Source organism: Serratia sp. TMDUHS_CL (assembly GCF_037137105.1).
Classification (GTDB): Bacteria; Pseudomonadota; Gammaproteobacteria; order Enterobacterales; family Enterobacteriaceae; genus Serratia; species Serratia nevei.
This window is the reverse complement of the sequence record NZ_JBBBDV010000015.1, coordinates 55,725-112,587: the sequence shown is the minus strand read 5'-3', so window position 1 is coordinate 112,587 and position 56,863 is coordinate 55,725. Positions and strand designations below refer to the sequence as shown.

The window sequence follows — 56,863 nt, the reverse complement described above, 5'->3', positions numbered from 1 at the left end:
CTGGCAAGATAGGGAGGTCGCCGGTGCCGAATGGCTCGAACGCCATCTGCCATCGATTTTTTCGCGTTTTATACGCAGTGAAGGAAAGGAGTAGCTATGCAATGGTTAGCTGATTACTGGTGGATTATCCTGCTGGTTCTGGTGGGAATGGTCGTCAGCGGCATTAAGGAACTGCGCCGCGTCGACGTGAAAAGCTATCTGGCCAACAAGCCGGAGATACCGCCGCACCGCGACAACAACGCCCAGTGGGATGATGAAGACGACTGGCCGAAAAAGAAATGACATCAGGGCGCTCATCGGCGCCCTGAATTTTTAGCGAAAGGCGATCAGCTCGCCGCGCTTGCCGGACAATGCCTCGTCCCAGTAGCGCTGCGGCACATAATAATGCAGCCTTTCCAGCGCGGCGTTCATCATGCCCTGATTGATCGCATGCCCGACGTTCTCTTCCACGTCCAGCGTAAAATCGGCGCCGCCGGCCCGTAGCGCTTCTGCCGCCGCGTGAGCGTGTTGCACCGCGATCACCGCGTCCTCTTCACCGTGGATCAAATGCACCACGCTGTCGCCGAAAGCCTGCTCAGGCAGCTGGGCGAAACGCCCGCTGAACGCGACCACGCGCCCGGCCAGCCGGGTTTCCGCTTTTAACGCCTCAAGCGCCATGATCGCCCCCTGCGAGAACCCCACCAGCGCCGTGCCGGCATAGCCTACGCCGCTCAGCTGCTGCCAATGGCGCACCACCGCCACAAACTGCGGCATTACGTCTGCGATGCGGGCCGCGCGGTTCTCTTCAGTCACGTCCTGCACCGAAAACCACTGGCGCCCGGCGCCGTTGCCGAACGCTTCGGGGCCACCGATGCTCACCACCTGTGCCTGAGGAAAGTCTTTGGCGAAGTAGCTGCCGATCTCCCCCATCGCCACCGGGTTGTCGCCGACACCGTGAAACAGCAAGATCAGCTGCGCCGCCGGGGTCGCCGGGCTTTGGACAACGAAATGCTCATGTTTCATCGATGACTCCTTAATAGTAACCCAACCTGGTGCGGCGACAGTCGTCGCCTCACCGCTGACAGTGACTATACGCCGTTGAGAAATCGGGAAAATCGGGTTTTATTGAGCGAGTTATTCAATTTATTGCAACGACTGCGTCCAGTCGCGCCAGTAGCGGCAGTGCTGCGCATTCAGCTGTTCCAGCGCCTGCGCCGCTTCGTGCCGCCAGTGGCGCAGCAAGGCTTTCTGGCCGCTGACGCCCGCCAGCTCCGCGCAGGCCGCCGGGGATTGCCGCCGTTGCAGATGGCCGCGCAGCGCGGGCAGCGGCAGATTGCTGGCCAACAGCAAACGCTGCAGTGCCCCCAGGCTGGCCTCCAGCGGCCGATGGGCGAAAGCGAACCCGGCCAGCTCGCGCCAATCCTCTTCGCCCAGCGGCGTGTCGCCGTCGTCGCCCGGGATCGCCAGCGCGAGTTCAATGCGCTGCCGTAGCCAGGGCCAGTCGCGCGCCAGATGCTTGTGCGCAGCGTGCCGCAGCGCCTCTCCTTGCTCGCTCAGGGGCAAGATAGCCATCGCGGTATAGCAGCCGCTGCTGGCCTCCGGCTTGCTGCCGATGCGCACCAGCTCGAAACCGCAGGATTGCCAAAAGCGCCACAGCGGCTCGGTATAGCCAAAGCTGACCGACAGAAAATCCAGCCCCTGCGCCTGGCGGCGTTGCCGCTCGACCAGCTGACGCGCGATACCCTGCCGCCGCAACGCCGGCAGCGTCGCGATGCGGGTAATACGCCGTGACCGCAGCGTCGGCGCCCACCACTGGCCGCCATGCGCCGCCAGCGACTGCGCCACCAGGTTGCCGCGCGGCCGGCGGCGGCCGGCCCACACATCGTGCGCCAACTCGGCGCTCAAGCCGCCTTCGTCCACCAGCCACACGGCGCCGACCACCTCCTGCCCGGCCTGCGCCAGCCCGAAATGCATGCCGGGCGCATCCATCAGCCTGCGCAAATCCAGCGGCGAAGTGCGGTAATGCGCGCTGCTCAGCAGAGCATAGAAACGCGCCAGCCGCTGAGGATCGGCGCACAATTCGCGCTGCTCCGCCTGGCTGTAATCGATCGTCTGGCCATCCGCCGGCCATGCGGGCAGCTCGTTGAACAACAGCGCATTGTCCGTTATCCGTTCCAGCGCATCCCCCTGCGCCCAGCGCATCGGCTGTTGCAGACTCAACGCCTGATAGGAAGGCAGCCCGGCGCAAAACTTCAGCAGAAAACCGCGGCCGGTGCCTTCATAGCCCTGCACCGTGGTGGTCAGCAGCACGCGCGGGAAATAGCCGATCAGCTGCTGCAACAGCGGCGCGGGGATCGCCGCCGCTTCATCCACCAGCAGCCACCCCACGGCGCTGACGTCACCCTCCCGGCACTGCGCCAGCAAGGCATCGGGCGCCCAAAACTGCGCGCGCCCCTGCGCCCATTCCCCGGCCACCTCAGTGGCGGCGCGGCTCGGCCCGGTTATCCAACAGGTCAGCGGCGACTGCGCCACCAGCATGCCGGCCAGCGTCGATTTGCCGCGGCCGCGGGCGGCGGTCAGCACCCACACGCCGGATTCGGCCTGCAGCAGCGCCGTCAAGATCGCCTGCTGTTCCTCGGTCGGCCGGCCATCCGGCGGTTGCCAATCCTCACGCGCCGGCAGCGCGGCCAGCGTCAGGGGCTCATCCTGCCGCCAGATCGTCACTTCGCGGTCGTCGGCCAGATGCTGCTGCAGGTGGTGGATGAAATGCGGGGTGGTAATTGGCTGCGGGCAATCGCTCCAGCGCAGGCTGTCGCCGTCCGGCTGCTGTGGCCATTGCCGCCAGGGCGGCGTCAGCAACAACAGCCAGCTGCCAGCGCGCAATGCGCCGCACAGCGCCGCCAACGCCTCAACGTCCAGCGACTGACCGGCGTCGAACACCGCGTGCAGCCGTTCCTGCCCCAGCAGTTGGCGCACTGCGCCGCTCGCCAACGCCGTCAGGCCGGGCGGCGGGTTTTCCCCCACCCACGGCCAGTCGCCCGGCAGCGTCGCCGCCAGCCGCTGCGCCTGTTCGCGACACCAGTCGGTCTCACCGCTGAGCACCAGCAGGCGCCGGATGCCCTGTCGCCGCATGAGTTGTTGCGCTGCCTGTAACATAAGGCTGTATCTCAATCCGAAAAAAATGCCGGAGTCAGGCTCCGGCACTTGAGGCGTTAACGGGATGCGAAGGTGTTGCAGGTATTGGGATCGCCGCTGTCGAAGCCCTGTTTAAACCAGGTATAGCGCTGCTGAGAGGTGCCGTGGGTGAAGCTGTCCGGCACGACGCGGCCCTGGCTCTGCTGCTGCAACCGATCGTCGCCAATCGCCTGCGCGGCATTCAGCGCCGCCTGCAGGTCGCCCTCTTCCAGCATCTGCTGCTTCTCGGCGTATTTACCCCACACGCCGGCGAAGCAGTCCGCCTGCAGCTCCATTTTCACCGACAGACGGTTCACTTCCGCCTGGCTGGCGCCCTGCTGCATCTGGCGCACCTTGGGCTCGATGCCCAGCAGGTTCTGCACGTGGTGGCCGACTTCGTGCGCCACCACATAGGCCTGGGCAAAATCACCGCCGGCGCCCAGCTTGGTTTTCATGTCCTGATAGAAAGACAGATCGATATACACCGTTCTGTCGCCCGGGCAGTAGAACGGCCCCATCGCCGCCTGGCCGGTGCCGCAGCTGGTGCGCGTGACGCCGCGATACATCACCAGCTTCGGCGGTTGATAGGTTTTGCCCATGCGCTGGAAAATCTCTTTCCAGTTATCCTCGGTGGAGGCCAGTACCACCGAAGTGAATTTGGCCAGCTCATCGTCTTTCGGACTGATGTTGGCGCTCTGCTGTTGACCCTGCGGTGCGACGTTACCGCCGTTCAACAGCGGCGACAGATCGATGCCGTAATAGCCGGCCACCAGCACCACCACCAAAATGACGATGCCGCCCTTGCCGCGCACCGGCACGCGGAAACCGCCGCCACCGCCGCCCAAACCTGAAGACTGCCCGCGACGATCCTCAACATTGTCACTTTCCCGACGCCCTTGCCAACGCATAAATATACTCCAGATATTTCCCCTGCTCGTTGAAGTTGCGCCGCGATCGTAAGCGCAAAGGCAGCTTCAAGCCTGAGTGGGATAGGTTTTAGTCATCTCGCATCCATCATTATAAATGGTCTGCCGCGGAGGAAATGTAGAAATTTTCTGGAAAAACGCAGAATAGCGGGACGATCCGGCCGGATCGCCCCGAATGGCGGTGCCAATGCTTAGTCGAGCTTCACGCCGATGCGGCGCGCCACTTCTTCATAGGCTTCGATCAGGCCGCCCAGGCTTTGACGGAAACGGTCTTTGTCCATCTTGTCCAGGGTGTTTTTGTCCCACAGGCGGCTACCGTCCGGCGAGAACTCATCGCCCAGCACCACTTCACCGTTGAACAGGCCGAACTCCAGCTTGAAGTCGACCAGGATCAGGCCCGCGTCGTCGAACAGCTGGGTCAACACGTCGTTGGCGCGGTAGCTCAGCTCGCGCATGCGCGCCAGATGCTCTTTGCTCACCCAGCCAAAGGTTTCGCAGTAGGATTCGTTGACCATCGGATCGTGCATGGCGTCGTTTTTCAGGAACAGATCGAACAGCGGCGGATTCAGCACCAGGCCTTCTTCGATGCCCAGACGCTTCACCAGCGAACCGGCGGCGCGGTTGCGGATCACGCACTCCACCGGCACCATGTCCAGCTTCTTCACCAGCACTTCGTTGTCGGACAGCAGACGCTCCATCTGGGTCGGGATGCCGGCTTCTTCCAGTTTGCTCATGATGAAATGGTTGAACTTGTTGTTCACCATGCCTTTGCGATCGAACTGCTCAATGCGCTGACCATCCAGTGCTGACGTATCGTTGCGGAACTCCAACACCAACAGATCGGGATTCTCGGTGGTGTAAACGGTTTTTGCCTTTCCGCGATACAGCTCAGCTAGCTTTTGCATCTTACTTACTCCAGTGATGTATCCCCGTTGTCTCCCGAGCGCGGCCCGAAATTAGGGGGTATAGAATTGACCTAATGAATTCTTTGGCGTGCCGGACACTATTGTGCCAAACCTGCGACGCAAACGATACCGTATCGACAAAACAAAAAGGGGCCGAAGCCCCTTTTTGATTATTTAACGCTGGTTTTACTGAAGGCAGACTGGAATGCCGCCACCAGTGCGTCGTTTTTCGACTGGGTCAGCGGTTTGCCTTTCGGATCGATGAATTGCAGGCTGGTGCGGTTGTTGAGATCGCCGACCTGCAGTTTGTAATCGCCTTCCGCCAGTTCAGGATCCTTGACGCCCAACGCATCCCAATCGCTGCTGCTCAGGGACTTGTAGGTCACGGCGACGGTGCCCTGCGGACGGCTGCGGTCACCCACTTTCATCCCCAGTTTTTCGAGCGCCGCCGGCAGGCGATCCCACACCACGGTGTACGGGCCGCGCACCACCAGCATCGGCAGGCCGGTGTCATCGGCGCCGCTCTGCACGTCCAGCGCGCCGAAGCGGCTGGCGGTCTGGCTGCTCGCCAGGTTGTCCTGCTTGTCCAGGCCTTCGATCAGGGTGTTGATCATCATGCCGTTGTAGCGCTGAATCTCAGACTGATCGGTCACCTGTTCGGTCTTGCCCTGCTGCTGCAGGCCAACGCTTTTCACCACCAGCGCCTGCTGATAGCCCTGCTGCTGCACGCTGATCTGATAACGGCCTTCGTACTGGTTGTCTTCGTCCAGACGGTTCCACTTCACCCAGTCGGTGGTCAGGGTCTGACCGGCGTCCTGGCGGGAAGCGATCGCGATGTTCTTCGCCTGCAGCAGGCTGACCACGCGCGACCACAGGTTCTGATTCTGCGGGCTGTTTTCCAGCAGCAGCGTGCCGCTGTCGCCGGCGTATTGCGCGCGTGAACCGCTCAGCAGCGCCAACGGCTGCACCGGCGGACGAATGTCCAGTTGCTTGCCGACGTTGCCTTGCAGCGTCGTGGCGGGAACGTCATAGTTGCCGCTCTGCACCGGCAGGATCATGCCGGACGGCGCGTTCAGCGCCTTGAGCGGAGCCGCGTCGAGGTAAGCCTCGTCGCCGCTGACCTGGCGCTTGTAGCGCTGATCGCTGCTGCAGGCTGCCAGCATCATCACCAAAGAGATGCCCACTACTTTTGCTACCGTCGACTTTTGCAATGAATAAGCCATCAAATTTCCCTTAGAGTTACAGCAAGCCGACGCTTTTCAGCGCGCGCTCCACCACCGGGCGGGCGGCTTCGCTCAACGGCGTCATTGGCAGACGCAGCGTATCGGTTGCCATCAATCCCAACGCCTTACAGGCCCACTTCACCGGAATTGGGTTTGCTTCTACAAATAGATCCTGATGCAACGGCATCAAGCGCTGATTTAAGCGGCGCGCTTCGGCAAATTTGCCCTGCGCCGCCAGCGCGCAAAGTTCCGCCATCTCGCGCGCGGCCACGTTGGCCGTCACGGAAATCACCCCTTTGCCGCCCAGTTGCATGAAGTCCAGCCCGCTGGCGTCGTCGCCGCTCAGCAAAATGAAGTCTTCATCGTCAACCAGCACTTGGATCTGACTAACGCGACTTAAGTTCCCCGTCGCTTCTTTTACAGCAACAATATTCTTGATTTTCGCCAGCCGAGCGATGGTCGGCGGCAGCATGTCGCAGCCGGTGCGCGAAGGCACGTTGTACAGGATCTGCGGCAGCTCGGTGCTCTCGGCGATCGCCTTGAAGTGCTGGTACAGCCCTTCCTGCGTCGGCTTATTGTAGTACGGCGTCACCGTCAGGCAGCCCACTACGCCGGTATTGGCGAAGCGGGTGGTGAGCGCGATGGCTTCGGCGGTGGCGTTGGCGCCGGTGCCGGCGATCACCGGGATGCGGCCGTCGGCCAGCTCCAGCGTCTGCAGCACCACGTCAACGTGCTCGTCATGGGCAAGCGTTGCGGACTCGCCGGTGGTCCCTACGGAAACGATCGCCGCGGTGCCACTGGCTACATGATAATCGATCAATTTTTTTAGGCTCGCGCGATCGACAGCACCTTTGTCGTCCATCGGCGTAACCAGTGCAACAATACTTCCCGTAAACATTGGCCGTCCCCTCCACAAACAAGTCACTCATGGTACTTTTGCTGCCTATCCAAAAGCAAGCGCACAACCGCGTTGTAAGCGCTTGGCAGGCGGTTTTTTTTATGTTTACCATGGTAACCCCATTAAGCACGACAGGAAGCGCTATTTTGCCTCAGTCAGACGAACACTATCTCGTGATTACCGCGCTCGGCGCCGACCGCCCCGGAATCGTCAATACCATCACCCGCCACGTCAGCAGTTGCGGATGCAATATCGAAGATAGCCGTCTGGCCATGCTGGGAGAGGAGTTCACGTTCATCATGCTGCTGTCCGGCAGCTGGAACGCCATCACCCTGATCGAATCCACCCTGCCGCAAAAAGGCGCGGAGCTGGATCTGCTGATCGTGATGAAGCGCACAAACTCGCACGAAAGGCCGCCGATGCCGGCCACGGTGTGGGTGCAGGTGGAAGTGAAGGACTCGCCGCACATCATCGAACGCTTTACCGATCTGTTCGACTCCAGCCAGATGAATATCGCCGAACTGGTCTCGCGCACGCAGCCGGCGGACGGCGACCTGCCGCCGCAGCTGTATATCCAAATCACCGCCCACAGCTCCGGCGATCGGGACGCCTCAAATATTGAGCAAGCCTTCCATCGCCTATGTACAGAATTGAACGCGCAAGGCAGTATTAGCGTGGTGAACTATCCACAGCATGACGAGAAAGATGGAGAGTAGTGATGAGCCCATTGAAAGCCGGTGACACAGCGCCGAAATTTAGTTTGCCTGACCAGGACGGTGAGGAAATTAATTTGGCCGACTTCCAGGGACAGCGAGTATTGGTCTATTTCTATCCGAAGGCGATGACGCCGGGCTGCACCGTGCAAGCCTGCGGCCTGCGGGACAACATGGACGAATTGAAAAAGGTCGGCGTCGAAGTGCTGGGCATCAGCACCGACAAACCGGAAAAACTGTCGCGCTTCGCTGAAAAGGAGCTGCTCAACTTCACGCTGTTGTCTGATGAAGATCATCAGGTAGCGCAACAGTTTGGCGTATGGGGCGAGAAAACCTTCATGGGCAAGACCTACGACGGTATTCACCGCATCAGTTTCCTGATCGATGGCAAAGGCAAGATTGAGAAAGTGTTTGATGATTTCAAAACCACCAATCACCACGACATCGTTCTGAGCTACCTGCAGCAGTAATTCTCACGAAGCGCAGCGGCCTGCTGCGCTTCGTTTCTTCCCTGTCAGTCGGCCTTGTCTTCCACTTCGACCCGCAGTTCATCCGGCCAGGCATGGATCACCGCCTTCACCAGCGTCGCCAGCGGTATGGCGAAAAACACGCCCCAAAAGCCCCACATTCCGCCGAACACGATCACCGACAGGATAATCACCAGCGGATGCAGGTTGACCGCTTCGGAGAACAAAATGGGCACCAGCAGGTTGCCATCCAGCCCCTGCACCACCAGATAGGCGACGATCAGCGTCCAAAAATCGGCGCCTACGCCCCACTGGAACAGCGCCACCACCACCACCGGAATGGTGACCAGCACCGCGCCGATGTAGGGGATCAACACCGAGAAGCCCACCAGCACCGCCAGCAACAGCGAGTAGCGCATGTCCAGCACGGCGAACACCAGGTAGGTCGCCACGCCGACAATCACCATCTCCAGCACCTTGCCGCGAATGTAGTTGGTGATCTGCTGATTCATCTCGTTCCAGACCTGCCCCGCCAGGCCGCGATTGCGCGGCAGCACGCGGCGCACCGCGTTCAGCAGCTGTTCTTTGTCCTTCAACAGGAAGAACATCATCATCGGCACCAGGATCAGGTAGATAGCCAGCGTCAGCAGGCCGACCAGCGACGCCAGCGAGAATTTCACCACCGACTCGCCCATGCCGGACAGCCGGCTGCGCAGGTTTTCCGCCATCATGTCGATGATGCCGGCATCCACCAGCGCCGGGTAACGCTTCGGCAGCGTCGCGGCAAAGTTATAGAACTGATTGAGCATGCCCGGCAGATCGCTCATCAGATTGATGCCCTGCTGCCAGGCGGTTGGCGCGACGACGAACACCAGCAGCATGGCGACGCCCGCGAACACCAGCAGCATGATGCTCGCCGCCCAGGTGCGCGAACAGCCGATGCGCTGCAGGCGCGCGGTCGGCCACTCCAGCAGATAGGCCAGCACGATGGCGACCAGCAACGGGGTCAGAATGCCGTGCAGAAAATAGAGAATGAGGAAGCCGGCGACCAGGATCACCAGCAGCGCGATAGCCTGCGGATCGGTGAAGCGGCGGCGGTACCACTGTAATAACATCTCCAGCATCAGAGCGGGCTCCTCGAGATTTGGCGGGCGGGCATGGCGATTCCTGTGATGGGCCTGATTAAAGCATAGATAGAACGGGCGCACGCGGGTGTGCAAAGCACTCAGAGTACTCAAAGTTGGCCATACATCAACAGCGATTTGGCTGAATTTATCGCGCCGGCGAACGATTGGCGCAAAAATCCGCAGACGCGGCGACAGACTGGGTGAACGGCCCCGAACGGGGCCGCGGCAGATTACAGCGAGGCGCTGATGGAGAGGGGCGAACCGACCGCCAGTGCGAACAACAGCACACAGCCAATCGCGATTGCCGCCGCCAAATCATTTTTCATTGTCCCGTCCCCTGATGCTTAAAGTGATTATCGTCACGAACTCTGTCGGTTCTACGTTGACGGCCTTTGCCGATGCACGTCATTAAAAACCCCCGCCTGGGCGGGGGAGAAGACGTTCTGGTGCATCAAGTATTACAAGGAGGTCATGAGGGATTGCTAACCCTAAATGACTATTTCAAGCTAGGATTATTCCCAGAACATGGCAAGCGATCGCGTCGAGGTTATCCGCACTTTGAGATAAACCTCATAAAAAAATCCCGCACGGCAGCGGGATGAAGGGATGATAACGTCATAAATTTTTTATGCGGACAATGAGGCGGTATTGTCGTCATTTGGCGACAATACCGCGCCGCCACGGCGGTCACAAGGGAAATCTGACTGCCGTAAGGAAATCAGAATTTCCCCAATACACGCGATCGTACGCCCGTAAGCATCAACGAAAAGAAATGGGATTTTCGTCAGACCGCCGCCGGCCAAAAACCGGTAGCATAACCGGCATAATCTCAAACGCCGTAGGGGGAGAGATGAACAACAAGCCGTTTGAATTTGATGAAGCCATCTGCCTGGCCATTGGGCGCGGCGTCTGCGAAGTCGTGAAGATAGGAGACGAAATCAGCGTTTTCTCCCTGCTGGAAGCCATCGAGAGCTTTATCGAACGGCAGGCACTTAGCGAGAGCGAAGTCGCGGCGGCGGACGACGCGCTGGATCTGATCACCGGTTTGGTCCGCCGCCAGTGCTGAGGCCGGTTACGAGGTGCAGCCGATGAGCCGTTGCTCTATCGCAACGCCGGGCATCATTTGTCGTAAACCGGCAATCAATTCGTCGCCCGCCGCATGCAGCGCCGCCAACGGCATTGCCGGCAGGCTCTCCAGGATGAACCACATCCGTTCGGCCTCGGCGCTCAGCCGGGTTCTGACGCCCTGACGCCAGTTCCAGCGGCGGCAGGTCACGCCGCGATCGTCGCGCCAGACCACCTCCCCCGCCTCCGGCGATTCATGGATCACCGCACCCTCCTTGACGGTATCGAACAGCTCGCTGCCTTCCGCGACGATCAGCCGCGGCTCGCCGACATAAGCCGCGATATTCTCGCCCCCCACCGGCACCGCATAACGAATGCTGACGGCGTTGTAGAGATCGACCACCGGATCGATGCTGGGCATCGTGCCGTCGCGCAGCGCGCGCTTGCGCAAGGCATCGGCGGAACAGGGCGTACGCTTGGGTTTGGCGCCAAACCGCATGAAGACATCGCGCCAGGCCGAGAGATGCGCCTCAGCCCAGGGCGCGTCCTCCTCGCCGAGGGCGCGACAGGCCTGCGCCAACGCCAGCGCCCCCACGTCCGGGTTGGTTATGGGAGCCGCGGCCACGGTAATGCTTAACGCCCGGAATCCAGGCGCCAGCGCAGCGACGGCCGGATCGATTGACGGATCGACTAAAATCATTGAATAATCCTATATTGACCATTTTATTTCATAATATTGACCGATGAGCGAAAAAGTCAACAGACCGACCGAGTTCGGCGCCGACGTGCAAACCGTCAGCGAAGCGGTGTCGCACCGCATCAAACAGCAGCGAAAAAGCCAAAAGCTGTCGCTGGACGAACTGTCGCGCCGGGCGGGCGTCAGCAAGGGCATGCTGGTGGAGATCGAGAAAGGCAGCGCCAATCCCAGCATCGCCATCCTGTGCAAACTCGCGGCAGCGCTGGGCCTGTCGGTGGCGGACATCGTCAACGTGACCCGCGCCCCCGCCGCCTACCTGATTGAAAGCCAAGACATTCCCACGCTGTGGCACGGCGATCGCGGCGGCTCGGCCCGCTTGCTGGCAGGCACCCGCGGCCCAAACATGATAGAACTGTGGCGCTGGGAAATGGCGCCGGGGGAAGCCTATGCATCGGGCGGCCATCCGGTGGGCACCTTCGAGCTGCTGCACGTTGAACAAGGCGTCTTGAGCCTTGCCGTCGAACAAACCGAGCTCAGGATTACGCCAGGCTATTCGGCGGTCGCCAGAACGGACAGCCCGCACCGTTACGCCAACGAGGGCGAAGACACGCTGATTTTCACCATGACGGTCGCCGAACTGCACGCCTGAACGGCGGCCCAGACCTTAACGCTTGCACAGGAGAAGAGCCCTCATGACAATCCCTGCCCCACTGGAGTGGCGGCGTGCTGACTATCTCGTCAGCACCGAGCCCAGCCTGCTGGATATTGACGCCATTCATGCATTTCTGACCCGTTCGTCATGGGCGGAGGGCATTGATAAAGAGACCGTTCGCCAGTCCCTCTCCCGCAGCCTGTGCTTCGGCTTGTATCACGGCACCAGACAAATCGGTTTCGCCCGGCTGGTCACCGATTACGCCACCTTCGGCTATCTGTGCGACGTTTACGTGCTGGAGGCGCATCAAAAAGGCGGGTTGGGCCTGTGGCTGGCGGAATGCTGCCAGGCCCATCCGCTGATGGCGACGCTGCGGCGAATCATGCTGGTCACCAGCACCGCCCCTTGGCTCTATGAAAAAGTGGGCTATACCGCCATCAACTGTCCCGATTTTGTGTGGCAGATCGCCCGACCGGACATCTACCGGCGTTAATTTTTCAGCAAGGCCGCCCCAGTTCACACTCTTCCCCCGCGACATTGGCAATCGCGGCGGTTAGGGCCCATGCTGGCGACAAATTTTACCGTTTGCCCCTTTCAAGGAGAATCTATGCCCGTTTCAGCCCGTAACCAGTTAGCCGGTACCGTGTCCGCCGTCGCCAAAGGCGCCGTCAATGACGAAGTGGAGATCACCCTGCAGGGCGGTGAAAAACTGGTGGCCATCGTCACGGTACAAAGCCAACAGTCGCTGGGATTAACCATCGGTAAAGAGGCCGTCGCGCTGATTAAAGCGCCGTGGGTGATCCTGGCGACGGAGGATTGCGGTTTGCGTTTTTCCGCCCGCAACCAGTTTGCCGGGGAAGTGATTGCGGTTGAGCACGGCGCGGTCAACAGCACCGTGCACCTCAAAGCGGATGCCGGTTTTGTGCTAACGTCGGTGATCACCAATGAAAGCCTGCAGGAGATGGCGCTGAAGAACGGTTCGTGCGCCATCGCCCTGATCAAAGCCTCATCGGTTCTGCTCGCCGTCAAAGCCTGATACCGCCAGGCCCGCACAAGCGGGCCTTTCAAGGCGCTATTTCAGCGCCTGCTCGGCCAGCAGCCCGAGGGCGATGACGATCATCGCCGCGCCGGAGATGCGCCCCACCCCCTTCGCAGCCTGCGGGCGCGTGCGCAGCACCGACTGCGAACCGAATCCCACCAGCAGGTACACCAGGCCGCAGCTGATCAAATGCACCACGCCCAACGCCAGCATCTGCATCGGCACCGACCATTCGGCCCGGGCGTCGGTAAACTGCGGCAGCAGCGCCAGAAACAGCAGAAACACCTTGGGGTTCAACCCGCTGACGCACACGCCCTTGCCGGCCCAGCGCAGCCAGGAATCGGAACGCTGATCCTCACCGGCGCCGGGCACCGGCGGGTGCAGCAGCATGTTGAAACCGATCCACAACAGATAAGCCGCCCCCAGCAAGGTGAGCGCCGTCAGCGTCAGCGGGTTGCCGACCAGCAGTACGCCGACGCCCGCCACGACGATCGCAATCATCAGCAGGTGGCCAAACAGCAAGCCAGCAACGGCGGGCACCACGACCCGCCCGCGAATGCCCGCCGAGATCACATAGGCCCAATCCATGCCCGGCGTGATCACCAACAAAATCGACACCGCCCAAAAAGCGGCGAACAGAGCGAGCGTCATGCCGGCGCCCTCTCAAACACGCCGCGCCACACCGAACAGAGAACCATTGCGCTTTCCTCTTGGAAGAAGAACGGCCTCCGCCTGCCGCGGCGGCCGTCAAAACCGTTCAACAGATGGCAAGAATATCCTCAAGGCGTTAAAATGTGCTTTCAATTACTTGCCTGAAACCGGCATAAGCGGGGAAATTTTTCCAAATGGATAAGATTGATCGCAAGATTCTTGCTGAACTGCAGGCCGACGGGCGTTTGTCGGTGACCGAACTGGCCGAGCGGATCGGGTTGAGCGTCTCTCCCTGCCACCGCCGGGTGCGGGCGTTAGAGGAGTCCGGGGTGATCAGGGGCTACCGCGCCCAGCTCGATCCCGGCAGCCTGGGCTATAACTTTTCCGCCCTGGTGTTCGTCACCATGCGCGAAGGCGATCGCCGCGCCGTTGAAACCTTCGAAAACGCCATGATGGACATTCCACAGGTGGTGCAGGCGCAGCGGCTGTTTGGCGATCCGGACTATCTGCTGCACGTGATCGCCCGCGATCTACCCGCTTTCCAACAGCTTTACGACGAGAAACTCTCCGCTCTGCCGGGCGTGCAGCGCCTGAGCTCCACGCTGGTGATGAAAACCGTGGTGCCGGAGCGCTCGTTCCTGCCGCTGGGAAAATGACGACGGGAGCGTTGCCGCTCCCGTTTTGACTTCCTTAAGGCACAATCACGAAATCCGGATTGGCGACGGCAAACAGCGCCTCGCGATCCGCCGCCGGTGGATAAATCCACTGCGTGTTGATCTCCTGCTTAATCTTTTTGCCTTCCTGACGGGTAAAGCGCACCTGGCGCTCCCAGCCTTCGGTATACAGCGCGCCCCAGGGCCCCAGATCCAGGCAGGTCACATACTTCGGCTGGCTGTACGGGTGAGTCGGCAACCCCGCCAGCTCCGCCGCCGCATTGTAGCCGGCCACGCGGCCAAGGCTCATCGCATGCTGGCAGGTCATCAAGTTGTGATTGCCGAGATCGTCGGTCGCCGCCTTCACCGTATCGCCGGTCACGAAAATGCCCGCCGCCGCCGGCGCGCGCAGGAAGGCGTCGCCGATCACCCGGCCGCTGCCGTCGCGCTCGCCGGGGATCTGTTCGGTCAGCGGATGCGCCCGCACGCCCGCCGCCAGGATCACCGTGTTGGCGGCGATACGCTCACCGTTCGACAGCATCACCCCCTCAGCGTCGATAGCCGAGACGCGCAGGCCGGCTCGCGCTTCCACGCCGCACTCCGCCAGCGCCTGGCGAATCACCGCCCCCGGCTCCGCGCCCATTCCGGCGCCCACTTCCGGGGCGCTATCGACGATCACCACACGCACGTTCTCGTCTTTGCCCAGCGCATCCCGCAGCCGCTGCGGCATCTCCGCCGCGCTCTCCAGCCCGGTCAGCCCCGCGCCCACCACCACGGCGGTGTTGCGCGCCGGCGTCGAGGGTTTGGCCGCCAGCGCTTTGATATGGGCATCCAAACGCTGCGCGCTTTCCAGCGTATCGACGTTGAAACCGTATTCGGCAAAGCCCGGTACCGCAGGCACGGAGAGCCGACTGCCGGTGGCCCACACCAGGCGGTCGTAGGCCAGCTCAAGGGATCCCCCTGTCGCCTGCGCCACCGTGAGCGTCTTGGCGGCGGCATCGATGCGCTCTACCGCCCCGGCCAGGTGGTGCACGCCGACGGCGGCGAGCTGCGCGGAAATGTCCGGATTCATGTTTTCCAACACCGCTTCATACAGGCGCGGCCGGATGGTGACCGTTGGCGTCGGCGAAACCATGAGCACCTCGATATCGTCATGCTTACCGGCGAGGGTAATGGCGCGCATGGCGGACACGGCGGCCCAAAAACCGGCAAAACCGGAACCGGCAATCACTATTTTCTGCGTCATGGGATGACTCCTTCATACAGGGTTAACCGGGCGATAAGGCTGCCCGCAGTTTTTTCGGATGAACGATGCCGTTCCGCTCCCGTGGCAGGGTACAGAAGGCCCGCCCGCCCCTTCCGAAGAGGCGGGAAAAAGTGTGTTTGGCTTTAAGGAAAGGCGGTGGTTAGGTTTTGGCCCGCGCCGTTTTGCCGCTGCGCGCGGTGCGTTCCGTCATGCGCTCATCGAGCCAGAGGTTGACCTCACCAAAGAAGCCCTGCGGCGCCTTGCGGCCAAAGCGGGCCGCGACGGCGCCGAGGGTCTGCGCCGCCAGCGCATCGCGCATCGCCTTCTCCGCCTGCAGCATCACCGCGTGGATGGCACATTTTCCGGAGACCGCCCAATCCGGCGGGGAATCATCGAACACCGCGCAGCGCCCGCGCACCTCCTGGCAATCGAACAGCGGCTTGTGCCCTTCGATGGCGTCGATGATCGCCAGAAAACTGATCTCATCCGCTGGGCGCGCCAGCCGGTAGCCGCCGCGCACCCCTTCGCTGGCGACGACGATCCCCGCCTTTTCCAGCTTGGGGAAAATCTTGGCCAGAAAGCTGGGGGAGATGCCCTGCAGCTCGGCGAGTTCGCGGCTGCTGAGCGCGCGCTGGTTATCGCCGACCAGCCACAGCAGGCAGTGGATGCCATATTCAACGCTGGTTGTGATGTACGCCATATGTCCGTTTTCGACCGTCAATGAACCTTCAATAACGCAGACTATATGAGTCTGCGTTTATCTTGTCAATAAAACACGGATCAACTTTGTCCGCGTTTTATTGACAATGCACGCCGCCGGCGACGTAGAAAGCGCCCTTCAAAATGAAAAATAAAACTTTTTTGCCCGATCCGCGCCCGGCTAACGTTTCCTTGTCGGCTGCGGCTGACTATGATGTGATGGGTGCCGCCGCCGCGGTTTGTGAGCCGCCGCACTTTCGCGCGGATTGCGCCGTGGGAATAAAGAACTCTTGTCTGCTGCTGACGTCTTAGAAATAATTATTTAAGGGAAACGCCTGACTATGACCAACCGGTTGACCAAAACCGCGTTAGCGGTGCTGCTGCTCGGCACGCTGAACGCCACCGCCCTGGCGCCAGCACAGGCGGAAAGCCAAGACCAGTTGCCGGATATGGGCACCTCCGCCGGCGGCACCCTGAGCATCGGACAAGAGCTGGCGATGGGCGATTTCTACGTGCGCCAACTGCGCGCCAGCGCCCCGCTGATCAACGATCCGCTGCTGAGCCAGTACATCAACCAGCTGGGCAACCGACTGGTGGCCAGCGCTTATTCGGTGCGCACGCCGTTCCATTTCTATCTGGTGCGCAACGACGAGATCAACGCCTTCGCCTTCTTCGGCGGCAACGTGGTGCTGCATTCCGCGCTGTTTCGCGTCAGCGACAACGAAAGCCAACTGGCTTCGGTGCTGGCGCACGAAATCTCGCACGTCACCCAGCGCCACCTGGCGCGCGCAATGGAAGACCAGCAGCGCAACGCCCCGCTGACCTGGGTGGGCGCACTCGGCTCCATCCTGCTGGCGATGGCCAACCCGACCATGGGCATGGCGGCGCTGAGCGGCACCCTGGCCGGCACCCAGCAGGGCATGATCAGTTTTACCCAGTTGAACGAACAGGAAGCCGACCGCATCGGCATTCAGGTGCTGCAGCGCGCCGGTTTCGATCCCGAAGCGATGCCCGACTTCCTGCAAAAACTCTCGGATCAGTCGCGCTATGCCTCCAAGCCGCCGGAAATGCTGCTGACGCACCCCTTGCCGGACAGCCGCCTTTCCGACGCGCGCAACCGCGCCAACCAGATGCCGAAACACATCGTGCAGTCTTCGCAGGACTACCTGATGGCCAAGGTGCGCGCACTGGGCATGTACAGCTCGGAAGGCTATGGCCTGAACGAAGAGCTGCTCGGCTCACTCAGCAAGGGCAACGTGCGCGAACAGGCGGCCGCCAAATACGGCCGCGCCATCCTGTTCTATGAAGCGAAAAAATACGACGACGCACGCAACATCATTCAACCAATGCTGGCGCAGGATGCGAAAAACGTCTGGCTGATCGACCTGATGACTGACATCGATCTCGGCCAGAAACGCGCGCCACAGGCCATCGCCCGCCTGCAGGCGGCCAACTCCGCCCAAAGCAACAACCCGGTGCTGCAGCTCAACCTGGCCAATGCCTATGTCGAAGGCAGCCAGCCAGCGCAGGCCTCGAAGATCCTGAACCGCTATACCTTTGCCCATCCGGACGATCCGAACGGCTGGGATCTGCTGGCGCAGGCCAGCGCCGCCCAGGGGCTGCGTGATGAAGAGCTGTCGGCCCGCGCCGAAAGCCTGGCGCTGACCGGCCGGCTCGATCAGGCCATCGGCCTGCTCAGCAATGCCAGCTCGCTGCAGAAACTCGGCAGCCTGAAACAGGCGCGCTACGATGCGCGCATCGACCAGCTGCGCCAACTGCAACAGCGCTTCCGCCAATACCAGCGCAGCTGATTCAACAAGGAATGAACGCCATGAAAAACGTCACGATTTATCACAACCCGCGCTGCTCCAAGAGCCGTGAAACCCTGGCGCTGCTGGAGCAGCACGGTGTCGATCCCAAGGTGGTGCTGTATCTTGAAACGCCCCCGTCGGCCGATGAGCTGAAAAAGCTGTTGAAAGAATTAGGCTTCACATCCGCGCGCGATCTGATGCGCAAAAAAGAAGATCTGTACAAAGAATTGAAGCTGGCGGACGACAGTCTGAGCGAAGAACAGCTGCTGGCGGCGATGACGGCGAACCCGAAACTGATCGAACGCCCGATCGTGGTGAAAGGCAGCAAGGCGCGTATCGGCCGGCCGCCGGAGCAGGTGCTGGAGATTTTATAAATTCGAATTCGGGCGCGGACTGTCGCGCCCTTTCTTTTGCGGTAGCCGCTACAGCCCCAGGATCTCTTTAACGAACGGGATGGTCAGCTTGCGCTGGGCGGTGATCGAGGCACGATCGAGCTGATCGAGGGTCATAAACAGCGTGCGCATCTCGCGATCCAGCCGTTTCAACAGGAAGCGGCCCACGTCTTCCGGCAGCTCAAAGCCGCGCAGTTTGCCGCGCAGCTGCAGCGCCAGCAGTTTTTCTTCGTCCGACAGCGGCTGCAGCTTGTAGATCTGCCCCCAGTCCAGGCGCGAAGCCAGATCCGGTAAACGCAGGTTCAGCTGGCGCGGCGGGCGATCCCCGGTGATGAACAAACGGGTGCGGCCGGTTTCCAGGATGCGGTTGTAGAGGTTGAAGATCGCCATCTCCCACTCTTCGTCGCCGGCGATGCATTCGATATTGTCGATGCAAACCAGCGCCAGCTGCTCCATGCCGTCCAACACTTCGGGCACGAAGTAAGCGCGTTTGTCGAGCGGCACATAGCCCACCGCTTCCCCCTGCTGCGAAAGCTCGGCGCAGGCCGCATGCAGCAGATGGCTGCGCCCGCCGCCTTCACGCGACCAAAAATAGATATAGCTGCCATGTTCCTGACGGACGGCGGATTGGATCGCGGCTAATAGGGATGGGTTCTCGCCCGGATAAAAACTGGCGAAAGTTTCATCATCGGGAAGATAAAGTGGCAGTGAAAGCTGTGCCGGCGTATTCAGAGAAGCACCTCAACCAAAACTGGCAGAAAAACGCGGGCAGTTTAACACAGAAAACGGGCGCTGTTGAACCGGCAGGATCTTATGCCGCAATAGTGAGCAATGCCTTAGCGCCGTTTAATCGATTGCGGCTCCCTCACCGGCAAGAATAATCTGATATCAAACCCTAACCCCATGCCTAAGCAGGTTAAATTTGTAATTTAAGTAAAACCTGACCTAGTATAGGTAGGCAAAACGCAATCACCATCAACAAGGTTTCTGCAAGGATATAGACGATGAAAGTATGGAATAAAGTGCTGTTAGCCTCCTTTATCGGGTTGTTGGTTGCCGGCTGTGATGACTCTTCCAAGGTTGACGCCAACCTGGATAAAGCCAAAGACAGCGCCGAGCAAATGAAAGACGCCGCCCAGAAAAAAGCGGACGATCTGACGGACAAAGCGAAAGCGACGGCGGATGAAATCAAAAAAGAGGCCGCCACGCAGGCAGACCAGCTGAAGGACAAAGCCTCGGCAATTAAAGATGAAGCCGCCAAGCAGGCCGACGCCATCACCAACGACGCCAAGGCCAAGGCCGCCGCGATCAAGGATGACGCCGGCAAACAAAGCCAGCAGCTGGTGGATCAGGCCAAGGCCATCAAAAACGACGCCATCAACGGCGCTAACGATCTGACCGAGCAGGCCAAGGCGAAGACCGAAGCCATCAAGAACAGCGCCGAAAACAAAGCGCAAGAGTTGAAACAAGAGACCGATGCGGCGGTGAACGGCAATACGCAGCCGGCCACCCAGCAGTAAGCCATACTCAGCCACCAAGAGAGGAGCAGTAAATGGGGATTATTTCCTGGATTATCTTCGGCCTGATCGCCGGTATTTTGGCTAAGTGGATCATGCCCGGCAAAGACGGCGGCGGCTTTATCCTGACCGTTGTGCTGGGGATCATCGGCGCCGTAGTCGGCGGCTATATCAGCACTTTCTTCGGCTACGGCAAGGTTGACGGCTTCAACTTCGGCAGCTTCGTGGTAGCGGTTATCGGCGCCATCGTGGTGCTGTTCGTGTACCGCAAAATTCGCAGCTAATATGACATTTATGACATTGGGGAGCTGAGGCTCCCCTTTTTCACTATTTAACTATACGTCCGTCATTAAGAATGAATGCTGTCCTACCGTCCCAAAACTCAGCAATAAAAATATCTTTCGGCTCTATGCCATGTTCACGGATAGTTTGGTTCAACCACTCCTCATCTTTACTAATCTCCTGCAGCTCATAAGGCCTGGCCCTGCCATTTTTCATAATGATAACTGAAGGCAGTTCATTTCCCTCGCATACCGCAGTTATCTGACCGCCCGGCTCAATTTGCGCATAGACAATCTCCTGAAAGGCGTGAATCCCCTGCGCATGCAGCTGTGAGGAAACGTTCAAGATGTCGATTTTATTTTTCTTGGCTAAAATATTTTCCATCAAAAAGCGGCCGTTTTTTATAATTGGTATCGGGTTGCCTATAGTGACCGAACGAAAGAAGTTGCAATGTTTACTGATTGCATTCAACAGAGAAATTAGTCCTACTCCGATAAGTAATACAACGACATACTGGTACAAAGGGATGCTGTCGCTATAGATAACGCCCCCAATAATGCCCCCGAGCACAAAGTTACCGATAAAATCCACTGGGGTCATCTGCGATAGCTGGGTCTTTCCCGACAGATTCAGGTGGGTGATAACAATGACAAAGCCAATCACAAATTTGAGCAAAATATAGCCGTAGTACTCCATACCCTCTTTCCTTTTAACCGATGTTGTTAATGCTATCAGCTACTTTATCCCAACGGATATAATGCAGAAACACGAATAAAAAGGGCAGCCCCTGGGCTGCCCTTTTCGTTACTTCTGCCCCGCCGGTTCGTCCGGCGCGTCGAGCACCTCTTCTTCCTTGCGGAACAGGCTGATGACCTTGAACAGCAGGCTCAGGCCAATGCCGACGATGGTCGCCAGCGCCATGCCTTTCAGCTCCGCCGCGCCGATATGCACCTTGGCGCCGCTCACGCCGATGATCAGGATCACCGAGGTCAGAATCAGATTTTGTGCCTTGTTGTAATCCACTTTGGACTCGATCAGCACGCGAATGCCCGAGGCGCCGATCACGCCGTACAGCAGCAGCGAAACGCCGCCCATCACCGGCACCGGCACCGCCTGGATCGCCGCCGCCAGCTTGCCGATGCAGGACAGCAGGATAGCCAGCACCGCCGCGCCACCGATCACCCAGGTGCTGTAGACCTTGGTGATGGCCATCACGCCGATGTTCTCGCCGTAGGTGGTGTTCGGCGTGGAACCGAAGAAGCCGGAGAACACCGTCGAGATACCGTTGGCGAACATCGAACGGTGCAGCCCCGGATCGCGGATCAGGTCTTTTTTCACGATGTTGGCGGTCACCACCAAGTGGCCGACGTGCTCGGCAATCACCACCAGCGCCGCCGGCAGAATGGTGAAGATGGCGAACCACTCAAAGCGCGGGGTGTAGAAGGTCGGCAGCGCGAACCAGTGCGCCTCGCGGATCGGGGTCAAATCCACCACGCCCATGAAGAACGACAGCGCATAGCCCACCAGCACGCCGATCAGGATCGGGATAATTGCCAGGAAGCCGCGGAACAGCACCGAGCCGAGCACCGTGACCGCCAGCGTCACCAGCGAAATGGTGATGGTGGTCGAGTCGGCGCTGGTACCTTCCGCCGGTAGCAGCCCCGCCATGTTGGCCGCCACGCCCGCCAGCTCCAGCCCGATGACGGCGACGATCGCCCCCATCGCCGCCGGCGGGAACATCACGTCCAGCCAGCCGGTGCCGGCCTTTTTCACGATCAGCGCCACCAGGCAGAACAGCACGCCGCACATGATGAAACCGCCCAACGCCACTTCATAACCGAGCGGCAACAGCAGCAGCACCGGCGAGATAAACGCGAAGCTGGAACCGAGGTAGGCCGGGATCTTGCCTTTACAGATGAACAGATACAGCAGCGTGCCGATGCCGTTGAACAGCAGCACGGTCGCCGGGTTGATCTTGAACAGGATAGGCACCAGCACGGTGGCGCCGAACATGGCGAACAGGTGCTGGAAGCTGAGCGGAATGGTCTGGAGCAGCGGCGGGCGCTCGCTGACGCCGATGGCGCGACGGGTCATGTGTGCTTTTCCTCGGTTTATTGGTTTTATAGGTTTTAGTCAAAAAAAAGCCGACTCGTTAAGTCGGCTCAAATGTTTACTTGGTACCAAATATTTTGTCGCCCGCGTCACCCAGGCCAGGCACGATGTAGCCCTTGTCGTTCAGGCACTGATCGATGGAGGCGGTGTACAGCTCAACGTCCGGGTGCGCTTTCTCTAGCGCGGCGATGCCTTCCGGCGCCGCCACTAGGACCAGCACCTTGATGCTGTGGCAGCCGGCTTTCTTCAGCAGATCGATAGTGGCGATCATCGAACCGCCGGTGGCCAGCATCGGGTCAACGACCAACGCCATGCGCTCTTCGATGTTGGAAACCAGCTTCTGGAAGTACGGCACCGGCTCCAGGGTTTCTTCGTCGCGATAAACGCCCACCACGCTGATGCGCGCGCTCGGCACGTGCTCTAGCACCCCTTCCATCATGCCCAGGCCTGCGCGCAGGATCGGCACTACGGTAATCTTTTTCCCTTTGATCTGATCCACTTCAACTGGCCCGCACCAGCCTTCGATGGTGACTTTTTCCGTCTCCAGATCGGCGGTCGCTTCATAGGTCAGTAAACTACCCACTTCTGAGGCCAGCTCACGGAAGCGTTTGGTGCTGATGTCATTTTCGCGCATCAGGCCAAGCTTGTGTTTTACCAGCGGGTGTTTCACCTCAACGATCTTCATCATTTTTCTCCTATTAAGGTGGTTGCGGCCAAAAAAATCGCGGGATTATACCTCCTTTTTTTCGCCGCGCCACCCACAATAGCCCGATCGGGATCAACAAAAGTTTGAATATCAGTATAGATGACGAAAAAGCGGAGCCGGTTCACAAGCCGCTCGCAAACGTTTGCCTGCGCTGTTAGAATTGCCGCGCCTTATTCCGGAATCAACATCGGAAGCACAGTTTTCAAACCGCAAACCGTCGTGGGGAATCGCGCAGTGACCGACAAAACCTCTCTCAGCTATAAAGACGCAGGTGTCGATATCGATGCAGGCAACGCATTGGTAGACCGCATCAAAGGTGTAGTTAAACAGACCCGTCGCCCGGAAGTGATGGGCGGTCTGGGCGGGTTTGGCGCCCTGTGTGCGTTGCCGCAGAAATACCGCGAGCCGGTGCTGGTTTCCGGTACCGACGGCGTGGGCACCAAGCTGCGTCTGGCGATGGATCTGAAACGCCACGACACCATCGGCATCGATCTGGTGGCGATGTGCGTCAACGATCTGGTGGTTCAGGGCGCCGAGCCGCTGTTCTTCCTCGACTACTACGCGACCGGCAAGCTGGATGTGGACACCGCGGCCAGCGTGATCACCGGCATCGCCGAAGGCTGCAAACAGTCCGGCTGTGCGCTGGTGGGCGGCGAAACCGCTGAAATGCCGGGCATGTACCACGGCGAAGATTACGACGTGGCCGGTTTCTGCGTCGGCGTGGTCGAAAAATCCGAGATCATCGACGGCAGCAAAGTGCAGTCCGGCGACGCGCTGATCGCCCTGGGCGCTTCCGGCCCGCACTCCAACGGCTACTCGCTGGTGCGTAAAATCCTGGAAGTGAGCAACACCGATCCGACCGCTACCCAGCTGGAAGGCAAACCGCTGGCCGACCACCTGCTGGCGCCGACCAAGATTTACGTGAAGTCCGTGCTGGAGCTGATCGAGAAGGCGGACGTCCACGCCATCGCTCACCTCACCGGCGGCGGCTTCTGGGAAAACATTCCACGCGTGCTGCCGGAAGGCATGCAGGCGGTGATCGACGAAGCCAGCTGGCAGTGGCCGGCGGTGTTCACCTGGCTGCAGCAGGCCGGTAACGTCAGCCGTCATGAAATGTACCGCACCTTCAACTGCGGCGTAGGCATGGTCATCGCCCTGCCGGAAGCCGAAGTGGAAGCGGCCATCGCGCTGCTGACCGCAGCAGGTGAAAAAGCGTGGAAAATCGGTAAACTGACCGCCTCTTCCGACGAACAACAAGTGGTCATCAACTGATGAAAAAGATCGTGGTGTTGGTCTCCGGCCAGGGGAGCAATCTCCAGGCGCTGATTGACGCCTGCCAGCAGGGCCGCATCACCGCCGAGATCGTGGCGGTGTTCAGCAACAAGGCGCAGGCTTATGGCCTGCAGCGCGCCGAGGCGGCCGGCATCGCCGCCCAGGCGTTGGATGCCAAGGCTTACGCCGATCGCGCGGCGTTCGACGCCGCGTTGGCGGATGCTATCGACCAGTACCAGCCCGATCTGGTAGTGCTGGCCGGCTACATGCGCATCCTCAGCCCGCAGTTCGTGCAGCGTTATGCCGGCCGCCTGCTGAACATCCACCCTTCCCTGCTGCCGAAATATCCGGGGCTGCATACCCACCGTCAGGCCATCGACAACGGCGACAGCGAACACGGCACCTCAGTGCACTTCGTGACCGAACAGCTCGACGGCGGCCCGGTGATTTTGCAGGCCAAGGTGCCGATTTTCGCTGACGACGAAGAGGATGACGTGGTTGAACGGGTGCAAACCCAGGAACACACGATCTATCCGCTGGTGGTGAGCTGGTTCGTCGACGGCCGCCTGGCGATGCGCGATGGCGCCGCCTGGCTGGACGGCGAACGCCTGCCTGAGCAGGGTCACGCCGCCGACTGATGCGCGCAGCCTGAACCTTGCCTAAACGGTGCCCATGCGGCGCCGTTTTTTTTCGCCTTCATCCATTCTGTGAAGTTATACTTTGCACAATTTCACGGCACAGAGGAGCCCACATGTCCAGCACTGCCAGCGTCAGGTTACGCCCATTGGAACGGGACGATCTGTCGTTCGTCCACCAGATGGACAACAACGCCAGCGTTATGCGCTATTGGTTTGAAGAACCCTACGAAGCCTTTGTCGAGCTTTCCGATCTCTACGATAAACACATCCACGATCAGAGCGAGCGCCGCTTTATCATCGAGCACGAAGGCGCCAAGGTCGGCCTGGTGGAGCTGGTGGAGATCGATCACATCCACCGCCGCGCAGAGTTCCAGATCATCATCGATCCCGCCCACCAGGGCAAAGGCTACGCCAGCACCGCCGCCCGTCTGGCAATGGACTATGGCTTCTCGGTGCTGAACCTGTACAAGCTGTACCTGATCGTCGACAAGGAGAACCCGAAGGCGATCCACATCTACAGCAAGCTGGGATTCAACGTGGAAGGCGAGCTGATCGACGAGTTCTTCGTCAACGGCGAATACCGCACCGTGCTGCGCATGTGCATCTTCCAGCCGCAATATCTGGCGAAGTTCAAAACGCCCAATGATAAGCCGCTGGTGAAGTGACAATTCGCGAGAAAAAAGTGAAAACCCGCGAAAGCGGGTTTTTTATTGGAAAATAAGCGACTAGTATTAATGGATGTTATTTTATCGTCAGGAAATAGCCTGATGAATGCGGAAATAAATAATATTCATCCGAGATAATTAATCGAACAATAATTAATAGTGATAGTAAGAGTTACCCTCTGCCTCTACAAAGGAAAAATGCCATGACAACCGTCTCAAACCTGCTGCTTTTTATCGGCCTGGCGATGCTCGCCATCGCCGCCGGTCTGAATACCTATAGCGGCTACGCGCCTGCAGATCCCAATAGCACCCCGCTATTTTCCCCGCTCTGGTGGACGCGCTGGTTCCCGCTCTATGCCTCGGGGGCCGCGCTGCTGTTGGTGGGGGTGGTGTTGCGGGTTTCGAGGCGGGGACGTTAAAAAAAAGAAACGGCTGCGAAGAGCCGTTTCTGTGTGCGGATCAGGTCCAATCTTCGTAGCCGCTGTCATGGATCCAGACGATGCCGCCGGGGCATTCCTCTGTCAGAAACCAGAATCCGTCGAAGGCATCGGCATCCATTTCCTCCTGATTTTTGGGGAAAACATGTTTAAATAGCGATATTTGCTCACTAGTGCTGCCTCGAAGATACTTACCATGAGAAGCCAACCTAATTTTCCCATCTTCAAGTAGCATCTGTAATAGTTGAAAGAAAAATGATTTTCTTTGACTAAAACTTGGTTCCTCGCCATAACACTCTGGTAGAGTCACATGCCAGATAGCATTCATCGAATGACCTTCTAAGGCATTCTTGTATTCGAGAAATTCCTCAGCTGTAATTTTCATATGAGTTACCTAAATTTAATTTCAATAGGTTTTTTAACTTTTCCCTGTAGATTATTGAGTTGTTCATTTTTTATAATTTCAATCGTCCATCGAGCCTTTGTGCTATCCTCACTTTTGGAAAAATCTCTAAGATTGATAACCATTCCATCTTTTTTTGCAAAGTAAACCATGCCTTTCGGAGTTTTCTTCTCTTCCAATGGTACCGTTCCAGCTAGCGACTGAGCGTAGTCGATGATTTCTTGTCTTGACAGTTTTCCTGTCGCAAAAACCTTGGTTGTTCCATATTTATTGCTTCCACCTTCGCCCATAACCTGCTCGAACTGCTGACCAAACACATTCAGCTTACTTTCGTTCTGTTTCGGGTCAAACACCTTGACCAACTGGTTAGTGTTAACCTTCTGCATGTCCCGTAGATAATCTGCCGTTTTAGTCGACAGATTCGCCCCGGCTGCCGTTTCTCCTTTGATAAAATCGGCAACCGGCTGAGTGTTGAACGTTTTTGTTTTGTATAGTTCATCGGAAGCGTTCACCAGCTGTCGGCTCAACTTCCTCACGCTGTCTTCGGTTTTCCCCAGAATCAATGTGCTGCCGGTGGTTACGGCGCCAGTACCAATAATCGCCTCTGGTGTCACAATATCTGCCGCATAAATACCGGCCTGGTTCAGGCAAAGCGCGGGGTTGGTTTTACAGCCGGCAATTGCCAATCGTGCAGCCAGAACCAATTCTGGCGCAGCTCCCACCAGCGTCATTCCCCCCGCAGTAAGTACCAGACCGCCGCCACCTACGGTCGCCACTATTGCGGCAGCCTCTCGGCGAGCCACAACACGTTTTGCCGCAGCAACATCACCTTTATCAGCGGCCAAAATATCTTTCTGATTATCCAGCGCATACTGCATCAACATATGTTCGGTCATGTTGTAGCGATAAACCGACTGTGCGCTGTCCGCAGCACTGTAGGCGCCTTCCGGCGTATGCGTTGTCAACGCCCCGGTCAAAGCCCCGATCACTCGTGCCGTTTGCTCTTTTACTTCATTGCCGTTTAACGCTTCCTGCAGACGGTAGAGCTGGCGTTCCTTTTCGTTGAGATTGGCCGGTTCAAACAGCGTGCTCTGCATCACGACGCCGGCCAGCTCCGCTGCCAGCGCCCCGGCAGCAGCCCCTTTACCGTCGCCGCGCCCGATTTCCGCAGCGATGCCTGCCACAACCGCATGGCTGACTGACTTCCCGTCCGCCCCCAGAACGTCGCCGTTATCCCCAATCAGGTTGGCGCCCTCGGCCTGAACCTGGCTGCCGATGTTCGCCAGCAGCGCATTGGTCAAGTTGTCTTTGAAGCTGCCACCATTGATGGCGGTATTCAGGCTGGAGCTGATAACCGATTGCCCGGCCACCCGCTGCGCCACCTTGCTCCAATCGCCGTTGCTCAGCTGCGGCAGTTTGACGTTGTTCGGGTTAAGCGGTTTGCCCGCCGCGTCCTTGCTCCAGCCCATCGCGCTGTCGAAGCCGTTGAGCGCGCCGCCGATCGCCATCGCCGTGGCGGTCGCCTTGACGTTTTCATTGCTGCCCAGCGCCTGCAGGGTTTTTGACAGGTTGCCCTGGTTCTCCACCAGCGCCACCGCCGCCTGGGAGGCCAGCGAAGACATCCCGGCCGTGACCGCGCCGCTGGTTACCGCCCCGCCGCCCACGGCGCCGGAAACGCTGGAGGCCGCCGTGGCCGCCAATGAACTGCCTGCGGTCACCGCCGCTGCTGCGATGGCGATCACCGCCGCCACCGCCGGGTTCAGGTGCTGGCTCTTGTAATCCCAGCTATCGTAAGCGTCTTTGACCTTGCTCCACTGCACGTCGTTGCGCTTGTTCAGATCTTTGACCCAGGTGGTGCCCGGCGTATTGCCCAGGGCGTCGATGGCGCTTTGCAGCGCCTGGCCGTTTTTCACCTTCACATCGGCGCTGACGCCCTTGGCGGCCTCTACGGTCAAGGCGCCACCGGTATGGATGCTCGGCAGCACCCACTTATTGTCTTCGTATCCTTTATTGGCCTGCTTGATAAAGAAGCCTTTCGAATTGCTGACGGTCTGTTCGAAAGAGGTGTTTTTCACCGCGCGGAAGTTAACCTGGCCACGGGAGCTGGTCAGGCGCGCGTTTTGCCCGGCGGCGATTTTGCTGGCTTCATAGGTGCTGTCGTCGCGGCTCATCAGCGTGATATTGCCGGCGGCGGTAAACTCGGTAACCTTGTTGGTCACGTCATGGCGGGTCTGCTTAACCTCGGTTTTCTTGCCCCACCATTTGCGCTTGGTTTCCTTTTTCTCGTAGTGGCTGGACTCCTCCATCGCCTGAGCGTAGAGATAACCACCCTTGGCGGCGATATCCATATTGCCGGCGCGCATGGCTTCAGCCTGGTTGTGGGCGTCGACCTGAGCTTTTTGTTTGGCCTCGTCAATGCCTTTGCTTTGGGCTTCCTGGCGCGCAGCGGTCAGCTGGTTTTGTGCCTCGTTTTTTGTTTTGTTGCCTTGATTAATTCGCTGCTCTGCCTGCGTGACATCATTTCGAGCAGCAGCCAGACTACTTCTTGCAGCACTAAGTTCTCCTTCACGCTGTGCTACGAATTTATCCCAACTCCCTACTTCAGCAGACCAACCACTGCCATATTCGTGAGGTGGGTTATTACGCATAAACTCATCCCGCCTTTCCTCAGCATCTCTGACGGCAGCCTCTGCTTGCTGAACGAACGAAATTCTTTGCGTAACAATATGTTCAGCATTTGTTTTTGCCTGCAGTGCCTGATTAATTTGCTGCTGCGTATTTCGAAGCTGCTGCTCGGCAATGGCTATCCGGCTTCCCCAATCCGTCACCGCTACCGGTGATTTCCAGTTCGCCCCTAATCCTTTAACCACCAGCTTGGTCGCTTGGAACAGAATGCTGCCGCCGGAAATCACCGTCATCAGGCCACCGGCATTCAGCTCGGTACCTTGCTGGGTGCGAGTTTCGGTAAATTCGTTGCCGCCCTCACGGTAAGTGTGGTTTTGCACCGCCTCGAAGCGCATATCGCTGCCGGAAGTCAGCGTCATGTTGGCGCCGGAGGTCAGCTTGGCGCCGTAAGTCAGCAGTTGGTTGTTCGCCGACGCGGTCAGGTTTTTCCCGGCGCTGAGGGCGGTGACCACATGGCGCTCGTCTTTGTTGTTGTCGTTGGCGGCATCGATAGCGGAATAGGCAACATTCGATAACCACATATTTTGTCCTGCCAACAGCGTGATGTTGCCGTTAGCGGAAAGCGCGCCGCCCTGGGTGCCAATGTCGCGGGCCGAGTTAATCAGTAAATTGCCGCCGGCGTGTACCCGGCTACCCAGTTCAGGCGTGCGAGAAGAGGGGAAAAAGCGACTAAATTGCCCCCCCAATTCACGATAGTTCAGATCGGCATTATGGCCGGCCAACAGCGTGACATCTTTGCCTGCTTTAATGTGCGTCCCGCGCAGCGCCAGATAACCGCCGCTGTTGAGCAGCACTGAACCACTGGCGTTCAACTGTCCGGCATTCAGCAGCTGGTTGAACTGCGTTTGTCGTTGTTCAGGAGATAAATTCTGCGTTAAGCGGTCGTTATCCAACGCCTCGTCATTTCTGACAATCGAAACCGTGCCGTTCGCTGTCATTGCAATATTTTGGCTTTGCGGCGCGAAGTGCGTGTTACGTAGATAAATACCTTGCCCGGCATTTAAGGTTAAGTCCCCGGCAGCATTCAATTGGCTCAGCCAGCGGGCACCATCGATTCCGAAATAGCGCGGGCTAGGTACAGTGTGCACTTTGACGTTGCCATTGCGGCTGGTCAAAGTGACATTATGTCCTTTCAGATAGCTTTGACGGGCATCCAGCTCATTCACTGCTGCAACGTTCAGATTCTTGCCGGCAGTCAGCTCAGCACCGTCGGTGTAAAACACATCGTCGGCAACCACAGTCAGGTCGTTACGCGCGTTTATTTTATCGGTACTGATGACGCGCCCCGCATGCAGCACAATATTGTGAGCTGCCAGCGAGTCAGGCCGCCCCGAAGCCACCACTTCACTAAGCTGATTTCCCGCCGGCGTCGGTGTACTGATTTCTATCTTATTTTTAAAATCCGCAGTGAGATTATTGCCGGCGGTAATCGATGATTGTTGCTGCCCCTTTGCTTGCCAGACAACAAGCTCCTGCTGCTTGGTATAAGGGGCTTTTTCCGTAACATACAGCAGATCCCAATCTCCGGGAGGCGCATCTTCGTCACGGGCAAACTCCCCAACGCCAAACGTGTTCGTTCCCAGGCGCCAGTACCGATCTTTCTGACCGAGTTGAATGCTCTTTACGGTAAAATCATTCCCCGTCAGGATCAGATCTTTGGCCGCGCTGATATTCGACTGATCGTTCCATAGCGTTGTCGCGTTGATATAAGCGTTGTTGCCTGAATTTATCACTCCCGGCGCCTGTGATTTCACCAGGAGATACTCGTCTTTCCCCACATTAACCTTGTCGCCTTTCGACAGGTTAATTTCGCCAAACCAACTGCCGATGCCAAAGTCCTTCAGTTCAGGTTCCAACAGCACAATAGCGTCAACACCTTGCCGCGAGTCGTAATAACTTCCCACCAAGGATTTATTGAACGCTTTGGAGTTACCGGGAGTACTTTTCCAAACGGCTTGAACCTCTTGCCTCACATTGTTCAAACTCTCCGTGCGTATCACCAAATCGCCACTGTTGGTCAGGATTTTCGCCGAACGGTTCTCGACGGATTTAGCCTTGTTGCCCTGCGCATCCTTTTGGATCCACATATTTTTATTGGCGTGCAGCTTGGCGTTTTCCCCCGCGTTGCGGATATGGTCGCCAAAGATACGCATATCGCCACTGGTGCTGGTTTGCCCGTCATTCACCAGCGTCGTCGTCGCCAACGTGGCGTTGCCGTCCGCCTGCACGACAGCACCCCGCGTAATGTGCAATCCCTTGGCGCTGACATTGAGGTCACCTTTGCTGTGCGTGGTGCCGTTAAGCACCAGGTTACCGTTAACGCTCAGCGTAATATCCCGCTGTTTGCTGGTGAGGTCTTTCAGGTTCACCCCCACCCCATCCTCGTTGGCCACCAGGCGGATTTTGTTGGCGTACATGCCGCCCAGCGCTTTGGTATCCACCGCCAGTTGGGGCTTAGCGCCTTCACCGGCGATCGGTTTGATGCTGCCGTCCTTGAAGCTAATGCGGTTGGCGCCCTGGGTCAGCGACAGATTTTGCGCATTGATTTTGCCGTTCAGCTCGGTGGCGCGGCTGATGATATCGACATAGTCGGCGCCGCTGCCGTCCAGCCCTTTGCCGCCGATGGTGACGCCGCCTTTTTTCACCTCCAGCGCTTCCAGCGCGCCCTGCTTGTCGAACTGCGGTTTGCCGGTGGTTAACGTCACGCCCGGCGCGTTGATAAAGCCGCAGCCGTCGCAGGTGATGCCATTCGGGTTGGCGATCATCACGTTGGCCTTGTTGCCGAATACCTCGAGTTTGCCCTGAAGCTCGGAACGACTGCCGCCGATCACCTCGTTGATGATCAACTCCGCCGGCTTTCCCTTCAGGTAGGTGTTGCCCTGCGCGCTGTAGATTTCCACGCCCAGCTGCGTTTTGCCGCCGTGCGTGGCGTTATTCAATACGGCGCCCTGTGGCCCAACGTTGAAATCTTTATAGGTGTTGTGCGAGATGCCCGCACCGTTCGGCGTGGCGATATTCACCACCGGCACGTCGCCCGGCTTGATAACCACCTGCGTATTGCCGTTGGCAGCGGTAATGCCGGCGGCAAACGCCGGGTGCAACGGCTGGAAAGCCGTCAGGTAGATCAGCAAATAGCTGGCGCCCCGCGCCAACGGAGGGTTGAGCTTATCCATATTCATTCCTTCGAAAGGATGTTGTTTTGAACGCCGAGGCGCTCCTGCTGTGTGCTGGCGTTATAAGGTGACGGTGGCTTGCCAGTAGGCCACCCAACGATCCGGTTGCAGGCTGTCTGGGTGCGTCAGCGGTTTACCGACGGTGATCGCCTGATTGAACCAACGGCCGCTTAACGTGGCACCCAGCGCCGCGCCGGCGACGTTGCCACCGTCGATCTGCCCGGCGCGCCCCCGCAGCCAGCCGGCGTCTAACGCGCCGGTCAAAGAGAGCTCCCCCAGCCCCGGCAAGGTCTGCCATTGCCAGTTGAGTTCATTGCGCCAGTAGGCTCCGCGATTGCCGGTCAGGTACTGCTCTTTAAAGCCACGCACCGAGTATTGCCCACCGATGGAAATGCGCTCGCCGGCATACAGGTTGTCTGCGCTGGTTTGTACGTAGGCCGAGGTCAGGTAGTAGAGAGAGGGGGCGAGCGGATAGAAATAGCTGGCGCTGAGACCAAGCTTGCGGAACTCGCTGCGCGGCGCTCCGTCGCGCTCCGGATCGTCGGCGGTAGCGCCCAGCATGCGCAGCCCGCGGCTTACCGTCGGGTTCAGCGTCATATAGCCGCCGCCCGCGACCGCACTGTAATTAAGGCCCAGACTGGCGATGCTGAGCGTCGGGCTGCTGACGCCCAACCGTTCCCCCGCCAGCTTATTTTCCGTGGTGCGCCGCGCCAGCCCGATATCGACGGCCAGCTTACGTTTGCCATCCCGCAGCAACGTGCGGTTGGCGCCCAGACGCTGGGTCTGGTTATTGCCCTGATAGCGGTAAGCGGCACCGCTGAACGGCACCTGCTGGAAAAAATCGTTCCAGGCGTACTGGTAGCTGAACAGCCAATAGCCATAGGGTAAGGTGACGCTGCCGTTCAGGCTGCGGCTGCGATGATGCGGGCTGAAATCGTTATTGCGCGCTGCGGAAAGCGACCATTGATCGGCGAGACGCAGCGGATTATCCAGCGAGAAGGCGGCGTTCATCTGCCCGGTGCCGGTGCTTTTCTGGCCGCTGTTATCGGCGCCGAAAGAGAAAGAGACCGGTGCGCGCGTGGCACCGCGCAGCAAAACCACTTTGGAAAAGCCGGGTTGTTCGCCAGGTTGAATATCGATAGTCACCTGTTGTGACGGCAGGCGGTTGAGCTGCTCCATGCCCTGCTCGATATCGCGCAGATTCAATACGTCACCAACCAGACCGGGAAACGCCATCTTCAACGCCAGCGTCTGCTCGCCGCCCTGCGTGATGGACTCGATTCGCCCTTCGCTGGCGCTGACGGTCAACACGCCGCGGGAGATATCCTGCTCCTGCAGCCAGGCCTGCGAAGTGACATAGCCGCGTTGCAGATAAGCATTGGTGGTTTCGCGCACCAGACGGTTGATGTGCTCCAGCGTCAGGCAGCGCCCCTGATACGGGCGGGCCAGGCTTTCTTTTACCGACCAGGAAAGATGTTCGGCGCCCTGAAAAACGATCTGCCGCACCGGTTGGCAAACCGCCCCTGCGGTGGCCGGCTCAGGCAGCGGTAGCGCCGGCAGTTCAACGTTATTTTGCAGCGCCTCGCGTTGCTGCTGTGCCTGTTCCAGCAACGATTTCTGCTGTTGGGTAATGCTGTCGCGATCGGCAGGGCTGGTGATTTCCGCGCACCACGCCGAGCTGCAAAGCGCTAATAATAGCGACCAGGCGCCAAGCCTCCATGCACACATTCAAACACATCCATTTACACTGATTTACACAGATTGGCGAATTATAAACAATTCGCTGGCTCCGTCCATGCAAATGAGAATTATTTTTATTAATGTAGCCAGTGAAAAGACGTGCTTGCCGTGTTAGCGAGAATAATCGGAGGAAACACAAAAACGGGAAAAGGGGCGCCGTATGCAACGCCCCCAGAACTCAACCATACCGCCCGGTAATATAATCCTCGGTGCGGCGCTGGCGCGGCGAGGTGAAAATGGCGTCGGTGTCGTTGTACTCTACCAGCCGCCCCTGATGAATAAACGCGGTGTAGTCAGAGACGCGCGCCGCCTGCTGCATGTTGTGCGTCACCAGCACCACGCTGTAACGCTGTTTCAGCGCGGAAATCAGCTCTTCGATGGTCAGCGTGGAGATCGGATCCAGCGCCGAGGTCGGCTCGTCGAGCAGCAATACCTCCGGCTCGATGGCGATGGCGCGCGCGATCACCAGGCGCTGCTGCTGGCCGCTGGACAAGCGGAACGCATTTTCGCGCAGCCGATCCTTCACCTCATGCCACAGCGCGGCGGCGCGCAGCGAACGCTCCACCGCCTCATCCAGCAAGCGCCGGTCGCGCACGCCCTGCAGCCGGAGGCCATACACCACGTTTTCATAGATCGATTTCGGGAACGGGTTCGGCCGCTGGAACACCATGCCCACCCGCCGCCGCAGCGCAGCCACGTCGATCTGTGCCCCGGAGATCGCCGCGCCGTTCAGCTGCAGCTCGCCCTCGATACGGCAGTTGTCCACCAGATCGTTCATGCGGTTGAAACAGCGCAGCAGCGTCGATTTACCGCAGCCCGAGGGACCGATCAGGGCCGTCACCCGGTGCTTCGGGATACGCAGCGAAATATCGTGCAGCACCTGTTTATCGCCATAAAACAGGTTCAGGCCGTTGACCGCCAGCGCGGTCTGTTCATCGTCGAGATGCTGGACATCCAGCCGGGGCAAACTGCCTGGCGTCATCAAACCCATTACGCACTCCCCAAAAATAGCGTCATTGTTACTGCGACCATGCTCGGTACCGCTCCCTCAACGAATGGCGGATACCCATCGCCGCCAGATTCAAACTCACCACGATCGTCACCAGCAGGAAGGCGGTGGCGAACACCAGCGGCCGCGCCGCCTCTACGCTCGGGCTCTGGAATGCCATATCGTAGATCTGGAAGCTCAAATGCATAAACTTCCGCTCCAGGTGCAGATACGGGAAAATCTCGTCCACCGGCAGCACCGGCACCGATTTCACTACCCCCACCAGCATCAGCGGCGCGGTCTCCCCGGCGGCGCGCGCCACCGCCAGAATCAGGCCGGTCATCATCGCCGGCGCCGCCATCGGCAGCACGATGCGCCACAGCGTCTCGGCCCGGCTGGCACCCAGCGCCATCGAGCCCTGCCGCAGCGAGGTGGGAATGCGCGACAGCCCTTCCTCGGTGGCGACGATCACCACCGGCAACGTCAGCAGCGCCAGCGTCAGCGCCGCCCACAGCACGCCGGGCGTGCCGAAGGTCGGGTTGGGCAAGGATTCAGGATAGAACAGCTGGTCGAGCGTGCCGCCTATCATATAAACGAAAAAGCCGAGGCCGAAGACGCCATAGACGATCGAGGGCACGCCGGCCAGGTTGACCACCGCAATGCGGATCACCCGCGTCAGCAGATTGTTGCCGGCATACTCGTGTAGATATACCGCCGCGATCACGCCAAACGGCATCACCACGATCGACATCAGGATCACCATCAACACCGTGCCAAAAATGGCCGGGAACACCCCGCCTTCGGTGTTCGCCTCACGCGGGCTGTCGGTGAGGAACTTCTTCACCTGCTCGCCCCAGTGCGCCAGCTTCTCGGTGGTGTTCATGGCGTTCGGGTACCAGGCATCGCGCACCTGGCTGAGCGGAATGGTCAACGTCTGGCCGTGCATGTCGCGCAGCAGCAGCGCATCGCGCTGGCGATCGCGGTTCAGCCCCGTCAGGCGTTCGGACAGCAGCTGGTATTGCCGCTGTAACTCCAGCCGCTCGGCCTTGATGGCGTCCTGCGCACGGGCGTCCAGCTTATCGTCGCGCTGCAGGCGCTTTTCCCGCAGCCGCAGCGCGTCAAACTGTTGATTGATGCGCGCCATATCGCGGAATTGAATGTCGTGCGCCTGGCGCGAGAGCGCGGCGATTTGCGGCAGCCGCTGCTGCAACGCCTGCCCCAGATTGCGGCCGGTCAGCGGTTGCCCATCCTCCAGCAGCCCCGCCAGATAGCCGTAGGCGGTACCGTGGCTGTCGCGCTCCAGTACCAGCAGGCCGCGCGGCGTGCTTTGGCTGCGGATGTCGCTGGCCAGCAGCGTGCGAAAATCCTGCCCCTCGCGCTCGCGGTTACCGACCTTGATCAGATAGCGTTCGACGCTTTGCGCCTCGCCCGGCGGCGCCACGCCCGCTTCCGTCAGCTGGCGGCGCGAAATGCTTTGCTGCTGGTACAGCTCGCCGATCACCGTCACTGGCCCGGCGCCGTTCTGATTCAGCTCAAACTGATAAACCGGGCTCGGCCAGAAATAACGCATCCCTTGCCCAGCCAGCAGCAACAGAATGCCGATCAGCGCCAACAGGCTGACGGCCACCGAACCGGCGGTCAGCCAAATCCACGGCGAGCCGCTCTTCACCCAGTTCTTCATGGTGCCTCCTGATTCGGCGTGTAGCGCTTGCGCAGCCGCAGGCGCACCGCCTCCGCCAGCGTGTTGAACACGAAGGTGAAGACAAACAGCACCAGCGCGGTCAGGAACAGCACGCGGTAATGGCTGCTGCCGGAGACCGCCTCCGGCATCTCGATGGCGATGTTGGCCGCCAGCGCCCGCAGCCCCTGGAACAGGCTGCCGTCGATAATCGGCGTATTGCCGGTGGCCATCAGCACGATCATGGTTTCCCCCACCGCGCGGCCAAAGCCGATCATCAGCGCGGAGAAAATGCCGGCGCTGGCGGAAGGCAGCACCACCTTGATCACCGTCTGCCATTGGGTGGCGCCCAGCGCCAAAGAGCCCTGGCTCAGGGTGGCCGGCACGCTGAACAACGCGTCCTCCGCCAGCGAGAAGATGATCGGCACCAGCGCGAAGCCCATCGCCACGCCCACCACCAGCGCATTGCGCTGGTCGTAATTATCCCCCAGCCAGAAATGCAGCGGCTCACCGAACAGCGCCACCTCCAGCCGCGGCCCCAGGCTGAGCGCCAGCCACACCGTCAACGCCAGCAGCGGCAACAGCAACAGCAGATCGACGCCCGGCCGGCAACGCGGCATAAAGCGATGGGTCAACGCGCCGCACAGCAGCACCGCCGCCGCCAGCAGCAGCGGCAACGCCAGCACCGCCAACAGATACTGCTCGATGATCGGCGCCAGCCAAATGCCGGCCACCAGCCCGATCACCACCGTCGGCAGCGCGCCCATCACTTCGATAGCCGGTTTGATCACCCGCCGCAGCCCCGGCGTCATAAAGTAAGCGGTATAGATGGCGCCGGCCAGCGCCAGGGGAATAGCGAACAGCATCGCGTAAGCCGCCGCCTTGAAGGTGCCGAAGATCACCGGCATCAGGCTGAATTTGGGTTGGTAACTGTCTTCGCCGGAGGTGGACTGCCAAACATAGGCCGGCTGCGGGTAGTTCTCATACCACACCTTGCCCCACAGTGAACGCCAGGTAACGTCCGGATACGGGTTGTCGAGCGCATAGCGCTGCCAGCCCTGCGCGCTCTCCAGCAGCAGGCCATCGCCGCGCGGCGCAAACGCCATCTGCTGCACCTCGGCGCCCAAACGGGTATTCAGCAGCGGCTGCGATTGAATGGTGGAGAACAGCGAGAAGCCGCCATCGGGCCGCAGGGTGGCGAACACCCGGCGATAGGGCTCAGCCACCGTCAGCTCCTGCCCGTCGGCGCCATGGTCGAAATGCTGCACCGGCGTCAGGCGCCAGCGCTGCTCTTTTTCTACTTCGAACCACTCGCGCAGATTGCCGTCGGCGCCCTTGATCAACAGCGCGCTGCCGCCGGGCAGCGCCGTCATCTGATACGGAGCATGTTCGCCAAGGGTACGCGTTTCACGCAGCTGCAGCTGCGCGCCGTCGATCTGATAACGCGCCAGCCGGTTGCCGGTCAGCAGGTAAAGCTGGCGGCCATCCGGCGTCAGCACCAGTTGTTCTGCATCCTGTTCCAGCGGCCGCTCGCTGAACTGCGGCGGCCGGTCAGGGCTGAAACGGCCGAACACCAGCCGCCGATCGTCGGTCACCCCAGCCAGCAGATACTGCCCGCGATGGGCATCCGCCAGCGACAGCCGTTTCAGCGGCTTGCGCTGCGGATCCAGCGCCAACGGCTGCTGCCCGAGCGGGAACAGCCACTGCGGCCGGCCGTTTTCCGCCGTCGCGAAATCCGCGCGCGTCACCACTAACCGGCCGTCGGCCTGCGCCAGCGCAAACAGATCGCGCTCTCCGGCGGCCTGGGCAAGCAGCGCCGGTTTGGCCAGCAGCGTCTGCTGCGCCAGCGGCGCCTGGGGCTGGCCGTTCGGTGCCGGCGTCAGGCGATAAAATTGCCCCGCGCCCTGCGCGTCGATGCGGTAACCGACGCGCTGCTGCACGTCCATGCCCAGCGCCAGCACCGGGGCCGACGCCGCGATCGGCAGTGGCTGCGCCTGGCCGAGCGAGGCCGGTTTGAACAGCGGCAGCACGGCAAACAGCAAATAGACGAAGATCAGCATCAACGTCATCAGCACCATCAGCCCGCTGGCGGTTACTGCCGCCTGCACGCCGCGGTCGATGCGCCCGCGCATGCGATCTCGGGGATGTTGATTGGCCGTCGTCTGTGTCATGTGTCTCGCTGTCGCTGATGTAATCGGGCTTGCGCCGTAAGATAACCGGGCATCTTATGTCAGTTTTATGACGTTTGCATGACAAAGTTACCCACCATAACCCAGGTTTTTTACACTACAAACAGACAATATGGCGTTGATATATTGCTGAAAAATGAACGCAAACACGCTTAATATCACCAAGAATAAGCCTGCCAACCTTCATTTCATGCTGCTCATTCCACCCCCCTGCGCCCTGCATCGGCGAAAATTTATTGCCGCCAAAAAACGCCGCGCGCCAACGCAATGGATATGTTGGACTTTCCTGTCAATCTCTCGCAATAATGATGAAGGACACTAGAGCGGCATCCGGGCGCTGCGTCCCGGATCCTATTCTAAATTTGAACTGGAGTGGCAATGGGTCAGGAAAAGCTCTACATCGAAAAAGAACTAAGCTGGTTATCCTTTAATGAACGCGTGTTGCAGGAAGCCGCAGATAAGAGCAATCCCCTGATTGAACGTATGCGTTTTCTGGGCATTTACTCCAACAACCTCGACGAGTTCTATAAAGTCCGCTTCGCCGATCTCAAACGGCGCATCCTGATCAGCGAAGAGCAAGGCTCCGCCGGCGCCTCGCGCCACCTGCTGAAAAAGATCCAGGCCAAGGTGCTGAAAACCGATCAGGAGTTCGACGGCCTGTACAACGATCTGCTGCTGGAAATGGCGCGCAATCAGATCTTCCTGATCAACGAACGCCAGGTGTCCGAGAACCAGCAAATCTGGCTGCGGCAATATTTCAAACAGCATCTGCGCCAGCACATCACGCCGATCCTGATCAACCACGACACCAACCTGGTGCAGTTCCTGAAAGACGATTACACCTACCTGGCGGTGGAGATCATTCGCGGCGCGCGCATCGACTATGCGCTGCTGGAGATCCCGTCCGACAAGGTGCCGCGCTTCGTCAATCTGCCGCCGGAAGCGCCGCGCCGCCGTAAACCGATGATCCTGCTGGACAACATTCTGCGCTACTGCCTGGACGATATCTTCAAGGGCTTCTTCGACTACGACGCGCTCAACGCCTACTCGATGAAAATGACCCGCGACGCGGAGTACGATCTGGTCACCGAAATGGAATCCAGCCTGCTGGAACTGATGTCCTCCAGCCTGAAACAGCGCCTGACCGCCGAGCCGGTGCGCTTCGTGTATCAGCGCGACATGCCGAACGAAATGGTGGAGCTGCTGCGCGGCAAGCTGGGCATCTCCAACTACGATTCGGTGATCGCCGGCGGCCGCTACCACAATTTCAAAGATTTCATCAGTTTCCCGAACGTCGGCAAGGCCAATCTGGTCAACAAGCCGCTGCCGCGCCTGCGCCACATCTGGTTCGACGGTTTCCGCAACGGCTTCGACGCCATTCGCGAAAAAGACGTGCTGCTCTACTACCCGTACCACACCTTCGAGCACGTGCTGGAGCTGCTGCGCCAGGCGTCGTTCGATCCGAGCGTGTTGGCTATCAAGATCAACATCTACCGGGTGGCGAAAGATTCGCGCATCATCGAATCGATGATCCACGCCGCGCACAACGGCAAAAAGGTCACGGTGGTGGTCGAGCTGCAGGCGCGCTTCGACGAAGAGGCCAACATTCACTGGGCGAAGCGCCTGACCGAAGCCGGCGTACACGTGATCTTCTCGGCGCCGGGCCTGAAAATCCACGCCAAACTGTTCCTGATTTCGCGCCGTGAAGGCGATGACATTGTGCGCTATGCTCATATCGGTACCGGCAACTTTAACGAAAAAACCGCGCGCATCTACACCGACTATTCGCTGTTGACCGCCGACTCACGCATCACCAACGAGGTACGCCGGGTATTCAACTTTATCGAGAACCCCTACCGGCCGGTCACCTTCGACAACCTGATGGTGTCGCCGCAGAACTCGCGCCTGAAGCTGTATGAGCTGATCGACAACGAAATCGCCAACGCCCAGGCCGGGGAACAGGCCGGCATTATGTTGAAAATAAATAATCTGGTGGATAAAGGGCTGGTAGATCGGTTATATACCGCGTCCGGCGCCGGCGTGAAGATCCGCCTGCTGGTGCGGGGCATGTGTTCCCTGATTCCCAACCTGCCGGGGATCAGCGACAATATTCAGGTGATCAGCATCGTCGATCGCTTTTTGGAACACGATCGGGTGTACGTTTTCGACAATAAAGGTGACAAACGGGTGTATCTGTCCTCCGCCGACTGGATGACCCGCAACATAGATTACCGTATCGAAGTGGCGGTATCGCTGCTGGATCCGGCGCTGAAACAGCGCGTTCTGGACATCCTGGAGATCCTGTTCAGCGATACGGTCAAGGCCCGTTATGTGGATAAAGAACTGAGCAACCAGTACGTGCCGCGCGGCAACCGCCGCAAAGTGCGTGCCCAGGTGGCTATTTACGAGTATTTAAAAGCTCTGGAACAACCAGGACAGTAGGCCAGCAACTATGCCGCTAAAAAACACTGCAACGAACAAACCGCAGGAAATCGCCGCCATCGACCTCGGGTCGAACAGTTTCCACATGGTGATCGCCCGCGTCGTCAACGGCGCCTTACAGGTATTGGGCCGTTTAAAACAGCGGGTGCATCTCGCCGACGGATTGGACAGCAACAACGTACTCAGTGAAGAGGCGATAGAGCGCGGCCTGGCCTGCCTGGCGCTGTTTGCCGAACGGCTGCAAGGCTTCCCGGCGGATAACGTCACCATCGTCGGGACGCACACCCTGCGTCAGGCGGTGAACGCCGAAGTGTTCCTCAAGCGCGCCGCCAAAGTGATCCCCTACCCGATCGAAATCATCGCCGGTCAGGAAGAAGCGCGCCTGATCTTCATGGGCGTGGAGCACACTCAGCCGGAGAAAGGCCGCAAGCTGGTGATCGACATCGGCGGCGGCTCCACCGAGCTGGTGATCGGCGAAGACTTCGAGCCGCTGCTGGCGGAAAGCCGCCGCATGGGCTGCGTCAGCTTCGCCCAGCTGTTCTTCCCGGGCGGCGAGATCAGCAAAAACAACTTCCGCCGCGCGCGGCTGGCGGCGGCGCAGAAGCTGGAAACGCTGGCCTGGCAGTACCGCATTCAGGGCTGGCAGTATGCGCTGGGCGCTTCGGGCACCATCAAGGCCGCCCACGAAGTGCTGGTGGCGATGGGGGAAAAAGACGGTCTCATCACCCTGGATCGCCTGGAAATGCTCGCCGAGCAGGTGCTGCAGTTCAAAAGCTTCAGTTCACTGAGCCTGCCGGGGCTGTCGGAAGATCGCCAATCGGTGTTCGTGCCGGGGCTGGCTATCCTGTGCGGCGTGTTCGATGCGCTGGCGATCCGCGATCTGCGCCTGTCCGACGGCGCGCTGCGCGAAGGCGTGCTGTATGAAATGGAAGGCCGTTTCCGCCACCAGGACATCCGTAGCCGCACCGCCAAGAGCCTGGCCGATCACTACAACATCGATCGCGAGCAGGCCAAGCGGGTGCTGGAAACCACCGAGCTGCTCTACTCGCAGTGGATGGCGCAGAACACCAAGCTGGCGCATCCGCAGCTGGAAGCCCTGCTGAAATGGGCCGCCATGCTGCACGAGGTGGGGCTGAGCATCAACCACAGCGGCATGCACCGCCATTCTGCCTACATTCTGCAAAACTCCAACCTGCCTGGCTTCAACCAGGAACAGCAACTGCTGCTGGCGGCGCTGGTGCGCTTCCACCGCAAGGCGATCAAGCTGGAAGAGCTGCCGCGCCTCAACCTGTTCAAGAAGAAACACTACCTGCCGCTGATCCAGCTGCTGCGTCTGAGCACCCTGCTCAACAACCAGCGTCAGTCGACCACCACGCCGGAAACGCTGCGCCTGACCACCGACGACAACCACTGGACGCTGCGCTTCCCGGCCGGCTACCTGGCGCAGAACAACCTGGTGCAGCTGGATTTCGAGCGCGAGCAGGCCTACTGGAACGACGTCGTCGGCTGGAAGCTGCTGATCGATGAAGAAGGCTCGCAAGACGAACAGCGCTCCGCCTGATCCCCCCCGCCCCCTGCCAGACAGGGGGTTTTTCTTTCCGCCCTCGCCCCGTCAACCTAAACGAAACCCTAATGCGCCGTGCCGCACGCCGGAAAAAAATGGACAACTTTTGTCATCAGCGCCTAAAATCCGGTTACAAATTCTCGAGCGAATAACACAGGATACCGGCATACCGGGTGATATATGCGCAAGAAAACCACCGGACAGATGACGAAGATAGTGTTGTTTATCAGCTTTATCATTTTAGTCGGCCGACTGCTGTACGCCGCCGTGGTGGCGGTGCCTCATCATCAGGAAAAAAAGCAGGCCGCTGCGCAAAACGCCGCCGAAGTCAGCGCGCCGCAACAGGACGCCTCCTCTGAATAACCGCCGCGCCCCGTCCGTTTCATAAAAATGACTCCGGCACTCGCTATGCTCTATCTTTTAATGAGCCTGCGTCAGGAACGCCGAGCGCCCGTTAAGGAACACCATGTCAGCCGCAACCCATAACGTCAAAAAAGTCGCTGAACACCGCCAGCGCATTCTCACTCTGTTGTTGAACAATAAGGAATTGGTCGACGGCATTCTCGGCCGGCCAGGGGATGAGCACGCCCTCAGCCAAAGCGAACTGCTGAACCAGACGGCGGAAATCACCGGCCTGTTGGACGACATGCACGCCGCCGACCTGGCGGACCTGCTGGAAGCGCTGCCGCAGGATGAACGTATGGCGCTGTGGCGGCTGGTGGGCAACAGCAAGCGCGGCCAGACGCTGGTGGAGGTCGCCGAGCCGGTCTGGGACAGCCTGATCGAGGAAATGAGCGACAAAGACCTGCTCAAAGCGATCAAAACGCTGGACGTCGACGAACAGGCCTACCTGGCGCAATACCTGCCGCGTAACCTGATGGGCCGGTTGCTGACCTCGCTGGAGCCGGAGCAGCGCGCCCAGGTGCGCGAGATGAGCCAGTACGCCAAAGACAGCGTCGGCTGGATGATGGATTTCGAACTGGTGACGGTGCGGCCAGACGTCACGCTCGGCGCGGTCCACCGCTTTTTGCGCATGCGCAAAACCATTCCCGACGCCACCGATAAACTGTTCGTCACCGACCGCAAAAACACCCTGCTGGGCGAGCTGCCGCTGACCGCGGTGCTGCTGAACGATCCGGAGATCCCGGTGCGCGAAGTGATGGACAGCGATCCCGCCACCTTTCAGCCCGAAGACAAGGCCGATGAAGCGGCCGGCGCGTTCGAGCGTTACGACCTGATCAGCGCCCCGGTGGTTGACGCCAAAGGCAAACTGATGGGCCGCCTGACCATCGAAGAGATCGTCGACGCCGTCAACGAAGAGAGCGACACCAACCTGCGCCGCATGGGCGGTTTAAGCCCGGAAGAAGACGTGTTCGCCCCGGTCAGCAAGGCGGTCAAGACCCGCTGGGCCTGGCTGGCGATCAACCTCTGCACCGCGTTCGTCGCCTCGCGCGTGATCGGCCTGTTCGAACACACCATTTCCCAGCTGGTGGCGCTGGCGGCGCTGATGCCGATCGTCGCCGGCATCGGCGGCAACACCGGCAACCAGACCATCACCATGATCGTGCGCGCGCTGGCGCTGCACCAGATCGAAGTCGGCAACATCTCGCGCCTGATGCTCAGAGAGCTGGGGGTGGCCATCATCAACGGCGTGGTGTGGGGCGGCATCATGGGCGTGATCACCTGGCTGCTGTACGGCGACGCGGCGATGGGCGGCGTGATGACGCTGGCGATGCTGCTCAACCTGCTGCTGGCGGCGCTGATGGGCGTGGTGATCCCGATGACCATGCTCAAACTGGGCCGCGATCCGGCGGTCGGCTCGAGCGTGCTCATCACCGCGCTGACCGACACCGGCGGCTTTTTCATCTTCCTCGGCCTCGCCACCCTGTTCCTGCTGTAATACGCCAAAAGCCGGCCCCGCGCCGGCTTTTTCGTCATTCTGTCGCCGGGTTTGCGTTAACGCAGCAAAGTCGGCCTTCCCGGTAGGTTTTCCTCTCGCGCTGTACTACCCTTTGCCAATAAATCGTCTTAATTCATCCACGTCATGAATCCAATCACTGACAGAGGCCATCGGTAAGGGTGTCTATGGAGATCAGCGCGCCGAACACGTTCGGCACCCACAAAGGCGTCATGCTGACGCATTCCCTGTTAGTGGCGTTGGCGACGTTTCTGCTCGCCTTGCTGAGCCTGTCGCTGTCCAGCGAAGCCCGCCACTTCACGCCGCTGTGGTTCCCGACCGCCGCCGCGATCGCCGTGCTGTACCGCCACGCCCCGCGCCACTGGGGCCTGCCGCTGCTGGCCAGCGGCCTCGGCATCGTGCTCGCCAGCTTCTTGCTGTTCGGCGTCAGCGCCACTCCCGTCAAGCTGGCCGCCATCAACCTGCTGGAAGCGGCGGTTTGCGCCCTGCTGCTGCGCCGCACGCTGCCGGCGAACGATCCGCTGAGCGATCTGGGCTGCTGGCTGCGCTTTGTGGTGTGCGCCGTGATCTTCACCCCGCTGTTCAGCGCGCTGCTGGCCGCCGGGCTCTCGCCCACGCCGGATCAAACGTTCTGGCAATCGTTCGGCATCTGGTTCATCTCCGAAGCGATAGGGGTGCTGTCGCTGGCGCCGCTCGGCCTCACCTATCACCGCCGCACCTTGGCGGCGCTGAACCCCTACCCACTGCTGCTCACGCTGATGGGCTCCCTGGCCTTCAGCTACCTGGCGCTGACCTATCTGCCGTTCCCGTTCACCTTCGTCATCCTACCGCTGCTGTGGGCCGCCATCGCGCTGCCGCGCTTCGAAGCCTTCGCCGTCTGTTTCTGCACCCTGCTGCTGATCACGGTGCTGATCTCGCTGGGCGTGCTGCACCTGCAGGCCTCTGCACACGTCTTCGGTGAGCTTGGCCTGTACTTGCCGATGCTGCTGATCCTGATCCCGGCACACGCGATGGCGATGGTGATGCACACCTTCCGGGTGGAGAAACAGCACATCGTCGAGAGCGAAAGCCGCTTTCGCAGCGCGCTGGAGTATTCCGCCATCGGCATGGCGCTGGTGTCGCCGGAGGGCAAATGGCTGCAGGTCAATCAGGCACTGTGCAAACTGCTCGGCTATACGCCGGAAGGGCTGCACCGCCTGACGTTTCAGGCCATCACCCACCCGGACGACCTCAACGCCGATCTCAGCCAGCTGCACGATCTGCTCGACGGCCACATCAGCAGCTACACCATGGAGAAACGCTATATCCGCAGCGACGGCCAGACCGTTTGGGCGCTGTTGGCCGTCTCGCTGGTGCGCGACGCCGAAGAGCAACCGCTGTACTTCATCTCTCAGGTCGAGGACATCAGCGGCCTCAAACGCAGCGAGGCGGAGAACAACCGGCTGGTGGAGCGCATTACGCTGGCCAACCAGGTGGGCGGCGTCGGCATTTGGGAATGGGTGATGAGCCAGGAAAACTTCACCTGGGATCAGCGCATGTTCGAACTCTACGATCTCAATCCCGACCAAACGCCGACGCTGGCGCTGTGGCGCACCCTGCTGGTGCCGGAAGATCGCGAGCGTACCGATCGCGAGCTGGCCGCGCTGCTGGCCGCTCCCAAGCCTTTCGTTATGGAATTTCGCATTACCACGCGCGGCGGCAAATTGCGCCATATTCGCGGCCAGGGCAACGTGATCCTCGACGACCAGGGCCAGCCGCTGCGCATGATCGGCACCAATATCGACATGACCGAGCTCAAGATCCTCGCCGAGGCGCTGCACGAAGAAAAAGAGCGCCTGCACATCACCCTCGACGCCATCGGCGAAGGGGTGATCTCCACCGACAGCCACCTGCGCATCACCTTTATGAACCCGGTGGCCGAGCAGATGTGTGGCTGGCCGCTCGAGCTGGCGATCGGCATGCCGGTCGCCGGCGTGGTGCGCCTGACCAACGGCAAAGACGGCCCGGAAATCGAAAACCTCACGCAATACCCGCGGCAGTGGCCGGCGGATTACGCGCTGGTGCTGCACAGCCGCGACGGACGTTATTTCGACGTGCAGCAGTCGGTCTCACCGCTGAAAACCCTCGATGGCGAAACCATGGGCGCGGTGATGGTGCTGCAGGACGTCACCGCCTCGCGCGAACTGATGAAAAAACTCAGCTACAGCGCCTCGCACGACGCGCTGACCGGCCTGCCGAACCGCACCCGCTTCGAGAAGCAGCTGAAGGCGGCGATCGCCGCCGGCGGGGAACCGTCGTCGCCGCATTCGCTGGTGTTCCTCGATCTGGATCGGTTCAAAGCGGTAAACGACACCGCCGGCCACGCGGCGGGTGATGCCTTGCTGCGGGACATCGCCCAGCTGATGCGGCATCAGCTGCGCAACAGCGACTGCCTGGCTCGGCTAGGCGGCGACGAGTTCGGTTTGATCCTGTTCGACTGCCGGCTGGAGCAGGCGAAATCGCTGATGCAACAGGTAGTCAGCCAAATCAGCCAGCATCCGTTCTACTGGGAAGGGAAAATTTATCGCGTCGGCGCCAGCGCCGGCATCACGCGCATCGGCGGCGACGCCAAAAGCAGCGAACTGCTGGCCCAGGCCGACATCGCCTGCTACACCGCCAAGCACCACGGCCGCGGCCAGGTTTATCTGTACGAAACGCGGCAAAAACAGATGCTGGAACGGCAGCATGAATTGCTGAACCCACAGGAGGTACAGACGATCATCAGCGAGGGGCAGCTGCGGCTGCTGACCCGCGCGGTCGCGCCGCCGGCAACGCCGCTGTCGGCCGCGTTTCACCACGTGAAACTGCAGGTGATGGCACCGGACGATCGGCCGCTGCCGCACGAGGCGTTCATCGCCGCGGCGCAGCTGTACGGCCTGATGCCGGACATCGACCGCTGGGCGGTGACGCAGCTGCTGGTATCGTACGCCGACGACATCAAGCGCAAGGGGCTGTCGCTCGCGTTGCCGCTGGCTACCGACAGCCTGCTGAACACCGACTTCCAACGCTTCCTGACGGAAACGGTGCGCGCTTCCTCGCTGCCGCCGCGGGCACAGCTGTTCAGCGTTGATGAAGCCGTGGTGCTGGAACACGCCGCGCAGTGCCGAGCGTGTCTGCGCGAACTGCAGCAGCTGGGCTGCCGACTGATCGTCAATGGCTTTGGGCATAACATCAATGCCTTCGATGAGCTGGGCGATCAGAAGATAGACATCATTCGCATCGATGAACGCTTTATCACCAACCTGCACTGCAACCAGATGGATGAGCTGATGGTCTCGATGCTCAACGGCGCGGCGCATCGGATCAAGGCGCAAACGCTCGCCGGGCCGGCCCACCAGCCGGTGACGCTGCAGGCGCTGCGCGATGTCGGCGTCGATCTGGCAGACGGCGACCAGGTGGCGCTGGAGCAGCCGTTGGCGGTTCTGCTCAGCGACGGCTACTTCGGCATCCGCTAACGCCTTCCCTCGCCGGCGCCGTCTCACGGGCGGCGCCGCACCTCTCATCTTTCACATTATGTTAACCAATACGAGATTAGTGATATAAATAACACCTGAAGCTTAAACGATTAAGTAAGATGAAGCTCCCATGCGGACATCGACGTATCCGTTGATTTTCCTCGACATGTGATAGCTCAGGGATAAGGGACTATGGAAAAGAAATGGTTTTCCGCCAGGGAACTGATGGGGAAAGCGGGGTTGCCCTCGACCCCGCAAGGGGTCAATCTGATGGCCCGACGCGAAGGCTGGGTCAGCCGCCGCCGCAGCGGCGTGCAGGGTAAAGCGCTGGAATACCATATCGACAGCCTGCCGTTCGGCGCGCGCAGCCTGTCGGCCTTACGCGAGGCCGACCATCCGGACTACGACATCAAACGCCAGGATCCTATTCGGGTCTGGATCGAGTATTACTACCATCTGACGCCGGCCGAGCGGGAAAAGCTGCTGGCGTTCCTGATGCGCGAAGGCATGAGCCGCCTGCTGCAGCTGATCGACGCCCCGCGCTAGCCCGAGTGCGCCTCACTCCTCCCCTTCCGGCGCCCAACCGTCGTTGTGCCACAGGTGCAGCGTGGCGTAAGAACGCCACGGGCGCCAACGTTCGGCATAGCGTTCGATCTGGCGCGGCGTCATGCCGGGGAAACGCTGTTTGATCAGGTAATCGCCGGCCAGGAACACGTCCGGCCACGACCAGGCGCGCATGGCGATATAGCTGGCGGTCCAGCTGCCGATGCCCGGCAGCGCGGTCAGCGCCTTGATGCCCTGTTCGATATCCAGCACGTTATCGAGCTGCAGCCGCCCTTCGCCCAGCGCGCGGGCGATCTCGATCAGCGCCGCCGCGCGCTTCAGCTGTACCCCGAGCAGGCGCAGTGCTTCGGGCTGCAGCTGCGCCACCCGTTCGGCGCTAGGGAAAACGTGGGTGATGCCCTCGTGCGGCGCCGCCAGCGGTTCTCCCCAACGTTCGGCCATCCGCCCGGCGAAGGTTGCCGCCATTTTCACGCTGACCAATTGCCCCAGCACCGCACGCGCCGCCTGCTCGAAGCTGTTTACGCAACCCGGCAAGCGCAGCCCCGGCGCATCGGCCGCCAGCGAACCCAGCGCCTCATTGATGCGATCCGGCGCGGCGTCCAAATCGAACAGCAAGCGTATGCGGCGCAGCACCTCCGTCGTCACCAAACTGAGCGCCGGCGCGATCTCTACCCTGACCCGGTTGCGCGCTTCTTCCGGCTGCACGCTGAGCCAGCCGCAATACTCCGTACCGCCCTGGCTGACTGAGATCGAACGCAGATAGCGGCGGCCCTCGACCCGCTCTACGCCCTGCACGGCGCGCGCCTGCAAGAAGTTCAGCATGCGATCCCAGTCATAGGGCGGCCGATAGCCCAGGTGGAACACCAGGCCGCTGGCGGCGGCCCGTTCACCGCGCGCGCCGCCGCTGCGCAGCGCCGACGGAATCAGGCGATAGCGCGCCTTGAACAGCTCGTTGAAACGCCGCAGGCTGCCGAAACCGGCGGCGAATGCCACTTCGCTGAGCGGCAGATCGGTATCCGCCAACAGGCGTTTGGCCTGCAGCAGCCGGTGCGACTGCGCGTAATCGATCGGCGAAGCGCCAAACTGCTCGGCGAAGATACGCCGCAGGTGGCGATCGGAAATGCCGAGCCGCGCCGCCAGCGCTTCGCAGCTGTGTTCGGACAGATAGCCCTGCTCGATGAGCTGCACCGCCACCTGCGCATAGCGGTTGCCCAGATCGATCAGCGCCAGGCCGGGCGCCAGTTCCGGCCGGCATTTAAGACAGGGGCGAAAGCCCGCCAGCTCGGCCGCCGCCGCGCTCGGATAGAAGGTGCAATTTTCCAGCTTCGGCGTGCGGGCGCTGCACACCGGGCGGCAATAAATGCCGGTGGAAGAGACGCCGACGAAAAAGCGGCCGTCGAATTTGCGGTCACGCGCGCGCAGCGCGTCGTACAACGCTTGCTGTTGGGTATTCATGGCAACGCTCGGGTTCGGTTTTTTCTGCATTATGGGGCTCGGCTGGCGCGCTGACGTGCGGAATTCGGACATTAAGTTAAGCATGCCGATGCCGCGCCCGCTAAATTTTTCGACACTCGCGCATCAGCGCATTGCCCACCGGCCCCGTCTCGGGTAAAGTCGCCCCCCTTCATTGGCATGGGGACAAAAAAGAGATGTTTATTGGATTCGACTATGGGACAGCCAACTGTTCCGTCGCGGTGATGCGCGACCACGGCCCCGAGCTACTGACGCTGGAAAACAACGAGCCGTATCTGCCTTCAATGCTGTGCGCGCCGACCCGCGAAGCGGTGAGCGAGTGCCTGCACCGCCACTGGCAGGTACCGACCGGCAGCGAAGAAAACCAGCAGCTGCTGCGCCGCGCCATCAGTTACAACCGCGAAGAGGACATTCCGGTCGGCGGCGACAGCGTGCTGTTCGGCCTGCAGGCGCTGGCGCACTACATGGAAGATCCGGAAGAGGTGTACTTCGTGCGCTCGCCGAAGTCCTTCCTCGGCGCCAACGGCCTGAAGCCGCAGCAGATCGCCCTGTTCGAAGACCTGGTCTGCGCCATGATGTTCCACATCAAACGCCAGGCGGAAAACGTGCTGCAGGCCGGTATCGATCAAGCGGTGATCGGCCGACCGATCAACTTCCAGGGCATCGGCGGCGAAGAGGCCAACCGGCAGGCGCAGGGCATTTTGCAGCGCGCCGCCGAACGCGCCGGTTTCAAAGAGATTGAATTCCAGTTCGAGCCGGTGGCGGCAGGGCTGGACTTCGAGGCGACGCTGAGCGAAGAGCAAACCGTGCTGGTGGTGGACATCGGCGGTGGCACTACCGACTGCTCGGTGCTGCTGATGGGCCCGCAGTGGCGCGACCGCGCCGATCGTCAGCAGAGCCTGCTGGGCCACAGCGGCTGCCGGGTCGGCGGTAACGATCTGGACATCATGTTGGCCTTCAAACAGCTGATGCCGCTGTTCGGCCTGGGCGGCGAAACCGGGAAAGGCATCGCCCTGCCGGCGCTGCCTTACTGGAACGCGGTGGCGACCAACGACGTACCGGCGCAAAACGACTTCTACAGCGCCGCCAACGGCCGCGTGCTGCGCGATCTGATCCTCGACGCGGCGGAGCCGGAAAAGGTCAAACGCCTGCTGAAAGTGTACCAGCAGCGCCTGAGCTACCGACTGGTGCGCGCGGCCGAAGAGAGTAAGATAGCCCTGTCCGGCCAAACCGCTATCAGCGCGCCGCTCAGCTTCGTGCAGGCCGATCTGGCGGAAAACATCAGCCAGGATCAGCTCGCCGACGCCATCTCGCAGCCGTTGATGCGCATCCAGGAGCAGGTCAGTGCCGCGTTGGCCAGCAGCCAGACCGCGCCGCAGGTGATCTACCTGACCGGCGGCAGCGCGCGTTCGCCGCTGCTGCGCGCCGCGCTGCAACAGCAGCTGCCGGGCATTCCGATCGTCGGCGGCAACGACTTCGGCTCGGTCACCGCCGGGCTGGCGCGCTGGGCGCAAACGCTGTTCCGTTGACGGCCCAAGGGCGCGGCTCGCCGCGCCCTTGCTCATTGGAGGCTATGCATCATGTCCACCATCCTTACCCTCGACAGCGACAGGCTGCGGCTGCGCCCCTGGCGCGACGACGATCTGCCGGCCTTCGCCGCGCTTAACGCCGATCCGCAGGTGATGCGCTATTTCCCGGCGACGATGACGGCGGAAGAAAGCCGCGCGCAGGCCGAACGCATCCGCGCCTTCATGCAGCAACATGGCTGGGGGCTATGGGCGGTGGAAGTGAAAGGCGGCGCGCCCTTTATCGGTTTTGTCGGGCTGGCGCGGCCGGGCGACGACCTGCCTTGCTCCCCCTGCGTGGAGATCGGTTGGCGGCTGGCGGCGGCCCACTGGGGCAACGGCTACGCCGCTGAAGCGGCAGGCGCTGCGCTGGCGTGCGCCTTCGACACGCTGCACTTGCCGGAAGTGGTGTCCTTCACCGCCGAAAACAACCAGCCGTCACGCCGGGTGATGGAGCGCATCGGCATGCACTTTGACGGCGAAACCTTCCTGCACCCGCGCCTGCCGGCGGGGCACCCGCTGCAAAAACATGTCTTGTACCGGCTGAACCGGCAAACGTGGCGCGAACGCCGCGGCGATTAATACAGCGTATCCTTCAGCCGCTGCGGCAGCGCCTGGTCGTACTCCTCACCGTCGAAGCGCGTTTGGCTCACCGCGGCCAAAATATGGCCGGGACTGGGCAGCGCCGAACGTTCGAGGCGGCTGCCCTCTTCCCAAAGTCCCGAACGCAAGATCGCCCGGCTGCACTGGAAGAACACCGCCTCCACCCGAATGCGCAACACCGAACGCGGCAGCTGATTGCGGTGGGCGAAGCGCTGCAGCACCGCCGGCGCCACCACGATCTCCGCCCGCCCGTTAATCCGCAGCGTTTCGCCAATGCCGGGGATCAGCAGCAGCAGCGCCACCCGGTTGTCGTGCAGAATATTGCGCAGGCTATCGATGCGGTTATTGCCGCGCCGATCCGGCAGCAGCAGGGTTTTCTCGTCTTCGATGTGGAGAAAACCGGCCGGATCGCCGCGCGGCGAGACATCCATGCCGTCCGGCCCGACCGTCGAGAGGGCGGCAAACGGCGCCGCCTCGATAAACGGGCGGTACGCCGGGTGGATATAGCTGACTTCTTTAAAAACCGAGGGGGCGCCGGGTTTGCCGTACAGCTGTTCCAGCGTCGCGAGGTCGTTGATGGTATCACCAGACATTGCGGTTTCCTGAATGGGCCATGTTGACCCCTTCAGCATAGAGCAAAATCGCCGCCGGGTAACGCGCCTTACCCGGCGCTGGCGTGGTTCAGCGCCTGGATGTCGTCCGCATCCAGCGTCAGGTGGGTGGCGCTGACCAACTCATCCAGCTGCGGCAACGAGGTGGCGCTGACGATCGGCGCGGTGATGCTCGGGCGCGCAATCAGCCAAGCCAGCGAGACCTGCGCCGGGGAGGTGCCGTGCTTACCGGCCACCTGATCCAGCGCCGCCAGAATGCGGAAGCCGCGCGGGTTAAGGTAGCGTTCGACGATGCGATCGCCGCGCTGGCTTTTGCCTTCATCCGCTTTGCTGCGGTATTTGCCGGTCAGGAAGCCGCTGGCCAGCGCGAAGAAGTTGATCACCCCGAGACCATGGCGCTGCGCCACGCCTTCCAGCTCGGCTTCATACCCTTCTCGCGCATACAGATTGTATTCCGGCTGCAGGGTTTCGTAGCGCGCCAGCCCGTTGCTTTCACTCACCCGCAGCGCTTCTTCCAGGCGATCCGCCTGATAGTTGGAGGCGCCAATCGCCCGCACCTTGCCGGCTTTGATCAGCGCATCGAACGCCGCCAGCGTCTCTTCCAACGGCGTATCGCGGTCATCGTCGTGCGATTGGTAAAGATCGATATAATCGGTTTGCAGGCGGCGCAGCGAGTCTTCCACCGCCTGCTGAATATAGCGCGGCGACAGCCCCTGTTTGCCTTCGCCCATCGGTTTGCCCACCTTGGTGGCAATGATCACCTGGTCGCGCTTGCCGCTCTTCTTGAGCCATTCGCCGATGACGGTTTCCGATTCGCCTCCCCGATTGCCCGGCGCCCAGCTGGAATAAACGTCGGCGGTGTCGATAAAGTTGAGCTGATTGTCCACCAGCGCATCCAACAGGCTGAAAGAGGTCGCTTGATCCGCCGTCCAGCCGAACACGTTGCCGCCGAAGGTCAACGCCGGCACCTGAATGCCCGAACGGCCCAGTTGTTTTTTGCTCATTGATAGAGGCTCCATGGGTTAAATAATTCGCTCGTTAATTATTAGCGCCAAGTACAGAAAGTCGTTAAAACGCATTGGCTATAAGTTAAAACCCAACGCTTATAAACAGCGTAGGCAACAATCGTTAACTTATTCGGAAAATGCTGACGGTTCCTCCTTATTTCCTTCATTTTTATGCCGCTTTGGCTAGCTAAACTAGTATTCTGTAAGGAGTGTCACTTTTGTGGCAATGCGTGCCCGCACGGTTGTCCTCTGGAGAGAATTTTCGCCGCCATGAATGCAAAACCCCAACGTCGTTCCCTGATGCTGCGCCTGCTGGTTGCCGCCATCGTGGCCATTGTCGCCGTGCTGATTTGGCGTCATTTCAACGCCGCGCCGCCGGCCGCTGAAACACCGGCGGCAGCCCGCCCTGCCGGCGGTGCCAAAGGAGCGGCCGCCGGTGGCAAACGCCGCGGCAATCTGTCGCCGGTTCAGGTGGCCACGGCCACGCAGCAATCCGTGCCGAGCTATCTGATTGGGCTGGGCACCGTCACCGCCGCCAATACCGTTACCGTCACCAGCCGGGTCGACGGCCAACTGATGACGTTGCACTTCACCGAAGGGCAGCAGGTGAAAGCCGGCGATCTGCTGGCGGAAATCGATCCCCGGCCATTCCAGGTCCAGTTGACCCAGGCTCAGGGGCAGCTGGCGAAGGATCAGGCGACGCTGGCCAACGCCCGGCGCGATCTGGCTCGCTACCAGCAACTGGTGAAAACCAATCTGGTCTCTCGCCAGGAGCTGGACACGCAGGCCTCGCTGGTGCAGCAGACCGAAGGGTCCATCAAGGCCGATCAGGGCGCGGTGGACAGCGCTCAGCTGCAGCTGACCTACAGCAAAATCATCGCCCCGATCTCCGGCCGCGTGGGCCTCAAACAGGTCGATATGGGCAACTACATCACCAGCGGCTCCACCGCCATCGTGGTGATCACGCAAACGCATCCGATCGACGTGGTGTTCACGCTGCCGGAAAGCACCATCAGCGACATCATGAAGGCGCAAAAGGCCGGCCCGGTCAGCGTCGAAGCCTGGGGGCGCACCAACAAGACCCTGTTGGCGCAGGGCAATCTGCTCAGCCTGGATAACCAGATAGACACCACCACCGGCACCATCAAGCTGAAGGCGCAGTACGCCAACCAGGACGACGCGCTGTTCCCCAATCAGTTCGTCAATGCGCGGCTGAAAGTCGCCACGTTGCAAAACGCCATCGTGGTGCCGACCGCCGCCGTGCAGATGGGCAACGAAGGCAACTTCGTCTGGACGATGGACGATGAGAATAAAGTCAGCAAACGCCTGGTCACCGTCGGCATTGAAGACAGCCAGAACGTGGTCATCGCCAGCGGCCTGAACGCCGGGCAACGCGTGGTGACCGACGGCATCGACCAACTGACGGAGGGCATGAAGGTTGAGGTGGTGACGCCGCAAACCAAAGCGGCCGGCGGCAACGCCGCACCGCACGCCAAGCGGGAGAAAGCCTGATGCAGGTGATGACGCCGAACCCCGGCGGCGGCCCGTCCCGCCTGTTTATTCTGCGCCCGGTCGCCACCACGCTGCTGATGGTGGCGATCCTGCTGGCGGGGATCATCGGCTACCGCGCGCTGCCGGTTTCCGCCCTGCCGGAAGTGGACTATCCGACCATTCAGGTGGTGACGCTGTACCCCGGCGCCAGCCCGGACGTGGTGACCTCCGCCATCACCGCGCCGCTGGAGCGCCAGTTCGGCCAGATGTCCGGCCTCAAGCAGATGCTGTCACAGAACTCCGGCGGTGCCTCGGTGATCACCCTGCAATTCCAGCTGGCGCTGTCGCTGGATATTGCCGAGCAGGAGGTGCAGGCGGCGATCAACTCCGCCACCAACCTGCTGCCGACCGATCTGCCCTACCCGCCGATCTACAGCAAGGTTAACCCCGCCGATCCGCCGATCCTGACGCTGGCCGTGACCTCCACCGCCATGCCGATGACGCAGGTGGAAGACATGGTGGAAACTCGCGTGGCGCAAAAAATTTCCCAGGTGACCGGCGTCGGCCTGGTCACCCTTTCCGGCGGCCAGCGCCCGGCGGTACGCGTGAAGCTCAACGCGCCGGCCATGGCGGCCAACGGGCTCGACAGCGAAACCGTACGCACCGCCATCACGGCCGCCAACGTCAACTCCGCCAAAGGCAGCCTGGACGGCCCGACCCGCTCGGTCACCCTGTCCGCCAACGATCAGATGAAGTCCGCCGATGAGTACCGGCGGCTGATCGTCGCCTACAAAAACGGCGCGCCGATCCGCCTGCAGGACATCGCCACCGTCGAACAGGGTGCGGAAAACACCCGGCTGGCGGCCTGGGCCAACAAGCAGCCGGCGATCGTGCTGAACATTCAGCGCCAGCCCGGCGTCAACGTCATCACCACCGCCGACAGCATTCGCGAAATGCTGCCGACGCTGATTAAAAGCCTGCCCAAGTCGGTCGACGTCAAAGTGCTGACCGACCGCACCACCACCATTCGCGCCTCGGTCAGCGACGTGCAGTTCGAGCTGCTGCTGGCGATCGCGCTGGTGGTGATGGTGATTTACGTGTTCCTGCGCAACGTGCCGGCAACCATTATCCCCAGCGTGGCGGTGCCGCTGTCGCTGGTCGGCACCTTCGCCGCCATGTACTTCCTCGGTTTCTCCATCAACAACCTGACGCTGATGGCGCTGACCATCGCCACCGGCTTCGTGGTGGACGACGCCATCGTGGTGATCGAGAACATCTCGCGCTACATCGAGAAAGGCGAAAAACCGCTCGACGCCGCGCTGAAAGGGG

51 protein-coding genes (2 of these 51 only partly in view) are annotated in these 56,863 nt (G+C 60.4%); 27 read left to right on the top strand and 24 right to left on the bottom strand.

The features are described from left to right. Positions 1-94 carry the 3' portion of a M15 family metallopeptidase gene (locus WCL58_RS22370; protein WP_060424817.1) on the top strand. It extends 581 nt beyond the left edge of the window, so only the last 94 of its 675 coding nucleotides appear in the window; its start codon lies off the left edge, out of view; its stop codon occupies positions 92-94. Between the two features lie 2 nt (positions 95-96). After that, positions 97-282 (top strand): YpfN family protein, encoded by a 186-nt coding sequence (locus tag WCL58_RS22365; protein ID WP_004941720.1) that lies wholly within the window; start codon positions 97-99, stop codon positions 280-282. A gap of 30 nt (positions 283-312) precedes the next feature. On the opposite strand, the gene ypfH is transcribed toward WCL58_RS22365, so the two are convergent. From ypfH to dapA, 6 genes are all read right to left on the bottom strand, one after another. Then, positions 313-1,002 (bottom strand): esterase, encoded by a 690-nt coding sequence (gene ypfH / locus WCL58_RS22360; protein WP_070914511.1) that lies wholly within the window; start codon positions 1,000-1,002, stop codon positions 313-315. 120 nt (positions 1,003-1,122) lie between these two features. After that, positions 1,123-3,135, bottom strand: a complete 2,013-nt coding sequence (locus WCL58_RS22355; protein ID WP_336851620.1) for a tRNA(Met) cytidine acetyltransferase TmcA — start codon at positions 3,133-3,135, stop codon at positions 1,123-1,125. A 56-nt stretch (positions 3,136-3,191) separates the two neighbouring features. Next, the gene (gene ypfJ, locus WCL58_RS22350) at positions 3,192-4,061 is read right to left on the bottom strand and encodes a KPN_02809 family neutral zinc metallopeptidase (RefSeq protein WP_047730119.1); all 870 of its coding nucleotides are present in this window, start codon (positions 4,059-4,061) and stop codon (positions 3,192-3,194) included. Between the two features lie 209 nt (positions 4,062-4,270). Continuing rightward, positions 4,271-4,984, bottom strand: coding sequence for a phosphoribosylaminoimidazolesuccinocarboxamide synthase (gene purC / locus WCL58_RS22345; protein WP_004941708.1), 714 nt, complete (start codon positions 4,982-4,984; stop codon positions 4,271-4,273). Positions 4,985-5,154: 170 nt separating this feature from the next. Next, on the bottom strand, positions 5,155-6,207 hold the full coding sequence (bamC, locus tag WCL58_RS22340; RefSeq protein WP_019453890.1) for an outer membrane protein assembly factor BamC: 1,053 nt from the start codon (positions 6,205-6,207) through the stop codon (positions 5,155-5,157). Positions 6,208-6,223: 16 nt separating this feature from the next. After that, complete coding sequence (dapA, locus tag WCL58_RS22335) at positions 6,224-7,105, bottom strand: 4-hydroxy-tetrahydrodipicolinate synthase (RefSeq protein ID WP_004941701.1); 882 nt, start codon at positions 7,103-7,105, stop codon at positions 6,224-6,226. Positions 7,106-7,215: 110 nt separating this feature from the next. Here dapA and WCL58_RS22330 point away from each other — a divergent pair, with 110 nt between their 5' ends. Then, positions 7,216-7,821, top strand: coding sequence for a glycine cleavage system transcriptional repressor (locus tag WCL58_RS22330; RefSeq protein ID WP_369783268.1), 606 nt, complete (start codon positions 7,216-7,218; stop codon positions 7,819-7,821). A 2-nt stretch (positions 7,822-7,823) separates the two neighbouring features. Beyond that, on the top strand, positions 7,824-8,288 hold the full coding sequence (gene bcp / locus WCL58_RS22325; RefSeq protein ID WP_038873672.1) for a thioredoxin-dependent thiol peroxidase: 465 nt from the start codon (positions 7,824-7,826) through the stop codon (positions 8,286-8,288). Between the two features lie 44 nt (positions 8,289-8,332). Here bcp and WCL58_RS22320 read toward each other — a convergent pair whose 3' ends face one another. After that, the gene (locus WCL58_RS22320) at positions 8,333-9,409 is read right to left on the bottom strand and encodes an AI-2E family transporter (protein ID WP_004941690.1); all 1,077 of its coding nucleotides are present in this window, start codon (positions 9,407-9,409) and stop codon (positions 8,333-8,335) included. Positions 9,410-10,262: 853 nt separating this feature from the next. Here WCL58_RS22320 and WCL58_RS22315 point away from each other — a divergent pair. Continuing rightward, positions 10,263-10,478, top strand: coding sequence for a hypothetical protein (locus WCL58_RS22315; protein ID WP_049200497.1), 216 nt, complete (start codon positions 10,263-10,265; stop codon positions 10,476-10,478). A gap of 6 nt (positions 10,479-10,484) precedes the next feature. Here the strand turns inward: WCL58_RS22315 and WCL58_RS22310 are convergent, their stop codons facing one another. Further along, entirely contained in the window at positions 10,485-11,177 is a 693-nt protein-coding gene (locus WCL58_RS22310; protein WP_046687610.1) for a B3/B4 domain-containing protein, read from the bottom strand. 43 nt (positions 11,178-11,220) lie between these two features. Between WCL58_RS22310 and WCL58_RS22305 the strand changes: the two genes are divergently transcribed. The 3 genes from WCL58_RS22305 to WCL58_RS22295 all read left to right on the top strand — a co-directional run bounded on the left by WCL58_RS22305 (position 11,221) and on the right by WCL58_RS22295 (position 12,862). After that, complete coding sequence (locus WCL58_RS22305; RefSeq protein WP_100396715.1) at positions 11,221-11,823, top strand: XRE family transcriptional regulator; 603 nt, start codon at positions 11,221-11,223, stop codon at positions 11,821-11,823. 43 nt (positions 11,824-11,866) lie between these two features. Next, a complete protein-coding gene (locus tag WCL58_RS22300; RefSeq protein WP_336851619.1) occupies positions 11,867-12,319 on the top strand; it encodes a GNAT family N-acetyltransferase in 453 nt (150 codons plus the stop codon). 114 nt (positions 12,320-12,433) lie between these two features. Next, a complete protein-coding gene (locus WCL58_RS22295) occupies positions 12,434-12,862 on the top strand; it encodes a TOBE domain-containing protein (RefSeq protein WP_336851618.1) in 429 nt (142 codons plus the stop codon). A gap of 36 nt (positions 12,863-12,898) precedes the next feature. Here WCL58_RS22295 and WCL58_RS22290 read toward each other — a convergent pair whose 3' ends face one another. Further along, complete coding sequence (locus tag WCL58_RS22290) at positions 12,899-13,516, bottom strand: LysE family translocator (RefSeq protein WP_336851617.1); 618 nt, start codon at positions 13,514-13,516, stop codon at positions 12,899-12,901. 194 nt (positions 13,517-13,710) lie between these two features. On the opposite strand from WCL58_RS22290, the gene WCL58_RS22285 reads away from it, so the two are divergent. After that, positions 13,711-14,172 carry an Lrp/AsnC family transcriptional regulator gene (locus tag WCL58_RS22285; RefSeq protein ID WP_033635506.1) on the top strand — a complete coding sequence of 154 codons (462 nt, stop codon included), beginning with the start codon at positions 13,711-13,713 and terminating at the stop codon, positions 14,170-14,172. A gap of 34 nt (positions 14,173-14,206) precedes the next feature. Here WCL58_RS22285 and WCL58_RS22280 read toward each other — a convergent pair whose 3' ends face one another. Both WCL58_RS22280 and WCL58_RS22275 read right to left on the bottom strand, forming a co-directional pair. Further along, positions 14,207-15,415 (bottom strand): NAD(P)/FAD-dependent oxidoreductase, encoded by a 1,209-nt coding sequence (locus WCL58_RS22280; RefSeq protein ID WP_336851616.1) that lies wholly within the window; start codon positions 15,413-15,415, stop codon positions 14,207-14,209. Between the two features lie 160 nt (positions 15,416-15,575). Continuing rightward, entirely contained in the window at positions 15,576-16,115 is a 540-nt protein-coding gene (locus WCL58_RS22275; RefSeq protein ID WP_038873797.1) for an RrF2 family transcriptional regulator, read from the bottom strand. Positions 16,116-16,455: 340 nt separating this feature from the next. Here WCL58_RS22275 and WCL58_RS22270 point away from each other — a divergent pair, with 340 nt between their 5' ends. Together WCL58_RS22270 and arsC are read left to right on the top strand one after the other, a co-directional pair. Continuing rightward, entirely contained in the window at positions 16,456-17,925 is a 1,470-nt protein-coding gene (locus WCL58_RS22270) for a beta-barrel assembly-enhancing protease (RefSeq protein ID WP_336851615.1), read from the top strand. Between the two features lie 20 nt (positions 17,926-17,945). Next, positions 17,946-18,299, top strand: coding sequence for an arsenate reductase (glutaredoxin) (gene arsC, locus WCL58_RS22265; RefSeq protein ID WP_033648817.1), 354 nt, complete (start codon positions 17,946-17,948; stop codon positions 18,297-18,299). A gap of 48 nt (positions 18,300-18,347) precedes the next feature. Here arsC and hda read toward each other — a convergent pair whose 3' ends face one another. After that, a complete protein-coding gene (gene hda, locus WCL58_RS22260) occupies positions 18,348-19,049 on the bottom strand; it encodes a DnaA inactivator Hda (protein ID WP_048325292.1) in 702 nt (233 codons plus the stop codon). A 272-nt stretch (positions 19,050-19,321) separates the two neighbouring features. On the opposite strand from hda, the gene WCL58_RS22255 reads away from it, so the two are divergent. After that, positions 19,322-19,837 (top strand): hypothetical protein, encoded by a 516-nt coding sequence (locus WCL58_RS22255; protein ID WP_019452428.1) that lies wholly within the window; start codon positions 19,322-19,324, stop codon positions 19,835-19,837. Between the two features lie 32 nt (positions 19,838-19,869). Beyond that, positions 19,870-20,118 (top strand): GlsB/YeaQ/YmgE family stress response membrane protein, encoded by a 249-nt coding sequence (locus tag WCL58_RS22250; protein WP_016926728.1) that lies wholly within the window; start codon positions 19,870-19,872, stop codon positions 20,116-20,118. Between the two features lie 43 nt (positions 20,119-20,161). Here WCL58_RS22250 and WCL58_RS22245 read toward each other — a convergent pair whose 3' ends face one another. The 3 genes from WCL58_RS22245 to upp all read right to left on the bottom strand — a co-directional run bounded on the left by WCL58_RS22245 (position 20,162) and on the right by upp (position 22,913). Further along, entirely contained in the window at positions 20,162-20,812 is a 651-nt protein-coding gene (locus tag WCL58_RS22245) for a DUF421 domain-containing protein (protein ID WP_019452427.1), read from the bottom strand. 108 nt (positions 20,813-20,920) lie between these two features. Then, positions 20,921-22,210 carry a uracil permease gene (gene uraA, locus WCL58_RS22240; protein WP_187322664.1) on the bottom strand — a complete coding sequence of 430 codons (1,290 nt, stop codon included), beginning with the start codon at positions 22,208-22,210 and terminating at the stop codon, positions 20,921-20,923. Between the two features lie 76 nt (positions 22,211-22,286). Continuing rightward, positions 22,287-22,913 (bottom strand): uracil phosphoribosyltransferase, encoded by a 627-nt coding sequence (upp, locus tag WCL58_RS22235; protein WP_004941642.1) that lies wholly within the window; start codon positions 22,911-22,913, stop codon positions 22,287-22,289. A 255-nt stretch (positions 22,914-23,168) separates the two neighbouring features. Here upp and purM point away from each other — a divergent pair, with 255 nt between their 5' ends. From purM to WCL58_RS22215, 4 genes are all read left to right on the top strand, one after another. After that, positions 23,169-24,206, top strand: a complete 1,038-nt coding sequence (gene purM / locus WCL58_RS22230; RefSeq protein ID WP_025303843.1) for a phosphoribosylformylglycinamidine cyclo-ligase — start codon at positions 23,169-23,171, stop codon at positions 24,204-24,206. After that, positions 24,206-24,844, top strand: a complete 639-nt coding sequence (gene purN, locus WCL58_RS22225; protein ID WP_084827288.1) for a phosphoribosylglycinamide formyltransferase — start codon at positions 24,206-24,208, stop codon at positions 24,842-24,844. The genes purM and purN overlap by 1 nt, the downstream gene beginning before the upstream one ends. A 113-nt stretch (positions 24,845-24,957) precedes the next feature. Then, positions 24,958-25,509 (top strand): spermidine N1-acetyltransferase, encoded by a 552-nt coding sequence (gene speG, locus WCL58_RS22220; protein WP_004941631.1) that lies wholly within the window; start codon positions 24,958-24,960, stop codon positions 25,507-25,509. A 203-nt stretch (positions 25,510-25,712) separates the two neighbouring features. Beyond that, complete coding sequence (locus WCL58_RS22215; protein WP_336851614.1) at positions 25,713-25,928, top strand: hypothetical protein; 216 nt, start codon at positions 25,713-25,715, stop codon at positions 25,926-25,928. 40 nt (positions 25,929-25,968) lie between these two features. On the opposite strand, the gene WCL58_RS22210 is transcribed toward WCL58_RS22215, so the two are convergent. From WCL58_RS22210 to WCL58_RS22185, 6 genes are all read right to left on the bottom strand, one after another. Beyond that, positions 25,969-26,331, bottom strand: coding sequence for a DUF596 domain-containing protein (locus WCL58_RS22210; RefSeq protein ID WP_047730111.1), 363 nt, complete (start codon positions 26,329-26,331; stop codon positions 25,969-25,971). Positions 26,332-26,336: 5 nt separating this feature from the next. Next, complete coding sequence (locus tag WCL58_RS22205; protein ID WP_336851613.1) at positions 26,337-32,207, bottom strand: DUF637 domain-containing protein; 5,871 nt, start codon at positions 32,205-32,207, stop codon at positions 26,337-26,339. A gap of 60 nt (positions 32,208-32,267) precedes the next feature. Beyond that, positions 32,268-33,935, bottom strand: coding sequence for a ShlB/FhaC/HecB family hemolysin secretion/activation protein (locus WCL58_RS22200; RefSeq protein ID WP_336851612.1), 1,668 nt, complete (start codon positions 33,933-33,935; stop codon positions 32,268-32,270). Between the two features lie 190 nt (positions 33,936-34,125). Next, positions 34,126-34,938 carry a phosphate ABC transporter ATP-binding protein PstB gene (pstB, locus tag WCL58_RS22195; RefSeq protein WP_004941613.1) on the bottom strand — a complete coding sequence of 271 codons (813 nt, stop codon included), beginning with the start codon at positions 34,936-34,938 and terminating at the stop codon, positions 34,126-34,128. Between the two features lie 28 nt (positions 34,939-34,966). Next, on the bottom strand, positions 34,967-36,616 hold the full coding sequence (pstA, locus tag WCL58_RS22190) for a phosphate ABC transporter permease PstA (protein ID WP_060424845.1): 1,650 nt from the start codon (positions 36,614-36,616) through the stop codon (positions 34,967-34,969). Continuing rightward, complete coding sequence (locus WCL58_RS22185; protein WP_336851611.1) at positions 36,613-38,784, bottom strand: ABC transporter permease subunit; 2,172 nt, start codon at positions 38,782-38,784, stop codon at positions 36,613-36,615. The genes pstA and WCL58_RS22185 overlap by 4 nt, the downstream gene beginning before the upstream one ends. 396 nt (positions 38,785-39,180) lie before the next feature. Between WCL58_RS22185 and ppk1 the strand changes: the two genes are divergently transcribed. The 6 genes from ppk1 to WCL58_RS22155 all read left to right on the top strand — a co-directional run bounded on the left by ppk1 (position 39,181) and on the right by WCL58_RS22155 (position 48,766). Next, entirely contained in the window at positions 39,181-41,244 is a 2,064-nt protein-coding gene (ppk1, locus tag WCL58_RS22180; RefSeq protein WP_048234529.1) for a polyphosphate kinase 1, read from the top strand. Positions 41,245-41,254: 10 nt separating this feature from the next. Continuing rightward, entirely contained in the window at positions 41,255-42,805 is a 1,551-nt protein-coding gene (gene ppx / locus WCL58_RS22175; protein WP_049200673.1) for an exopolyphosphatase, read from the top strand. A 183-nt stretch (positions 42,806-42,988) separates the two neighbouring features. After that, positions 42,989-43,171 carry a YfgG family protein gene (locus WCL58_RS22170; protein WP_004941600.1) on the top strand — a complete coding sequence of 61 codons (183 nt, stop codon included), beginning with the start codon at positions 42,989-42,991 and terminating at the stop codon, positions 43,169-43,171. Positions 43,172-43,274: 103 nt separating this feature from the next. Continuing rightward, complete coding sequence (mgtE, locus tag WCL58_RS22165) at positions 43,275-44,708, top strand: magnesium transporter (RefSeq protein ID WP_015378729.1); 1,434 nt, start codon at positions 43,275-43,277, stop codon at positions 44,706-44,708. Positions 44,709-44,893: 185 nt separating this feature from the next. Beyond that, positions 44,894-48,220 (top strand): diguanylate cyclase, encoded by a 3,327-nt coding sequence (locus WCL58_RS22160; RefSeq protein ID WP_283440007.1) that lies wholly within the window; start codon positions 44,894-44,896, stop codon positions 48,218-48,220. A 192-nt stretch (positions 48,221-48,412) separates the two neighbouring features. Further along, entirely contained in the window at positions 48,413-48,766 is a 354-nt protein-coding gene (locus WCL58_RS22155) for a DNA-binding protein (protein WP_049200678.1), read from the top strand. 12 nt (positions 48,767-48,778) lie between these two features. On the opposite strand, the gene alkA is transcribed toward WCL58_RS22155, so the two are convergent. Then, complete coding sequence (gene alkA, locus WCL58_RS22150; RefSeq protein ID WP_336851610.1) at positions 48,779-50,269, bottom strand: DNA-3-methyladenine glycosylase 2; 1,491 nt, start codon at positions 50,267-50,269, stop codon at positions 48,779-48,781. 164 nt (positions 50,270-50,433) lie between these two features. On the opposite strand from alkA, the gene yegD reads away from it, so the two are divergent. After that, positions 50,434-51,786, top strand: a complete 1,353-nt coding sequence (gene yegD / locus WCL58_RS22145) for a molecular chaperone (RefSeq protein WP_100396704.1) — start codon at positions 50,434-50,436, stop codon at positions 51,784-51,786. A 51-nt stretch (positions 51,787-51,837) separates the two neighbouring features. Then, complete coding sequence (locus WCL58_RS22140) at positions 51,838-52,404, top strand: GNAT family N-acetyltransferase (RefSeq protein WP_141959914.1); 567 nt, start codon at positions 51,838-51,840, stop codon at positions 52,402-52,404. On the opposite strand, the gene WCL58_RS22135 is transcribed toward WCL58_RS22140, so the two are convergent. Together WCL58_RS22135 and WCL58_RS22130 are read right to left on the bottom strand one after the other, a co-directional pair. Beyond that, positions 52,401-53,018, bottom strand: coding sequence for a pyridoxamine 5'-phosphate oxidase family protein (locus WCL58_RS22135; RefSeq protein WP_060424858.1), 618 nt, complete (start codon positions 53,016-53,018; stop codon positions 52,401-52,403). The two genes, WCL58_RS22140 and WCL58_RS22135, sit on opposite strands and share 4 nt — an antisense overlap. 68 nt (positions 53,019-53,086) lie before the next feature. Continuing rightward, on the bottom strand, positions 53,087-54,040 hold the full coding sequence (locus WCL58_RS22130; protein ID WP_060441154.1) for an aldo/keto reductase: 954 nt from the start codon (positions 54,038-54,040) through the stop codon (positions 53,087-53,089). 273 nt (positions 54,041-54,313) lie between these two features. On the opposite strand from WCL58_RS22130, the gene WCL58_RS22125 reads away from it, so the two are divergent. Together WCL58_RS22125 and WCL58_RS22120 are read left to right on the top strand one after the other, a co-directional pair. Beyond that, entirely contained in the window at positions 54,314-55,555 is a 1,242-nt protein-coding gene (locus WCL58_RS22125) for an MdtA/MuxA family multidrug efflux RND transporter periplasmic adaptor subunit (RefSeq protein ID WP_087762426.1), read from the top strand. Beyond that, positions 55,555-56,863, top strand: partial view of an MdtB/MuxB family multidrug efflux RND transporter permease subunit gene (locus WCL58_RS22120; protein ID WP_187322671.1) — the 5' end (the start) only. It continues 1,811 nt past the right edge of the window; 1,309 of the gene's 3,120 nt are visible here — the first part of the coding sequence; its start codon is at positions 55,555-55,557; the stop codon falls past the right edge of the window. Before WCL58_RS22125 ends, WCL58_RS22120 begins: the two co-directional genes overlap by 1 nt.

What these genes read in the sequence shown, in the direction of transcription:
- ypfH (WP_070914511.1), bottom strand. Translation starts at nt 1,002, where the DNA reads ATGAAACATGAGCATTTCGTTGTCCAAAGCCCGGCGACCCCGGCGGCG.
- WCL58_RS22125 (WP_087762426.1), top strand. Translation starts at nt 54,314, where the DNA reads ATGAATGCAAAACCCCAACGTCGTTCCCTGATGCTGCGCCTGCTGGTT.
- WCL58_RS22300 (WP_336851619.1), top strand. Translation starts at nt 11,867, where the DNA reads ATGACAATCCCTGCCCCACTGGAGTGGCGGCGTGCTGACTATCTCGTC.
- WCL58_RS22295 (WP_336851618.1), top strand. Translation starts at nt 12,434, where the DNA reads ATGCCCGTTTCAGCCCGTAACCAGTTAGCCGGTACCGTGTCCGCCGTC.
- WCL58_RS22210 (WP_047730111.1), bottom strand. Translation starts at nt 26,331, where the DNA reads ATGAAAATTACAGCTGAGGAATTTCTCGAATACAAGAATGCCTTAGAA.
- purN (WP_084827288.1), top strand. Translation starts at nt 24,206, where the DNA reads ATGAAAAAGATCGTGGTGTTGGTCTCCGGCCAGGGGAGCAATCTCCAG.
- ppx (WP_049200673.1), top strand. Translation starts at nt 41,255, where the DNA reads ATGCCGCTAAAAAACACTGCAACGAACAAACCGCAGGAAATCGCCGCC.
- WCL58_RS22315 (WP_049200497.1), top strand. Translation starts at nt 10,263, where the DNA reads ATGAACAACAAGCCGTTTGAATTTGATGAAGCCATCTGCCTGGCCATT.
- bamC (WP_019453890.1), bottom strand. Translation starts at nt 6,207, where the DNA reads ATGGCTTATTCATTGCAAAAGTCGACGGTAGCAAAAGTAGTGGGCATC.
- WCL58_RS22170 (WP_004941600.1), top strand. Translation starts at nt 42,989, where the DNA reads ATGCGCAAGAAAACCACCGGACAGATGACGAAGATAGTGTTGTTTATC.
- WCL58_RS22285 (WP_033635506.1), top strand. Translation starts at nt 13,711, where the DNA reads ATGGATAAGATTGATCGCAAGATTCTTGCTGAACTGCAGGCCGACGGG.
- WCL58_RS22365 (WP_004941720.1), top strand. Translation starts at nt 97, where the DNA reads ATGCAATGGTTAGCTGATTACTGGTGGATTATCCTGCTGGTTCTGGTG.
- bcp (WP_038873672.1), top strand. Translation starts at nt 7,824, where the DNA reads ATGAGCCCATTGAAAGCCGGTGACACAGCGCCGAAATTTAGTTTGCCT.
- WCL58_RS22280 (WP_336851616.1), bottom strand. Translation starts at nt 15,415, where the DNA reads ATGACGCAGAAAATAGTGATTGCCGGTTCCGGTTTTGCCGGTTTTTGG.
- WCL58_RS22320 (WP_004941690.1), bottom strand. Translation starts at nt 9,409, where the DNA reads ATGCTGGAGATGTTATTACAGTGGTACCGCCGCCGCTTCACCGATCCG.
- yegD (WP_100396704.1), top strand. Translation starts at nt 50,434, where the DNA reads ATGTTTATTGGATTCGACTATGGGACAGCCAACTGTTCCGTCGCGGTG.
- WCL58_RS22305 (WP_100396715.1), top strand. Translation starts at nt 11,221, where the DNA reads ATGAGCGAAAAAGTCAACAGACCGACCGAGTTCGGCGCCGACGTGCAA.
- WCL58_RS22130 (WP_060441154.1), bottom strand. Translation starts at nt 54,040, where the DNA reads ATGAGCAAAAAACAACTGGGCCGTTCGGGCATTCAGGTGCCGGCGTTG.
- dapA (WP_004941701.1), bottom strand. Translation starts at nt 7,105, where the DNA reads ATGTTTACGGGAAGTATTGTTGCACTGGTTACGCCGATGGACGACAAA.
- WCL58_RS22185 (WP_336851611.1), bottom strand. Translation starts at nt 38,784, where the DNA reads ATGACACAGACGACGGCCAATCAACATCCCCGAGATCGCATGCGCGGG.
- WCL58_RS22270 (WP_336851615.1), top strand. Translation starts at nt 16,456, where the DNA reads ATGACCAACCGGTTGACCAAAACCGCGTTAGCGGTGCTGCTGCTCGGC.
- WCL58_RS22355 (WP_336851620.1), bottom strand. Translation starts at nt 3,135, where the DNA reads ATGTTACAGGCAGCGCAACAACTCATGCGGCGACAGGGCATCCGGCGC.
- ypfJ (WP_047730119.1), bottom strand. Translation starts at nt 4,061, where the DNA reads ATGCGTTGGCAAGGGCGTCGGGAAAGTGACAATGTTGAGGATCGTCGC.
- WCL58_RS22310 (WP_046687610.1), bottom strand. Translation starts at nt 11,177, where the DNA reads ATGATTTTAGTCGATCCGTCAATCGATCCGGCCGTCGCTGCGCTGGCG.
- purC (WP_004941708.1), bottom strand. Translation starts at nt 4,984, where the DNA reads ATGCAAAAGCTAGCTGAGCTGTATCGCGGAAAGGCAAAAACCGTTTAC.
- WCL58_RS22255 (WP_019452428.1), top strand. Translation starts at nt 19,322, where the DNA reads ATGAAAGTATGGAATAAAGTGCTGTTAGCCTCCTTTATCGGGTTGTTG.
- pstA (WP_060424845.1), bottom strand. Translation starts at nt 36,616, where the DNA reads ATGAAGAACTGGGTGAAGAGCGGCTCGCCGTGGATTTGGCTGACCGCC.
- mgtE (WP_015378729.1), top strand. Translation starts at nt 43,275, where the DNA reads ATGTCAGCCGCAACCCATAACGTCAAAAAAGTCGCTGAACACCGCCAG.
- upp (WP_004941642.1), bottom strand. Translation starts at nt 22,913, where the DNA reads ATGAAGATCGTTGAGGTGAAACACCCGCTGGTAAAACACAAGCTTGGC.
- ppk1 (WP_048234529.1), top strand. Translation starts at nt 39,181, where the DNA reads ATGGGTCAGGAAAAGCTCTACATCGAAAAAGAACTAAGCTGGTTATCC.
- WCL58_RS22330 (WP_369783268.1), top strand. Translation starts at nt 7,216, where the DNA reads ATGGTAACCCCATTAAGCACGACAGGAAGCGCTATTTTGCCTCAGTCA.
- pstB (WP_004941613.1), bottom strand. Translation starts at nt 34,938, where the DNA reads ATGGGTTTGATGACGCCAGGCAGTTTGCCCCGGCTGGATGTCCAGCAT.
- WCL58_RS22215 (WP_336851614.1), top strand. Translation starts at nt 25,713, where the DNA reads ATGACAACCGTCTCAAACCTGCTGCTTTTTATCGGCCTGGCGATGCTC.
- WCL58_RS22160 (WP_283440007.1), top strand. Translation starts at nt 44,894, where the DNA reads ATGGAGATCAGCGCGCCGAACACGTTCGGCACCCACAAAGGCGTCATG.
- arsC (WP_033648817.1), top strand. Translation starts at nt 17,946, where the DNA reads ATGAAAAACGTCACGATTTATCACAACCCGCGCTGCTCCAAGAGCCGT.
- WCL58_RS22155 (WP_049200678.1), top strand. Translation starts at nt 48,413, where the DNA reads ATGGAAAAGAAATGGTTTTCCGCCAGGGAACTGATGGGGAAAGCGGGG.
- WCL58_RS22250 (WP_016926728.1), top strand. Translation starts at nt 19,870, where the DNA reads ATGGGGATTATTTCCTGGATTATCTTCGGCCTGATCGCCGGTATTTTG.
- speG (WP_004941631.1), top strand. Translation starts at nt 24,958, where the DNA reads ATGTCCAGCACTGCCAGCGTCAGGTTACGCCCATTGGAACGGGACGAT.
- WCL58_RS22135 (WP_060424858.1), bottom strand. Translation starts at nt 53,018, where the DNA reads ATGTCTGGTGATACCATCAACGACCTCGCGACGCTGGAACAGCTGTAC.
- WCL58_RS22140 (WP_141959914.1), top strand. Translation starts at nt 51,838, where the DNA reads ATGTCCACCATCCTTACCCTCGACAGCGACAGGCTGCGGCTGCGCCCC.
- WCL58_RS22200 (WP_336851612.1), bottom strand. Translation starts at nt 33,935, where the DNA reads ATGTGTGCATGGAGGCTTGGCGCCTGGTCGCTATTATTAGCGCTTTGC.
- uraA (WP_187322664.1), bottom strand. Translation starts at nt 22,210, where the DNA reads ATGACCCGTCGCGCCATCGGCGTCAGCGAGCGCCCGCCGCTGCTCCAG.
- alkA (WP_336851610.1), bottom strand. Translation starts at nt 50,269, where the DNA reads ATGCAGAAAAAACCGAACCCGAGCGTTGCCATGAATACCCAACAGCAA.
- WCL58_RS22290 (WP_336851617.1), bottom strand. Translation starts at nt 13,516, where the DNA reads ATGACGCTCGCTCTGTTCGCCGCTTTTTGGGCGGTGTCGATTTTGTTG.
- WCL58_RS22275 (WP_038873797.1), bottom strand. Translation starts at nt 16,115, where the DNA reads ATGGCGTACATCACAACCAGCGTTGAATATGGCATCCACTGCCTGCTG.
- WCL58_RS22205 (WP_336851613.1), bottom strand. Translation starts at nt 32,207, where the DNA reads ATGGATAAGCTCAACCCTCCGTTGGCGCGGGGCGCCAGCTATTTGCTG.
- WCL58_RS22245 (WP_019452427.1), bottom strand. Translation starts at nt 20,812, where the DNA reads ATGGAGTACTACGGCTATATTTTGCTCAAATTTGTGATTGGCTTTGTC.